Source organism: Pontibacillus salicampi (genome assembly GCF_042434395.1).
In the GTDB taxonomy this organism is placed as follows: Bacteria; Bacillota; Bacilli; order Bacillales; family BH030062; genus Pontibacillus; species Pontibacillus salicampi.
Genome location: NZ_JBHLTP010000011.1, coordinates 287,246 through 344,916, shown reverse-complemented (window position 1 = coordinate 344,916; position 57,671 = coordinate 287,246). Strand labels below are relative to the sequence as shown.

The 57,671-nt window shown below is 40.7% G+C and carries 52 protein-coding genes (1 of these 52 cut by a window edge); 37 read left to right on the top strand and 15 right to left on the bottom strand.

Going from position 1 to position 57,671, the window contains the following annotated elements; translation table 11 throughout:
* From ACFFGV_RS13840 to ACFFGV_RS13810, 7 genes are all read left to right on the top strand, one after another.
* Positions 1-437, top strand: partial view of an acyl-CoA dehydrogenase family protein gene (locus ACFFGV_RS13840; RefSeq protein WP_377348867.1) — the 3' end only. Its footprint begins 718 nt before the window's first position; the window shows 437 of its 1,155 coding nt (coding positions 719-1,155); its start codon lies off the left edge, out of view; it ends in the stop codon at positions 435-437.
* A gap of 47 nt (positions 438-484) precedes the next feature.
* Entirely contained in the window at positions 485-2,038 is a 1,554-nt protein-coding gene (locus ACFFGV_RS13835; protein WP_377348864.1) for an AMP-binding protein, read from the top strand.
* Between the two features lie 20 nt (positions 2,039-2,058).
* Positions 2,059-3,588 (top strand): o-succinylbenzoate--CoA ligase, encoded by a 1,530-nt coding sequence (menE, locus tag ACFFGV_RS13830; protein ID WP_377348862.1) that lies wholly within the window; start codon positions 2,059-2,061, stop codon positions 3,586-3,588.
* Positions 3,589-3,600: 12 nt separating this feature from the next.
* Positions 3,601-4,035: a MaoC/PaaZ C-terminal domain-containing protein gene (locus ACFFGV_RS13825; protein ID WP_377348860.1), complete on the top strand. Its 435-nt coding sequence runs from the start codon at positions 3,601-3,603 to the stop codon at positions 4,033-4,035.
* 15 nt (positions 4,036-4,050) lie between these two features.
* Positions 4,051-5,028 carry an NAD(P)H-dependent flavin oxidoreductase gene (locus ACFFGV_RS13820; RefSeq protein ID WP_377348857.1) on the top strand — a complete coding sequence of 326 codons (978 nt, stop codon included), beginning with the start codon at positions 4,051-4,053 and terminating at the stop codon, positions 5,026-5,028.
* 316 nt (positions 5,029-5,344) lie between these two features.
* Positions 5,345-5,920, top strand: coding sequence for a hypothetical protein (locus tag ACFFGV_RS13815; protein ID WP_377348855.1), 576 nt, complete (start codon positions 5,345-5,347; stop codon positions 5,918-5,920).
* Positions 5,921-5,948: 28 nt separating this feature from the next.
* Positions 5,949-6,197: a ribosomal protein L7/L12 gene (locus tag ACFFGV_RS13810; RefSeq protein WP_377348853.1), complete on the top strand. Its 249-nt coding sequence runs from the start codon at positions 5,949-5,951 to the stop codon at positions 6,195-6,197.
* Positions 6,198-6,347: 150 nt separating this feature from the next.
* Here the strand turns inward: ACFFGV_RS13810 and ACFFGV_RS13805 are convergent, their stop codons facing one another.
* On the bottom strand, positions 6,348-6,785 hold the full coding sequence (locus ACFFGV_RS13805) for a CHRD domain-containing protein (RefSeq protein ID WP_377348852.1): 438 nt from the start codon (positions 6,783-6,785) through the stop codon (positions 6,348-6,350).
* Between the two features lie 178 nt (positions 6,786-6,963).
* Between ACFFGV_RS13805 and ACFFGV_RS13800 the strand changes: the two genes are divergently transcribed.
* The 5 genes from ACFFGV_RS13800 (at position 6,964) to dhaM (ending at position 9,923) form a co-directional block, all read left to right on the top strand.
* On the top strand, positions 6,964-7,161 hold the full coding sequence (locus ACFFGV_RS13800) for a hypothetical protein (protein ID WP_377348850.1): 198 nt from the start codon (positions 6,964-6,966) through the stop codon (positions 7,159-7,161).
* Between the two features lie 99 nt (positions 7,162-7,260).
* The gene (locus ACFFGV_RS13795) at positions 7,261-7,725 is read left to right on the top strand and encodes a GNAT family N-acetyltransferase (protein WP_377349311.1); all 465 of its coding nucleotides are present in this window, start codon (positions 7,261-7,263) and stop codon (positions 7,723-7,725) included.
* A 182-nt stretch (positions 7,726-7,907) separates the two neighbouring features.
* On the top strand, positions 7,908-8,903 hold the full coding sequence (dhaK, locus tag ACFFGV_RS13790; protein WP_377348848.1) for a dihydroxyacetone kinase subunit DhaK: 996 nt from the start codon (positions 7,908-7,910) through the stop codon (positions 8,901-8,903).
* Positions 8,904-8,918: 15 nt separating this feature from the next.
* Positions 8,919-9,539 carry a dihydroxyacetone kinase subunit DhaL gene (gene dhaL, locus ACFFGV_RS13785; protein ID WP_377348845.1) on the top strand — a complete coding sequence of 207 codons (621 nt, stop codon included), beginning with the start codon at positions 8,919-8,921 and terminating at the stop codon, positions 9,537-9,539.
* 6 nt (positions 9,540-9,545) lie between these two features.
* Entirely contained in the window at positions 9,546-9,923 is a 378-nt protein-coding gene (dhaM, locus tag ACFFGV_RS13780; protein ID WP_377348842.1) for a dihydroxyacetone kinase phosphoryl donor subunit DhaM, read from the top strand.
* A 202-nt stretch (positions 9,924-10,125) separates the two neighbouring features.
* Here the strand turns inward: dhaM and ACFFGV_RS13775 are convergent, their stop codons facing one another.
* Positions 10,126-10,884, bottom strand: a complete 759-nt coding sequence (locus ACFFGV_RS13775; protein WP_377348840.1) for a TrmB family transcriptional regulator — start codon at positions 10,882-10,884, stop codon at positions 10,126-10,128.
* Between the two features lie 140 nt (positions 10,885-11,024).
* On the opposite strand from ACFFGV_RS13775, the gene ACFFGV_RS13770 reads away from it, so the two are divergent.
* Positions 11,025-12,194, top strand: a complete 1,170-nt coding sequence (locus tag ACFFGV_RS13770; RefSeq protein WP_377348838.1) for an MFS transporter — start codon at positions 11,025-11,027, stop codon at positions 12,192-12,194.
* Positions 12,195-12,246: 52 nt separating this feature from the next.
* On the opposite strand, the gene pelG is transcribed toward ACFFGV_RS13770, so the two are convergent.
* Genes pelG through ACFFGV_RS13745 form a run of 5 tightly spaced genes read right to left on the bottom strand, consistent with a single transcriptional unit; the run spans position 12,247 to position 19,101 of the window.
* Positions 12,247-13,719 carry an exopolysaccharide Pel transporter PelG gene (gene pelG, locus ACFFGV_RS13765; RefSeq protein WP_377348836.1) on the bottom strand — a complete coding sequence of 491 codons (1,473 nt, stop codon included), beginning with the start codon at positions 13,717-13,719 and terminating at the stop codon, positions 12,247-12,249.
* Positions 13,700-15,118 carry a GT4 family glycosyltransferase PelF gene (pelF, locus tag ACFFGV_RS13760; RefSeq protein WP_377348834.1) on the bottom strand — a complete coding sequence of 473 codons (1,419 nt, stop codon included), beginning with the start codon at positions 15,116-15,118 and terminating at the stop codon, positions 13,700-13,702. The genes pelG and pelF overlap by 20 nt, the downstream gene beginning before the upstream one ends.
* A complete protein-coding gene (locus tag ACFFGV_RS13755; RefSeq protein ID WP_377348831.1) occupies positions 15,115-16,956 on the bottom strand; it encodes a DUF2194 domain-containing protein in 1,842 nt (613 codons plus the stop codon). The genes pelF and ACFFGV_RS13755 overlap by 4 nt, the downstream gene beginning before the upstream one ends.
* Complete coding sequence (locus ACFFGV_RS13750; protein ID WP_377348829.1) at positions 16,956-17,876, bottom strand: hypothetical protein; 921 nt, start codon at positions 17,874-17,876, stop codon at positions 16,956-16,958. Before ACFFGV_RS13750 ends, ACFFGV_RS13755 begins: the two co-directional genes overlap by 1 nt.
* On the bottom strand, positions 17,866-19,101 hold the full coding sequence (locus ACFFGV_RS13745) for a GAF domain-containing protein (protein WP_377348827.1): 1,236 nt from the start codon (positions 19,099-19,101) through the stop codon (positions 17,866-17,868). The genes ACFFGV_RS13750 and ACFFGV_RS13745 overlap by 11 nt, the downstream gene beginning before the upstream one ends.
* A gap of 115 nt (positions 19,102-19,216) precedes the next feature.
* On the opposite strand from ACFFGV_RS13745, the gene ACFFGV_RS13740 reads away from it, so the two are divergent.
* Together ACFFGV_RS13740 and galE are read left to right on the top strand one after the other, a co-directional pair.
* Entirely contained in the window at positions 19,217-20,059 is an 843-nt protein-coding gene (locus ACFFGV_RS13740) for a glycoside hydrolase family 191 protein (RefSeq protein WP_377348825.1), read from the top strand.
* A gap of 156 nt (positions 20,060-20,215) precedes the next feature.
* The gene (gene galE / locus ACFFGV_RS13735; protein ID WP_377348823.1) at positions 20,216-21,241 is read left to right on the top strand and encodes a UDP-glucose 4-epimerase GalE; all 1,026 of its coding nucleotides are present in this window, start codon (positions 20,216-20,218) and stop codon (positions 21,239-21,241) included.
* A 207-nt stretch (positions 21,242-21,448) separates the two neighbouring features.
* Here galE and ACFFGV_RS13730 read toward each other — a convergent pair whose 3' ends face one another.
* Positions 21,449-21,631 (bottom strand): hypothetical protein, encoded by a 183-nt coding sequence (locus ACFFGV_RS13730; RefSeq protein WP_377348821.1) that lies wholly within the window; start codon positions 21,629-21,631, stop codon positions 21,449-21,451.
* Between the two features lie 259 nt (positions 21,632-21,890).
* Between ACFFGV_RS13730 and ACFFGV_RS13725 the strand changes: the two genes are divergently transcribed.
* Positions 21,891-22,313 carry a cell wall hydrolase gene (locus tag ACFFGV_RS13725; RefSeq protein WP_377348819.1) on the top strand — a complete coding sequence of 141 codons (423 nt, stop codon included), beginning with the start codon at positions 21,891-21,893 and terminating at the stop codon, positions 22,311-22,313.
* 344 nt (positions 22,314-22,657) lie between these two features.
* Positions 22,658-24,133, top strand: coding sequence for a flotillin family protein (locus ACFFGV_RS13720; protein WP_377348817.1), 1,476 nt, complete (start codon positions 22,658-22,660; stop codon positions 24,131-24,133).
* 221 nt (positions 24,134-24,354) lie between these two features.
* On the opposite strand, the gene ACFFGV_RS13715 is transcribed toward ACFFGV_RS13720, so the two are convergent.
* Positions 24,355-24,921, bottom strand: coding sequence for a glycerol-3-phosphate responsive antiterminator (locus tag ACFFGV_RS13715; RefSeq protein WP_377348815.1), 567 nt, complete (start codon positions 24,919-24,921; stop codon positions 24,355-24,357).
* A 321-nt stretch (positions 24,922-25,242) separates the two neighbouring features.
* Here ACFFGV_RS13715 and ACFFGV_RS13710 point away from each other — a divergent pair, with 321 nt between their 5' ends.
* From ACFFGV_RS13710 to ACFFGV_RS13695, 4 genes are all read left to right on the top strand, one after another.
* The gene (locus tag ACFFGV_RS13710; RefSeq protein WP_377348813.1) at positions 25,243-26,019 is read left to right on the top strand and encodes an SDR family oxidoreductase; all 777 of its coding nucleotides are present in this window, start codon (positions 25,243-25,245) and stop codon (positions 26,017-26,019) included.
* Between the two features lie 58 nt (positions 26,020-26,077).
* Positions 26,078-27,517, top strand: coding sequence for an FGGY-family carbohydrate kinase (locus tag ACFFGV_RS13705; RefSeq protein ID WP_377348811.1), 1,440 nt, complete (start codon positions 26,078-26,080; stop codon positions 27,515-27,517).
* A gap of 30 nt (positions 27,518-27,547) precedes the next feature.
* A complete protein-coding gene (locus ACFFGV_RS13700; RefSeq protein WP_377348809.1) occupies positions 27,548-28,990 on the top strand; it encodes an FAD-binding oxidoreductase in 1,443 nt (480 codons plus the stop codon).
* A 286-nt stretch (positions 28,991-29,276) separates the two neighbouring features.
* A complete protein-coding gene (locus tag ACFFGV_RS13695; RefSeq protein ID WP_377348807.1) occupies positions 29,277-30,863 on the top strand; it encodes a BCCT family transporter in 1,587 nt (528 codons plus the stop codon).
* A 147-nt stretch (positions 30,864-31,010) separates the two neighbouring features.
* Here the strand turns inward: ACFFGV_RS13695 and ACFFGV_RS13690 are convergent, their stop codons facing one another.
* The 5 genes from ACFFGV_RS13690 to galU all read right to left on the bottom strand — a co-directional run bounded on the left by ACFFGV_RS13690 (position 31,011) and on the right by galU (position 37,602).
* Positions 31,011-32,882, bottom strand: coding sequence for an LTA synthase family protein (locus ACFFGV_RS13690; protein ID WP_377348805.1), 1,872 nt, complete (start codon positions 32,880-32,882; stop codon positions 31,011-31,013).
* Between the two features lie 843 nt (positions 32,883-33,725).
* Positions 33,726-34,298: a hypothetical protein gene (locus ACFFGV_RS13685; RefSeq protein ID WP_377348803.1), complete on the bottom strand. Its 573-nt coding sequence runs from the start codon at positions 34,296-34,298 to the stop codon at positions 33,726-33,728.
* Between the two features lie 115 nt (positions 34,299-34,413).
* Positions 34,414-35,385: an NAD-dependent epimerase/dehydratase family protein gene (locus ACFFGV_RS13680; RefSeq protein ID WP_377348801.1), complete on the bottom strand. Its 972-nt coding sequence runs from the start codon at positions 35,383-35,385 to the stop codon at positions 34,414-34,416.
* A 4-nt stretch (positions 35,386-35,389) separates the two neighbouring features.
* A complete protein-coding gene (locus tag ACFFGV_RS13675; protein ID WP_377348799.1) occupies positions 35,390-36,709 on the bottom strand; it encodes a UDP-glucose dehydrogenase family protein in 1,320 nt (439 codons plus the stop codon).
* Complete coding sequence (gene galU / locus ACFFGV_RS13670; RefSeq protein WP_377348797.1) at positions 36,706-37,602, bottom strand: UTP--glucose-1-phosphate uridylyltransferase GalU; 897 nt, start codon at positions 37,600-37,602, stop codon at positions 36,706-36,708. The genes ACFFGV_RS13675 and galU overlap by 4 nt, the downstream gene beginning before the upstream one ends.
* A gap of 280 nt (positions 37,603-37,882) precedes the next feature.
* On the opposite strand from galU, the gene ACFFGV_RS13665 reads away from it, so the two are divergent.
* From ACFFGV_RS13665 to ACFFGV_RS13610, 12 genes are all read left to right on the top strand, one after another.
* Positions 37,883-38,980, top strand: coding sequence for a CotS family spore coat protein (locus ACFFGV_RS13665; RefSeq protein WP_377348795.1), 1,098 nt, complete (start codon positions 37,883-37,885; stop codon positions 38,978-38,980).
* Positions 38,977-40,551, top strand: a complete 1,575-nt coding sequence (locus ACFFGV_RS13660; RefSeq protein WP_377348793.1) for a glycosyltransferase family 4 protein — start codon at positions 38,977-38,979, stop codon at positions 40,549-40,551. Before ACFFGV_RS13665 ends, ACFFGV_RS13660 begins: the two co-directional genes overlap by 4 nt.
* 348 nt (positions 40,552-40,899) lie before the next feature.
* A complete protein-coding gene (locus ACFFGV_RS13655) occupies positions 40,900-41,688 on the top strand; it encodes a LysM peptidoglycan-binding and 3D domain-containing protein (protein ID WP_377348791.1) in 789 nt (262 codons plus the stop codon).
* A gap of 261 nt (positions 41,689-41,949) precedes the next feature.
* On the top strand, positions 41,950-43,152 hold the full coding sequence (locus tag ACFFGV_RS13650) for an alanyl-tRNA editing protein (protein WP_377348789.1): 1,203 nt from the start codon (positions 41,950-41,952) through the stop codon (positions 43,150-43,152).
* Positions 43,153-43,556: 404 nt separating this feature from the next.
* Entirely contained in the window at positions 43,557-44,036 is a 480-nt protein-coding gene (locus tag ACFFGV_RS13645; protein WP_377348787.1) for a hypothetical protein, read from the top strand.
* Positions 44,037-44,134: 98 nt separating this feature from the next.
* On the top strand, positions 44,135-44,899 hold the full coding sequence (locus ACFFGV_RS13640) for a C39 family peptidase (protein ID WP_377348785.1): 765 nt from the start codon (positions 44,135-44,137) through the stop codon (positions 44,897-44,899).
* 65 nt (positions 44,900-44,964) lie between these two features.
* A complete protein-coding gene (locus ACFFGV_RS13635; protein WP_377348783.1) occupies positions 44,965-45,636 on the top strand; it encodes a hypothetical protein in 672 nt (223 codons plus the stop codon).
* Positions 45,637-45,858: 222 nt separating this feature from the next.
* Complete coding sequence (locus ACFFGV_RS13630; protein ID WP_377348781.1) at positions 45,859-46,089, top strand: hypothetical protein; 231 nt, start codon at positions 45,859-45,861, stop codon at positions 46,087-46,089.
* A 122-nt stretch (positions 46,090-46,211) separates the two neighbouring features.
* The gene (locus ACFFGV_RS13625) at positions 46,212-47,078 is read left to right on the top strand and encodes an SDR family oxidoreductase (RefSeq protein ID WP_377348779.1); all 867 of its coding nucleotides are present in this window, start codon (positions 46,212-46,214) and stop codon (positions 47,076-47,078) included.
* 423 nt (positions 47,079-47,501) lie between these two features.
* Positions 47,502-49,100: a malate synthase A gene (gene aceB, locus ACFFGV_RS13620; RefSeq protein ID WP_377348777.1), complete on the top strand. Its 1,599-nt coding sequence runs from the start codon at positions 47,502-47,504 to the stop codon at positions 49,098-49,100.
* A gap of 30 nt (positions 49,101-49,130) precedes the next feature.
* Positions 49,131-50,408, top strand: coding sequence for an isocitrate lyase (gene aceA / locus ACFFGV_RS13615; RefSeq protein WP_377348775.1), 1,278 nt, complete (start codon positions 49,131-49,133; stop codon positions 50,406-50,408).
* 184 nt (positions 50,409-50,592) lie between these two features.
* Positions 50,593-50,829 carry a hypothetical protein gene (locus ACFFGV_RS13610; RefSeq protein ID WP_377348773.1) on the top strand — a complete coding sequence of 79 codons (237 nt, stop codon included), beginning with the start codon at positions 50,593-50,595 and terminating at the stop codon, positions 50,827-50,829.
* 309 nt (positions 50,830-51,138) lie between these two features.
* Here ACFFGV_RS13610 and ACFFGV_RS13605 read toward each other — a convergent pair whose 3' ends face one another.
* Positions 51,139-52,674 carry a multicopper oxidase family protein gene (locus ACFFGV_RS13605; protein ID WP_377348771.1) on the bottom strand — a complete coding sequence of 512 codons (1,536 nt, stop codon included), beginning with the start codon at positions 52,672-52,674 and terminating at the stop codon, positions 51,139-51,141.
* 145 nt (positions 52,675-52,819) lie between these two features.
* Here ACFFGV_RS13605 and ACFFGV_RS13600 point away from each other — a divergent pair, with 145 nt between their 5' ends.
* The 4 genes from ACFFGV_RS13600 to ACFFGV_RS13585 all read left to right on the top strand — a co-directional run bounded on the left by ACFFGV_RS13600 (position 52,820) and on the right by ACFFGV_RS13585 (position 57,605).
* On the top strand, positions 52,820-53,827 hold the full coding sequence (locus tag ACFFGV_RS13600) for a DUF7852 domain-containing protein (protein ID WP_377348769.1): 1,008 nt from the start codon (positions 52,820-52,822) through the stop codon (positions 53,825-53,827).
* Between the two features lie 118 nt (positions 53,828-53,945).
* On the top strand, positions 53,946-54,659 hold the full coding sequence (locus ACFFGV_RS13595; protein ID WP_377348767.1) for a CsxC family protein: 714 nt from the start codon (positions 53,946-53,948) through the stop codon (positions 54,657-54,659).
* A gap of 171 nt (positions 54,660-54,830) precedes the next feature.
* Positions 54,831-56,324 carry a methyl-accepting chemotaxis protein gene (locus tag ACFFGV_RS13590; RefSeq protein ID WP_377348765.1) on the top strand — a complete coding sequence of 498 codons (1,494 nt, stop codon included), beginning with the start codon at positions 54,831-54,833 and terminating at the stop codon, positions 56,322-56,324.
* Between the two features lie 27 nt (positions 56,325-56,351).
* A complete protein-coding gene (locus ACFFGV_RS13585) occupies positions 56,352-57,605 on the top strand; it encodes a M14 family metallopeptidase (protein WP_377348763.1) in 1,254 nt (417 codons plus the stop codon).
* The last annotated feature ends 66 nt before the right edge of the window (positions 57,606-57,671 follow it).

Genomic DNA, 57,671 nt, shown 5'->3' with positions numbered 1-57,671 from the left:
AAAACTTTCAGTGGGAACGTATTATGATGGCATTATCTGCTGTAGCACAGGCTGAGATGGCTTTCGAGTCTACAAAGAAATATACACAGGAGCGAATTCAATTTGAGAAGCCACTCACTGGCTTTCAGGTTGTTCGTCACAAGCTAGTCGACATGTCAGTGGATTTGGAAAAGGCAAGACACATGGCATATAAGGCGCTTTATTATATTCAGCAGGGAGAAGATGCTACAACAGAAGCAACAATGGCTAAGGCATATGCCGGTGAAATGGTGAATCGGGTAACAGATGAGGCAGTGCAGCTCCATGGTGGAGCAGGGTATATGATGGAATACGATGTTCAACGGTATTGGCGAGATGCCAGGATACAATCAATAGGAGGTGGAACGACCCAAATTATGAATGAGATTCTAGCGAAACGATTGCAGGTAGTAGAGTAGTCATTGGTGAATCATGCTTTTTTATTCCAATCGAAGGGGATGGATAGATGATTATTAATGAAGTAAACCGAGTTGCTGTAGGAGATATAGTGAGGAGAGCGGCCAACCGTTTTCCAGAAAAAGTTGCTTTTGTTGATCAGGAAACGGAAGTAACCTATCGACAATTTGATGAGATGTGTAATCAGTTCGCTAACTACTTGCTGCAAAATGGATATAAAAAGGGAGATCGAATCGTCACACTTGCCGGAAATTCCTACGAACACGCCGTTGCGATTTATGGTATAGCCAAAGCCGGACTGGTATGGGTGCCTATAAATCCAGGTATTTCTATGACAGAAAAGCTTTATATTTTGGAAGAAGTAGAAACAACAACTATTATAGGGGACCCTGCCTTCCTGTATAGTCATAAGGACGACTTCAATCATTATTCTATTCTCGTATTTGGAGATGGGAATCCACCACTTGGCGTTTCCTTTTTAAAGGTCGTTAATGAGGAGTCTGTGGAAGAGCCTGAAGTAGATGTGGAAGACAGAGATATTGCCCAGATTATGTTTACAAGTGGCACAACAGGTAACCCAAAAGGAGTGGCGATTAGTCACCTTAGTGTTTATATTGCCAGCCTTGCTAATATAATTGAAATTGACATAAAGCCCGAAACAAAGGGGACCATCCTAATGCCTATGTTCCATTGCGCCCAGCACACATTCTTAACCTCCTTCCTTCATATTGGCGCAACTTCCATTATTGTGAATGGATTTGAACCTGAATCCCTCATGAAGACCATTCAACGAGAAGATATTACTCTTATGTTTGCCCTTCCTATTATGTATAAAGCTATTCTTTTCCACCCAAAACGAATGAATTATGATATTCAGTGCTTAGATACGTGTGTGTATGCAATGGCACCTATGGATCGAGCGACATTAGAAAAAGGCGTCACAGAGCTCGGTGCTAAGTTTGCCCTTGGTACAGGTCAAACCGAAATGTACCCTGCCACTATGGTATTTAAACCGGAAGAACAGCTTCGTCGCTTTGGCTCCTATTGGGGAACAAGCAGCTTAATAAATGATACAGCTGTGATGGATGAAGAAGGAAATCTTCTTCCAGATGGTCAGGTGGGAGAAATAGTTCACCGGGGACCCAATGTGATGGAGGGGTACCTGCATAATGAAGAAGCAACAGAGCAATCGAGACTATTTAACTGGCATCACACTGGTGACTTAGGGTATTTCGAGAATGGGCAAATGGTGTTTGTTGATCGAAAGAAGGATGTGATTAAGACAGGGGGAGAAAATGTAGCCTCCATTAAAGTAGAGCAGACTATTATTAATCATCCAAAGGTTGGCAATACGGTGGTGGTGGGCTTGCCTCATGAACACTGGACTGAAGCTGTGACTGCTTTTGTAATCCCAAAGGAAGGGGAATCCTTAACAAGCAATGAGGTTATTTCCTACTGCAAGGAACATTTAGGAGGTTTTCAAGTGCCAAAGGATGTTGTGATGGTCTCAGAATTGCCGATGACCTCAACAGGAAAGATTCAAAAGCATGTAGTTCGTTCTAGTTATCATAATCACTATCAGTCCGAAACGTCTGTGGACTAAAAATGAAAGGGGGATACGATATGGATAATGGGATTGGTTCGTGGATTACTTACCATACAGAACATACAGCAGATAAAATTGCCCTGATTGATAAAGAAGAAGTATTTACCTATGAGAGCTTCAATACACGTATTAACCAATTGGCGAATGGATTATGGCAGCTCGGGGTTCGGAAAGGGGACCGCGTTAGTGTTTTATTGTTTAATCGACACGAATTATTAGAAGCTCTATTTGCTTGTGCAAAGATGGGGGCTATATTTGTCCCAATCAATTATCGTCTTAGTGTCGAGGAAGTAGAATATATAACAAAGGACGCTGGGGCTCGGGTCATGATTTATGAGGAGAGGACTACTCCTGTTATTAACGGATTAAAGGGTAGGGTAAAGGACATTACTCATTATGTGTATGTCGGGGAGGAACCGGATGTAGAAGATATTACGTATGAACACATGTTAGAGCAATCCTCCTCTATGGAACCAGGACTAGAGTGCGAAAACGATGCTATTCATATGATGATGTACACCTCCGGAACGACAGGAAAGCCAAAAGGAGCCATGCTCACACATGGTAATACACAATGGAACGCCATTAATATTCTCCAGGCGTTAAGCTTGGATAAAGAGGATACAACGTTGACTCCAGCCCCTCTATTTCATATTGGGGGAATGAACGTACTGACTACTCCTATGTTTTATTTAGGGGGTACGGTTATTCTTCAGGATGTCTTTCAGCCAAGTAAGACTTTAAGCCTTATTCAGGCCCATCAGGTAACGTGTATGTTCTTAGTGCCGGCCATGTGGATGGCCATTATGCATGCGCCTGATATAGAAGAGTATGACATCACTTCTTTACAGTTAAACATTTCTGGTGGAGCACCATGTCCACTAACGGTTATCGAATTCTTCCAGCAAAGACATGTCCCATTTTACGAAGGGTTCGGTTTAACAGAAACAGCGCCGTTTGTAGCTATATTGGACAAAGAAAATGCCTATCGGAAGAATGGTTCTGTTGGGAAAAACCCGATGCATACTGCAGTCCGAATCGTAGATGAGCTAGATAGGGAAGTAGGTATAAAAGAAGTGGGTGAATTGTGTGTGAAGGGACCTAACATTTTCGCCGGATATTGGAATATGCCAATAGAGACGAGACAGGTCATGAAAGAGGGCTGGTTTCATACAGGTGACTTAGCTATGAAGGATGAAGAAGGCTTTATGTATATAGTTGACCGTAAGAAAGACATGATTATTAGCGGCGGTGAAAATATTTATCCGATTGAAGTGGAGCAGGTCCTCTTCACTCATCCAAATGTGCAGGAGGCAGCTATCGTTGGTGTGCCTGATGAGAAATGGGGTGAGGTTCCAAAAGCATTCCTCGTATTAAAGCAAAAGGATCAAGCCGTAACGAGGGAAGCCTTACAAACGTTCTGCGCCCAAAAGCTAGCAAACTACAAAATACCAAAGCATATTGAATTTCTAAATGCGTTACCAAGAAATGCAACAGGAAAGATTTTAAAAACGCAGCTTCGTAAAGCTCAACCGGTCAAAAAATAAGGAGGAATGACTATGTTCACGAAATATTTCGAGCAGTATGAGGTGGGGGAGACGTGGGAATCTCATGGTCGAACCATTACAGAAACGGATTTAGTTAATTTCTCTGCCTTGAGTGGGGATTGGTTTCCTCTTCATACAGATATCGAATACGCCAAGAACACGGCCTTTCAACAGCGAGTGGCCCATGGCGCGCTCATTTTATCCATCAGCACGGGATTAATAGATTTAGAGCCTGGAAAAGTAGTGGCGTTTTATGGGATAGAGAAGCTTCGTTTTATACGACCTACCTTTATTCATGATACTATTTCCGTCGCTTTAGAAATAGTAGATTTGGAGGATAAGGGAGAAACAGGCGTAGTGACCGTTCGAGAGAAGATTGTCAACCAAGCAGGAAAAACGGCAGTTGATGGCGTATTAAAGCTATTAGTGAATAAGTATTCAGTTTAAGGAAGGAGCTTGACCATGCTTACGAAACTGCCAGAACCTATTGCAAGAGAGTTAACAGTACCAGTCATTAATGCACCAATGTTTCTAGTGTCAGGACCAGAACTCGTTATGGAGAGCTGTAAAGCAGGCATTATTGGTTCGTTTCCATCATTAAATGCTAGAACACCAGAAATTCTGGAGGAATGGATGGTGCAGATTATGGAAGCGTTAGCAGAAGCTAAGGAAGAAGATCCACAAAGGAAAGTTGCTCCATGGGCTGTTAACCTTATCGTACATCGCTCTAACAAACGGTACGAAACAGACTTGGAGCTAGTAAAGAAATATCAGCCTCCTATAGTTATCACTTCGCTTGGGAATCCATCAGCTGTCGTGGAAATTGTCCATGACTATGGAGGGCTTGTTTTCTCTGATGTTGCCAATGTCCCGCACGCAAAAAAAGCAGCCACTACTGGAGTGGATGGACTGATACTCGTCAGCTCGGGAGCCGGAGGTCACGCAGGAACCATTAATAACTTTGCGTTTGCCGGAGCGGTAAAAGAATTCTGGGATGGGATTACTATATTAGCTGGATGTATTTCAAGCGGAAACGATGTTCTTGCCACACAAGCGCTTGGTATGGATATGGGATATATCGGCACGAAATTTATTTCAGCTAAAGAAAGCATGGCATCAGATGAGTATAAGCACATGCTAGTACAATCGACATTAGAGGATTTAATTTACACGGACGCCTTCACAGGAGTCCATGCCAATTACTTAAAAGAAAGTATTAAAAGAGCAGGTATTGATATGGAGGGGCTCACGAGTAAAGGCAGTGTGGATTTATCGAAGCTTAATCAAACCGACTCCAAAGCATGGAAGGACATTTGGTCTGCAGGTCAAGGGGTTGACCAAATACAGAACGTGCAACCAATAGCAGAAATAGTAGAGGAGCTTACAAGAGAGTATGAAGAAGCAAAAGCTCGGGTTGCAGGAGCGATAAGTGTAAAATAAAATAATCATTATAGTTAGGGCTGTCGTTTATCGGCAGCCTTTTGTTTTTATAAGAAGTATGTCCTTCTTTAGATATAAGTTCATATATTGCAACATCGCTAACATACACCGTGATCCTAGTATATAGTTATCTAAGACTAGATAGAATGCAGCCACTAATTTTGATAATCTAAGAAGGTTACTTTCGTGCTATTTTTATATATATCATTGAAAATGGTAATTAATTCCTTTAAGGTGTCAGTTGTGGACAGGGAAATTTTTTCAGTTTTTTCCTCCGGATTCTCACACAATATTATTCATGAGGGAGCATGATTGTATGATGTATCAGACACGGAAAGTGATAGCTATGATAGTAGCTATGGTTATGTTAACGTTACCTGTAAGTAGCGCAGTAAGTCACGTGAATGCTGCGGAGCTGAACGATTCCTTGGAGAATCAAAATCAAACTACCTACACAAAAAATGAGGTGGAGCAACTTCTGCCGCTTTTAGAAGCTATTGAAGAAATTCCGGATGACATGTTAGCTAGAGGAGATGCAGAGGAAATCAATAACTACTTTGCAGAAAAGGGTATTGAAACAAATGTGGTTAAAAATGCTCGGAATGTGACTGCTCAGGATGCTATCATTGCCGGTTCAACATCCTCCAAAGGCTATGGCACTCAAGGGGTTTGGGGATGCTCATTAGCTATTGCTGAAATTATCGCTTTAAACGCGCTGCCTATTGCCAAAATAACAAAAATTAAAAAATACATAGATGCATTGGGTGGCATTAAAGAAACTGCAAAGCTATTAGTAGGAGCAACCACAGTCGGTGAAAAAACGGCAGCATTTAGTGCATTGGTTGCTGAGCTTTCCGGTTTTACAAAAGTTAGAAATAAATGCGGATTCTAAACTATACAGAAAGATAGGTGTCATTGATATGTTAGTAGAAGCAGCTTCTTTCATTATTATTATAACTCTAGTAATCTATATTTTTGTTCTTCACAACAGGATTGCTAAACTTCAACAGTCCACCAAAACAGATAGTATTGATATTAGTTCAGAAGTACATGCTATGATCAATGATGGAAAAAAGGAAACGGAAATTGTAAAATTAGTAAGAGAAAAAACTGGACTAGGATTAGTAGAAGCTAAGCAGTATGTAGATAAAGTGAAAGAAGCACGGTAGGTTTACAGAGAACCAATCCACTCTATGGGTTGGTTCTTTTTGTTATGTAATGATGTGATATTACTGCCCCACTTATTCATATAAAAAGGAGATGGTAGTAGGTACGCACTTACTACTCACCAACTCTATTAACGGCTCAAGAGGTACAGGTTACTCTCTTTTCCCCAAAGGGATAATCTGCCCACGTATTTCACCGCCGACGTTTTGTTCTGTATGCACATTGACGTAGGTTAGCTCTTTTCTCATAAGTTCTAGTAAATCTTCTACATTTTTAACGCCTACATCGTTTTTTTCGATATCCTCGTCCGTAATCATTCCTGTAACAACACCCTTTTTAGTAGAAATACCGTTTTGTTCTGCTAATGTTGCAACATCTGCTCCGAAAAGGAATGCAAGTACAGGCCCATTTTCATCGCGATTACCGGCATGAATGTGCGCTTGCACGAAGTTGTCAATGTTATTTACCTCAAGGAAGAACTTAATTTTAGTACAATGCCTGTTAGCTATAAATTTTGCTACGCCAAAGGCATTGGTATCTACTGGAGGAACTTCATTTCTCCCTTTTAAGCGAGCAATAAATTTTTCCATTTTATCACCTCCTCTATGATGTATTCTATTCCAACCACATTCGTTTTGTATGGGTGTTATGTGTAATCTAAGAGAAGGATTAATAATCTATAAGAAAAAGTCATTTTCTTATAGGAAGGGAATTGCTCGATATTATAGAAGTGGTACTATAATCAATTTAATAAGGGTGGAATACAGTATGCTGGAAACGAATTGTACTTTCTGTAAGAAGGAATTTACCATCGGTCCATCTGATTCACAGTACTATAGGATTAGAAGAAAGCCAGACAGCCGATATGTATGTAAGAAATGTAATCAGTCTATGCAGCAAGAAGCTCAGAATAGTACAGGCTTGAAGCCAGAGGATATAGATAAATATGATGCGTTTTTTCGGTGAGGAGAGAATCAGATGCAGAGAACAGCCTTTGGAACCTATGTATCTAAGCACGGGGAAGAGGTAATTGTAAGGGAACCGGTGGAGAATGATGCAGAGGGAATGATGAAAGCATCTATTAGAGTATTAGAGGATGCCCCTTATATGTTAAGTACAGTCGAAGATGCAGAGAAGGTAGAGGTAGAGGAGATGTGTAAGGTCATTCAAACCTTTCGAGAAAACCCACATTACCTTCAAGTAATTGCTGAAATCGGTGGCTATTTAGTAGGGGCTATTGAATTTCGTAACGGAGAAAAACAAAAAATAAGTCATCAGGGATCATTTGGAATGACTGTGATGCCAGAGTATCGTAATAGTGGAATAGGTCGAATCTTACTAGACGCCTTAATTCAATGGGCACAAGAAAATCCATATATAGAAAAAGTATGCTTGGAAGTTATGGAAGATAATCATGGGGCAATCCATTTATATGAAAGCTTTGGATTCGAGGAAGAGGGGAGAAAGCGAAAAGCGGTTAAATTGAATCGAGGATATCAGGATTTAATTCTAATGGCATTGTTTGTATAAGGTTGGAGTCGGAAACATCACAAGAAATCATGGTATTATTCTTGTGATGTTTTTTCTAATATTTGTAATAAAATATTTAGTAGTCTTATTCCATCAGATGGAAAATAGATAGAGTTTAGCGCTGTCAGTTCAGTGGAAAATACCAAATGTAATACATTATTAAAACGTTTAGGAGGAGTACAGTGAAAAAAGTAATCAATAAAACCAATGACGTTGTAACGGAAATGGTCGATGGTGTCGTAGCGGCGTATCCTCATGTAATCCGTCGACTACCTAATACTTCAGCAGTCGTTCGTACAGAAGCTCCTATCGCTAACAAAGTGGGCATTGTTAGTGGGGGAGGCAGTGGACACGAGCCTGCCCATGCGGGGTATGTAGGCAAAGGGATGTTGGATGCAGCTGTAGCTGGCGAGGTTTTCACTGCTCCTACTCCTGATCAAATATTAGAAGCTATGAAAGCGGTTGATTCTGGGTCTGGTGTTTTTCTTATTATTAAAAACTACACGGGAGACATTATGAACTTTGAAATGGCTGCAGAGCTGGCAGAGGCAGAAGGAATAAAAGCAGATTACATTGTCGTTAACGATGATGTTGCGGTAGAAGATAGTTCCTTTACTACTGGTAGAAGAGGCATTGCCGGGACCGTATTGGTGCATAAAATTATTGGTGCTCTTGCAGAAAATGGTGCAGCATTGGAAGAAATTAAGCGTGTGGCAGAAAAGACAGTAGCCAATGTGCGTTCAATGGGAGTAGCGTTATCTCCTAGCATTATGCCAGGTTCTGGTAAGGCGAGCTTCGAATTGGATGAGAACGAAATGGAAATTGGAATCGGCATACATGGAGAGCCTGGTATCGAAAGAAAGCAATTAGCCACTGCTGACGAACTTGCAGAAGAATTAACGCAGCATGTTTTGGGAGATCTGTCGCTGCAAGAAGGAGACAACATTGCTGTAATGGTTAATGGCCTTGGGGCAACTCCAGAGATGGAACTATATATTGTGAATAGAAAAGTACAGGATATTCTGCAGAAGCAAGGTATGGAAGTTGTTAGAACATTTGTAGGTGATTTCATGACCTCTCTCGAGATGGCAGGCTGCTCTGTCACAATATTAAAATTAGATGATGAATTAACGGAATTATTGCAATCCGAAGCTTCAACACCTGGATTTCATGTATAGAGGAGGAAGCAACATATGGTATTACACGTAGAACAAGTAACAGCATGGATGTATCAAACGAACGATAAAATTCAATCTAATAAAGACTACCTTTCCTCATTGGATCAAGCCATAGGAGATGGCGACCATGGAATTAATATGGCTAGGGGATTTGAGGCAGTGGTAAGTACTATCGCAGATACTTCCTATTCAACGGTATCTGAAGTATTGCAGGATGTAGCTAAAACGTTAATGTCTAATGTGGGAGGTGCCTCTGGTCCGTTATTTGGTACTGCTTTCTTAAAGCTTTCTATGGGAACAAAGGGTACGGAAGAGGTTGATTATTCCACATTTGTAGAGTCAATGGACCAAGCTGTTGCTGGCTTACAGCAAAGGGGGAAGGCGGAGCAAGGAGAAAAAACAATGGTGGATGTATGGTCATCTGTAGCCGCATATCTTCATCAACAGGACGACTTTCATCCAAAGACGCTGCGAAAGATTGCTTCTTCCTCTATGGAAGAGACTAAAGGTATGATTGCCACGAAAGGCCGAGCTTCCTATTTAAAAGAGCGCTCCAAAGGGCATTTGGATCCTGGCTCTGTTTCGTCCTATTATATATTCACCTCCCTAGCAGACAGTCTAGAAGGAAAGGAGTAGAGCCAAATGGAATTAGTTGGTATCGTGCTTGTCTCTCATAGTGAAAAAGTGGTAGAGGGGACAAAGGACATTCTGAAGCAAGTGGTTGGTGATGTTCCGATTGCAATAGCTGGTGGTACTGACGATGGTAGTATTGGCACGAGTATAGATAAGATTCAAGCTGCGATAGAAGGCATTCATTCCGAGAAAGGAACCCTCCTATTTTACGACATCGGCAGTGCAAGGATGAATGCAGAAATGGCATTGGAAATGATGGATTTACAGTCTATTGACATAGCTGAGGCACCACTTGTAGAAGGAGCCTATTTAGCAGCAGTCGAATCGAGCATGGATAAACCGTTGGAAGCCATCCAAGAATCATTGTATAAAGAATATAGCTCCTAAAAAAGTATCAGCATGTAATGGGGTACGAACAGTTTTAAGCTCCCCTTCCGATTGAGGATGGGGAGCTTTTTTATGAAAGGGTGCGCTTATAAAATTAGGAATTCGCTTATATTTTTCGATATTCGCTCATAAATTTATAAATTCGCTTATATTTTCAAAAATGCGCTCATAAATCAGAAAATCCGCCCATAAATCAGATAGATTAGTATCGTAGCTTCATTAGCACCTCGCGAATCGTATCATCTTCCAAAATAGTGCTACTATAGCGCTTCGTAATTTCAGTAAGGGCGACATCATGATAGAAGAACTCTGTAAAAAATTTAACTAGAGGCTTCGACCGCGTTTGAATTGCCTGCCAATCGTGCTGTTCCATGCCGGCAAAAAGTAATCTCTTATGATCAATAATGACAATTCTGCTTCGCTCCAAGGTTTCGTGCATCGAGTTTGGGACAAGCGTGGATACGTTTGATAGGTTCGTGTCCACTTTACCAATGGAGTGTACCTCAACTTCCACCCCCTCAGCTTCTTTATCCTCTAATAGTGCTAGGTGACTTGATAAATCGTCCGCCCAGCCAGAAATAACTATGGTCTGTTCAGCCTCCTGTATCATTTCCTGCTGCATAGATTGAATGGAATGATCCTCTTTTAATGTCCAAACGCGATCATCGCTTGGCGCTTCGATCTTTGGTATATGTTTTAATTCTTCCACATTTGCTTCGAAGTCAGCTTTTAGCTTATTAATGGTAGAGTCTATAGGCAGGGCTTTGTACACACGCTTTTTGTCTACCGTGGATTCGAGTACCAAACCTTTGTTGCTCATGCGCTGCAACACTTCATATACTTTCGCTCGTGGTACACCGGAGCGTTTCACAATCGCTGTTGCATCGAGGGCCTCTTCTATCGTAATGAGTGCTTCATATACTTTGCTTTCATATTGAGTAAACCCGAATGGTTGAAGCATAAATAATGGCTCCTTATATATTATTTTTCTCTATAGTAGCACACTTGATAGATTTTGTAGGATATAAAAAAGAAGACTTGTGCTTTCCTGTCATTAAAGTTACCATTATAGTGGTAACTTAAATAGAGAGGACGAACGGGATGGACAAGCGAATATATTTATTGACGATTGTAGCCTTTATTGTTGGTATGGTAGAGCTTATTATAGGAGGTATTTTAGATCTTGTTGCCATTGACCTTGACGTCACGGTAGGTCAAGCTGGTTTATTAATTTCTATCTTTTCGGTTGTCTTTGCTATAGCAGGACCTTTATTACTAGCAGCAACTTCAAATGTAGAAAGAAAAAAGCTGACGCAATGGTCACTAGTTGTTTTTTTTATTGGTAATGTAATTGCCATCATTGCGCCATCCTATAGTGTACTAATGGCAGCGCGTGTTATTGCAGCAGCAAGCGGAGCGTTACTCGTAGTACTGTGTGTAACCCTTGCTTCCAATATTGCCTCAGAAGCGTATCGAGGAAGAGCGATTGGACTAGTATTTATGGGAATAAGTGGATCGCTCGTGCTTGGAGTACCGTTTGGGTTAATGCTTGGCAATGCCTTTGGGTGGCGTGCACCCTTTATATTAATAGCTTTCCTTACGATCATTTGTATAGCTGGGGTGTACTTCTTTATGGAGGAATTTGCACCAAGACCTTCTATTCCGATTAGGGAGCAACTAAAAACATTAAAGCAATCTAAGCTGTTTTTCGCACAGCTTACGTCTTTACTATTTTTAGCTGGACACCTGACGTTATACGGTTATTTAACACCATTTTTAAAAACTACGCTTGGTTTAAATGGAACTTGGGTTAGTATTGTGTATTTAATATTTGGAGTGGCCGCCGTAATGGGAGGGGGCATAGGTGGAATGTTAGCAGACCGGTTTGGTACGAAGATAAGTATCATCGGTATCATTTCGGTCTTTGCACTAACTATGTTTGTCATCCCTTATACTACTTTTTCCTTGCCGGTGTTTTTAGTAGTAATGGTGATCTGGAGTATGTTGAGCTGGGCTGTTACTCCTGCTCAACAAAGCTATCTCATTGAATCAGCGCCCCATTCGTCAGACATTCAACAAAGCCTTAATAATTCTGCTCTTCATTTTGGAATTGCAATAGGTTCCTTCATTGGCAGTGTCGTTATTGAGCAATCAGCAGTGGAATATAATGCTACAATAGGAGCTATGTTTATTGTCCTAGCCCTTGGAGCAGCTGTGTTCTCCATGACAAGAGGAGAAACAGAAACCGTTGCAAAAGAGCATATTTCTTAAAAAGAAGAACGCCATAGCATTTGCTATAGCGTTCTTTTTTTTTCCTAAAGTATCATAATATCTTTTTCTTATCGAGCAAAGCTGCCAGCCTTGTAAAGGAGCGATTCGGAAGTTTCAAAGAAAGGTCATGAGGGCGGCAGAATGCATGGTAATCGACGTCTTGTAAAAATACTATAAGTCGAATGATAGAATACAGGAAAGCGATCGTAGAACCAATCGAGAAGCTTAACCCATACCCTTGAACTCCCATAGGAAGGAATAGAACAGAGAGAAATAGGTTACAGCAGAAAAATAGAATAGATGTGTACATAGCTCCTCTTCTATCCTCAAAGTAGAGAAGGAGAAGGGTAATGACTAATACCATTCCATTGGAAAATGCTCCAATCGTAGTAAGGCGAAAAATATTTAAGATAAGAGGCTCTAAAGATAAAGCAGTAAACAAATAGCCCGCGGTTAGGATGAGGAGAAGCGTTACAATGCCTTGGCTTCTTATTAAGCGTTCCATTTCCTGACGAAGTACTATACGCATACTTGATTTAGCTCGCTTAATCTGTTGTAGTGTTCCACCTTCGTTGATATATCCATAAAAAACTCGATACCGTTCATAAAATCTAGTTTCTACGGATACAACGAAGATAATCAACGTAGGAATGATGGTTAAATAGGACCAAAAAATAGCCGTGTCATACACTCTGTTGTATATAAACGTGTCGACGAGCGTAGCATTTCCTTCTCCAAACCATATAACCCAGTTGCAAACCCAGATTCCCATATTATATAAGAATCCTGTCCAAAAGAGGGAAGGATATTTGTCATAATAGGATAAAAATTGATATTGATTCTTGGTCTCTCGTATCGGGAATGTTACGAGCATAGCCATAAAGAGACCAAATAATGTAATCAGCATTCCCATTGTAAATCCTACTATAAGAAGAAAACTTGTGGAGTGGTCCATCCAGGCACCGCTCCAAGTGTTTTGCCCAAGGGTATAAACGAGTGCAATAGCTGTAATTCCTCCAGCAGCAAAGCTGTATGCGACAGCCTGATAGTTTTTGGCGGCACTGAGAAATAGAAATAAAACCCATATCAGATTAATCGTTATGAATAAGGTTAATAAGGCTAACTTGTAGAGAAAAGGGAGGGGGGAAAACCATGCAAATAAACCCCATGCCATTATAGCTATTGCTAGTGTTATTTTACTCATTCCAATACATGTAGAAAAAGCATAACTAAATTGTTTTTCGTAAAATAGGTCCGCTACATATCTAGTGACAATTAACTGCTGTAATCCAAGTAATACCTGGGAAAAAATAAAGCAGTAGGATACCGCAATATTAAATAATTCTCTTTCTTCTAAGCTGACTTGTGTTAAAGAGGAGGTCAGCCATTGGATACATGCGATGCTTGTAATTATAATAAGCCAGGGGCCGGATGTTACTAGTCCGGCAAATGCAAATGCTTTTAATCGTGAAGAGAAGTAATCCTCTTGAAAAAGCTTTTGCAGTCTAAATCCTATGCCCGCCATATTGCATTTCCCTCCTTTCATACAAGTTTCTATATTGGCTAATGAATTGCTGAACCTGATAATACGTTTGTACGCGTTTTTGTCCATTTTCCCCAAATTTAATCATTTCGTTTGGGTGATCGAAAAACCATTGGCATGCTTCTGCTATTTTTGATGGGTGAACAGGTGGAACAACAAAACCAGCAGGACCATACCTATCGTCACTAGCTCCATTTAATAATTCATGGCAAGACCCTACATCTGTCGTCACCCATGGGATTCCAGCAGCCATTCCTTCCAATACCGCAAGAGGCTGCCCTTCTGAAATACTAGTTAATAGACATAGGTCAAAGCGGGGCAGATACTCCATGATGTTCACTTTGCCTACGAAGAACACATATTCCTCTAAACGATATTGCTTTACTAACTGTTGACACTCATCAGCATATTCTTTTTCTTCATCTAAAGGCCCCATGATAATCATTTCAAAGGGTAGATGAGCTTCTGCCATAATTTTAGCTGCATTAATCATGGTTTTAATGTCTTTTATAGGAACAACTCGGACGATTGCACCTATCCTTAATAAAGGAGAGACTTCTTCTTTTTCAAGCTGAGAAAGTCTATCGTAATGAATACCGTTTGGAATTATGGACAGTTTCTCACTAGGTGCGCCTAATTCGTGTTGAAGGTGGCTATTTCGTTCAAACAAGGTAATAACGTCATCCGCCTGTTGATAAGCTTGCCTGGATAAATGGTGGTAGAATTGCACCCATCTATGTTTATAGTAATCTGGAATCCATTTTGCTTGTAATATTTCTTCTTCTCGCTCTCTGGAATAAATACCGTGCTCCGTTACAATATATGGAATATGCTGCTGATCTTTCATGGCAGCCCCGACTAGTCCAGCATATCCGGTTGATGCAGTATGGACTATATCCACCTTGGGAAATGGGTATTGGAGAAGCTCCATTACAGGTGCATACATCCCTCTCCACATCCAGAAATAATTAATGAAAGAGCCAGTTTGTTCTTCTTCCTCGTAGCTGCGTTGGACTATGTTCCAGAATAGCTTACTAGAGAAAAAACAATCAGAACTCCCGGATTTGTTGGCAAACAAATGGAGTGCGCGGGAGTCAGTAGTTCGAAACAGAAGCCAGTCAAGCAATACTTGTTCCTCTTCCTTGGTAAGAGAGGGCTTCTTTTTGGTCACATCCCTATGCATATTAAGAGGGAGGTTGGTGATTCCTGTTACATTATCAGGTACATCATACCGATATGCTTCAGCACCTAGCTGCCTAGGTGTAATCGCTATAATTTCAAATTCGTGCTCTGGCATTTGATTAATGATAGTATGGGTCCAGCTTGCAACGCCGCCACTTACATACGGGTAGCTGCCTTCCACAATGATGCCTATTTTCATGACGATCCATCCTTTATTGGTAATGCTGCGTTTCCTGACGTTAATGTAACGCGATAAAGCGATGCTCCCTTACCATATTGACTGACTTCTCCAAAAGAGAAAGTCCCTGTTTCCAATGCGCTATCCTCATTGACCCGAACAAACAGCGTAGAGGGCTGCAACAATTCCTCTCCAGAAATATGGAGGGTATTATCGTCTCTCGTTACTGTTATCTTCGATTTTTGATAGGCATCCATCTTTTGATATGCGTGATATTGAGTCAATCCTTCTAAGTGAGGGTAATGGGATGCTATATGTTGAAGCATATCTTCATAGCCATCTCTCATGCTTTCCCAGTCTTCTCCTTTGGAACGATAAGGGTCTAGTACATCATCTGGGTGAATGAAGTGAGAAACGACTCCAAAGTTTGCTGCTGCATCCGAGATGACAAATTGTTCTTCTGTTGTTAGGTCATATCCACTTGAGATGCGAGGAAAATGATAGATATGCTCAAATGTCTCATCGTAAGTAAATTCCTGGATAAAGCTCCCATTCTCTTTTGAACCACTGTAAAGAGCAGCCACAACTTGTAGGTGTGGAAGTGTGTCCGATAGTGCCTCTACGCCTGTGCGATTTAAAACATTGGAAGGGGGAACGTAGCTTTCCATTTCCCTGTTTGGAAAATAATAGGCAAAGGTATCCTTTACTACGTTTATACTGTCGACCATTTCGCTTTTACTTTGCCAGGGACGGTATCCAAAGGACGGGTCAATTGTCTCCTCAGCAGTAACTAATGATTGGTGATTGTAACCGTGTAAGCCTATCTCCCCGTTTTCTTTTACAAGCTCTCTTCCAAAATAAAGCATTGGATATCGTATTCTATCCTTTAAAGCTTCACTATCTAGCACTGTATCCTTTCTATAAGTTCCAATCATAAAGCCGGTATAGTTTACGTCATATTCACGTCCTAAATGCTTCATATCCTCCCACCATATATCGGTATAGAACTGTTTGACGGAAGTATTGTACTGCTCCTCAATAATGCTATTTGTCTCACTTGGTACCGGAGCAGGGAAATCATCAATATGCATGGCTTTAATTCCAGCCTGCCCACTTACAAATGTAGGTGGCAGTAACCCTAAAGAATGAAGCAATAGGCCTCTAGAGCTTTTTTCCGTAAGTGAGGTGGTGTTCCAATACACGACTTTTCCCTTACCCGGTTGATTTGTCCACATGATTGGTTTATTCATTGTAGAAATATAAAGATTCGCTTCTTCATTTAACGTCACATCAGCGATGCTATGAGTAAATAACGTAGAATTTGATTCAAGGTTTACATAGCCAGGAAAGAGTTCTTTTTCAAATGTAAGACCTTGAATACGGTCCTTATAGTCCCCTACCTGTTTAATCCCAAGAAGATCATTCCATCTTTCATCGATAAAACGCGCTCCTATAAATAGTCTTCCTCCATTGTTTACAAAGGATTGGATGTCTTCAAACGGCCAATTGTCTGTATGTTCTCCAGCTAATACAAGCACATGATATGGAGAGGGGTTAATGGATGAAATCTCTTGCTTATTAATAATAGAATAGTCTACTTTTCCATATTGTAAGGCGTGCTCTAAATTGCTGAGCGTATTCTGTGACAAATCACTTTCATTTTTATGTATAAACACTTGTACCTTTTTACCAGGTGTTTTTTCCTTGGATGATTGGGAAGTTGGAAATGCTTTCTCTTTCTCTTGAATAGGGGTGAAAACCTGTTGAAAATAGTCCATTCTCCATAGCTGGAGCAGGACTATTATGCTTAAAAGCACTAGAAATAACCCACTGATTCGAAGGAGGATTGGTTTGTTCATTAAATATCACCTCCAAGGTGCTGGATTAGGAAGCGTTGCTCTGACGGGATTTTATCCTGATGTACGTTTTGCTTTAAAAGCTGTAGTATTTCCTTTAATGTCATCCAATCTCTTTCATTGTAGTGCAGGTGAATTAATTTGATATATCCTTCTGAATCAGTTGGAAACATGCTGATGAGTTGATAGTAGGTTCCCATTGCTTGCTCATCTAATTGAAGTAACTCATACAAGCTTCCTAGATACAGAAATAGCCATTTCTCTGATGATAGAAATTGTACTTCTGTTTCCAATACGTGAAGGTATTCGCCCCCTAAGGATTGTATAGAACCTTGCTCGAGTACACCACTTCGAAGGTATTGTTCATATGCATCTGCCAAGGATTTAAGGCTGATGGGATCATTTGGTATATAATGCTCCTTGGCAATGTGAAGCTCTTTCTCATAACGATCCAATATTATATTCATGGTTGCTGCTGCATAGTGGACCGTCTCTGTATCGTCATGATTAAGCCCCATCTGTAAATACTTGCCCTGATTCGGGATAACGGTACGTAATAAGCTTGCAAATAACTCGCTGCGTCTTTGCTGCTCTGTTGCTGTTATTGCTTCCGTTAGGGGAAGTAAGTCCTTTGTTTTATGAGCTTCATAACGAAGAGATTCTAAATTCAATACCGAAAAAGAGACGTAGTCTTCGTAGTCCTCTAACCAGTTTTCAGAGCTGAATCGTTTGGCAAGCAGCCATGCCATACCTCCCAATATTTCTCCTATTATTGGGAGGAAACAGCTAACGACAGCTATCCAAATAATGGATCCCTGCTGATGCTTCTGCTTGGTCCACCAATAAGCTGCTATTAAGATAAGACATGAATGAAGAAGATAAATAGATAGTAGAAACGGAGGTGACAGTAAGTTAGCTAACATACATCCCATCCTTTTCTTGCAAGAGAGCCTTAATTCGTTCTCGCACAATTACAGCATTCTCTTGATTGGTACCTGGAAGTAAAAAGTAAAAGGTACTTGTCGAGTGGTTGTAGGCTATTATATCTAATTCTCTTAAACGGGTACGAAGAATTATTTCCGTTTCTACTAGTGATACATCTACAGAGGTATAAAAGGGTATTTCTAATATACTATATGGTATATCAAATTCTTCCTTACGCTTTTCCTGCTGTGTTACAAGGGATGAAAAGGCCTCGTGTTTATACATTCTAGTACCAGGGTACATGGAGTTTCTTTCTTGCTGCTGCATTTGGCTATTGGCTCTATTAATTCGTGTCGCTGTCCATTCAAGGATAAGAGACATAATTTGAAGCTCATGGCTTGTTAATTTAGCAAAGTCAATCTGATGAATGACGATTGCCTCTGTCACTTCATCTTGAGAGACAATTGGTCCTACTAATACAGGAGCCTCTGCTTCATCCTCTACAGTTCGGAGAATAATCGTTTTTTGAGTAAGCATTCTCTGGTAAATATGCGAATCTCCCTCTGTAAAAATGGTCTGTGGCAAATGCTCTGCTTCGCCTTTCCTTAATCTTAAGCGTAATGATTTTTTAGAGGAGTCTACATGATACAGCCCGAGCGTTTCTGCACGAAATAATTCGGATAGTACGTTAATCGCCTCATTTCTTACTAGCTCTGGAGATGGCTGGTCCAGACGAAGGCCTATTTGGAATATGCGATTTAGGGAATGCTCAGAATCTAGTACCTTCTCTTGCATTCTTTTATGAGAGTGTTCGAGCATGGTAATAGTTTCTGTGAGCTCTTGGTTTTCATCGTCTGTTTCTTGGAATCGATAGTGTAAGCTTTCATACCTTTCTCGAAAGGAAGTACTATAAAGACCGCATACAATAGCTGTAAGCAAATGGATAAAGAACCAGGCTTGCTCCGATGTATTGTAAAATAACAGCAGTACATCATCACCAGCAATGTACAGCGAACCTATTCGATATAAACTTACTAGAAGAAAGCTTAGCACACCTATGTACAATCCATATCTTAGTGAGAATAACAAAATAAAAAAGAAAAAGGGACGGATATCCCATTCTGACAATTTAATATTAAGTAATGGATCGATGGCAGCCATGACGATGATTAAGAGAAATAATTCTACTATTTTTCGCATAGTACTGCTTTGGGTATAAAACATGAAAGCACCTACTTATAAGGGATTATGAAACAATATGTAAAAACATGGTATAATAATCTTGATGTGTGAATGTTTCCTGGTATGACGCTATTCTAAATATAATGGAGGATTACAGATGAAATGGATTTATATAAAGTCGGGTTTTCTGTGCGTGCTACTCATTTCTTTCCTGCCCATCCCCAGCTCAGTTAGTTTGGCTGACTCCAATCCACTTTCCACTGTAGCAAATTACAAGATATATTATGATTCTCCAACTACTCAAATACTACTAGAAATGAAGGAATATGATTTGGTTATTATAGAGCCAACACTCTATTCAGGAGAACAAATAGATTCAATACAACAAAGCGGTACTAAAGTATATGGGTATATAAATACAATGGAAGCAGATGTTTGGAATACAGAAATAACCAAGAAGCTTCAACCAGATGATTATTTCTATCGCGCAAACAAACGGGTATATTATGAAAAGTGGGATTCTTACTTAATGGATCTAACATCCTCCCATTATAGGTCTATCCTACTCCAGCATATAAAAAGCCACATTGTGCAGAAAGGACTAGATGGAGTCTTCCTTGATACGGTCGGAAATATAGATACCGAGCATTCCTCTACACCTGATATTTGGAAGGATCAGGTTGACGGCATGCTATCTCTTTTAAAGCAAATAAAGGAGCAGCATCCTAATCTATCTTTAATCCAGAACTTTGGGTTAGAAACCTTCCAAAAGCATACCCATTTTTATATGGATGCGATTATGTGGGAGGATTTTCACTATTCTGTCGTCTCCAAGGACCAATGGTCAAACAATCAAATAGCTTCTTTACAATCCCTACAACAAAACAATCATTATGTAGTACTAACTGTATCCTTTAGTGAAAAGAAGAAGAGCAGCAACTATGCAGCGAGACACAAATTTATCCATTTCCACACTAGTAATGGCTTTAATAAGTGGTAGGATTTAGAAATATTTTCTCAAACAAGGAAGTATGTTTGAAGGTAAAAAGGGAGGAATTTTAGTAAAATAGCCATTTTTTCTTTTGTAAAGCAGCTTAAACTTTGATAGATTTTCCATATTAATACATAAGCAAGCTTTATGTTAGGGGAGTGTAATATGGCTGTTTTATTAACTGGAGGAGCGGGGTACATAGGTAGCCACGCATGTGTCGAGCTCCTTGAACAAGGCTATGAAGTAGTAGTGGTAGATAATTTTATGAATAGTAGTATGGTAGCCCTAGATCGAGTGAAATATCTTACCGGGAAAGAGATGACGTTGTGTTACATCGATCTATTGGATGAAGAAGGATTGGAGCGTGTTTTTCAGAATCACTATATTGAAGCAGTTATCCATTTCGCTGGATTAAAGGCAGTAGGGGAATCTGTTGCGTACCCGCTGAGGTATTATCATAATAACGTTACAGGAACGCTCACCTTAATTCGGGTGATGGATAGGTATGATGTAAAAACGATGATATTTAGCTCCTCTGCAACAGTGTATGGAGAACCCGAGACGACGCCAATAACAGAGGATTTTCCATTAAGTGCTACAAATCCGTATGGTAGGACTAAATTAATGATTGAAGAAATTTTATATGATCTATCTCAATCTGATTCGAGCTGGAGTATTACAATATTACGCTACTTTAATCCAATAGGAGCCCATCCGAGCGGATTGATTGGTGAGAGTCCTGATGGAGTTCCTAATAATCTTCTTCCTTATGTGACGCAAGTAGCTGTAGGAAGGCGTCCAGCCGTTCAAGTATTCGGGAATAACTATAATACAGTTGACGGAACGGGAGTACGGGACTATATTCATGTTGTAGATTTAGCGATAGGTCATATACGAGCAGTGGAAAAAGCAAATTCAGCACCAGGAATAAGAGCATATAACTTAGGAACAGGCGAGGGATATAGTGTTCTTCAAGTTATTGAGGCCATGACAGAAACGACAGAGATACCTATACCTTTTGAAATTGTAGGACCTCGTTCAGGGGACATCGCTGAGTGTTATGCTAATCCACAAAGAGCTAAAGAGGAATTGCAATGGGAAGCAACTCGTACTTTATATGACATGTGCAGAGATGCATGGAGGTGGCAATCAGAGAACCCTTATGGCTATAAAGTGAGAGTATATGCCTAACAAAAACAAAGGCTAACATTAATACGCTTGGAGAGAATTTACTGTTCCTCTCCAAGCTTTTTTCATGCAATAGATTTGCCCAATCAGAGGCTAAATTCTCCTCTAACAGCTATTGCCCCCACATAGACCAATAATGAGATTAGAAACGCACCAAACAGTATAGCTCCTATCAGACCTGTTTGACCAAGTACTTGAATATAATGATTGTCATGCCATAGCAAGGATTGCCATCGCTGCGGTGATCCAGCCCATTCGTTTTACATCATTTTGGATGCCAGCTAAGTCGTTTTCCGATGAAATAAACAAGGTAGAACCATAAGAAGGCTCTCCATTGAGAGACAATGAAGAGACAATGGCAATAACTGCTACCTCATTTATTAGAGCAATCATTCCACCAAATTCGCAAAATAACAAATAAAAATCTCAAACCATTCCAACCGAAAAAACGTTTGGAATGGACTTCTATTTTGTACAAATAAATGGATAAGGATCGTACATAAAACAACCTCCGTTACCCTTTTTTACAACGGCTGAATTCGTATTTGAAAAAAATATTTTTAGCTTGGCAAGTTATTCTCAATTTTCGTCTATGTGCATAGTGTATAAGATAATGTGACAGCTAATAGAAAAATTCTCCTGGAGGGATTGCATGGGTGTTATACGAGCAACGAAAGCGGACAGGAAAGTGCTAGCCAGGCTGATGAGGGCAGAGGCTGAGGGAGAAGGCGAATTGGGCATGCTGATGGTCGGCAACACAGGAGTCAATCGTGTAAAGGTGCGTTGTCTTGATTTTAAGGATATAAATACCGTGAATGAAATGGTGTACCAAAGTCCCGGCGGATTTGAAGCCACACAGAAAGGATATTTCTATCAACGAGCGCGGGAGAAGGATATCCGTCTTGCCAACAAAGTAGTCAAAGGGGAACGGTTTCATCCTGCACAATTCTCCCTTTGGTTCTTTGCACCGGATGGGAACTGTCCTCAGCAATGGTTTGGGCAGCCCTTTGAAGGTAAATACAAAACCCATTGCTTCTATAAGCCGACCTATGCTGATTGTAAAGAGGTCTTTTAATACAAACTGTTTTTTCAATATCCCTTTTACTAAGGGATATTTTTTTCTGCGTCAGCCATTGATTTGGATAATTTTGTATTGCGGTAGAAAATGAATTTGGAATAGGATGGTCCGTTTCTTTTTGGGACTGAAAAGAGAAGCATTCCTAACAAATTAACTCTTTTACTGCCATTACTAACTAATAACTCCAAGTCAAACCTTCTGTTATACTCCATCTACATAAACTTCCAAAGACTGTGAACACAACTCAAGTAAAAAAAACAATATAGTAAAAATATTCTGAAACGTTCAGGTCACTTTATTCGGTATGTAAGAGGGAAGGAAATAAATTTTAGGAGGATTTCATGTTTAACGGTGCTATTGCGCTCATTTTATTTAGTATTATCGGTGGAATTATTATCGTTGGAGGAATTGCAGTATTTATTATTTTCCGTGTCCGCTACAAAACCGCAAGTTCCAATGAAGCATTAATTGTAACAGGACCTAAGTTAGGGGATCCAGAAAAGGAAAGAAATGTGTTTGAGGATGAGAATGGAAGGTCTATGAAAATTATTCGTGGTGGCGGCTATCGGCTGAGAATGTTCCAAACGGCTACGCCAATTGACTTAACTTCATTCCAGCTTCAAGTGAATTCTGAGAAAGCTTATACGAAGGAAGGTATTCCTGTTCGAGTAGCCAGTACGGCAGTCATTAGTATTGGGAGCGAATTACATATCATGGCTAATTTCGCTGAGAAGTTCTTAGGCAAAGAACAGGAAGAACGGGAGTCTGAGCTGAAGGATGTATTAAATGGGCACTTACGCTCTATTATAGCATCCTTACCAATTGAGAAGATATATAACGATTTTAAAGAGGTTAACACGCAAGTGAAAAATATTGCCGAAGCTGATTTAAAAGGTATGGGTTTTGAAATTACTTCCTTTGCCTTAAACGATGTGGAAGATGTTGATGAAGAGAATGGGTACATTGATGCTTTAGGTCGGCCACACATTGCTGAAGTGCAGAAGAAAGCAGATATGGCTGAATCAGATGCGGAAAAGGATACTCGCATTTATCAGGCGAAAAATGATCAGGAAGCTCAAAACGAAGAGAATCGACGTCAAACAGCAGTAGCAGAATCCACGAAAGAAAAGGATATTAAAGAAGCGGAGTTCCAAAAAGAAACGAATCGTGCCAAAGCTAACGCAGAGCAAGCAGGTGAAATTGAGCGTCAGAAATTGAATCAGCAAATTAAGGAAGAAGAGTTGAAGGTTGAATATATTGAAAAGCAGCGGGCAGTAGAATTAGAAGAGGAAGAAAATAAGCGTCGTCGTTCAATTGCCGATGCGGAGGCATATGAAACGACGAAGCGTGCCCAGGCGGAAGCAGATCAAGAGCGCATTAAAGGGGAGTCAGAAGCAGAGGTTATTCGTCAGCGAGGTATTGCAGAAGCGGAATCCAAAGAGCGGATGGCAAAAGCAATGGAGAACTATGGCGAAGCAGCGATTATGGAAATGCTCATAAATGTACTGCCTGAATATGCGGAGAAGGTCTCTGCTCCTATTTCTCAAATTAAGGACATGAAGGTCATTGATATGGGTGGCTCTGATTCAAGAGGGGGATCTGCCAAGGTAGCAAATAGTGTGACTTCTACCATGCTAGGTATTCAAGAGTCATTGAAAGAAACAACAGGAATGGATTTAAAAGCACTAGTAGAAAGCTATGTGTCCAGAGGCAGTGTAAATAACTTTGATTTAGCACAGGGTAACCAATCCTATCAAGAAACCTCTGCTGCTATGGAAGAGAAAAAGTCACAGGGGGAAACTGAACCAGAACAATAGAAAGAGATAAAAAAAACGGCGCTGGGCCAAAATTATATTACCCAGCTCTAAAGCCAAATGATATGTAACAAATAGAATGGATACAGAAAAATCCGAACTATTTCAAAGTATAGTTCGGATTTTTTATAGGCTAAAGCACTTATGTACCAGCACCTTTGTTGTCATTGGGCTTAAACATTTTTATTATTCCTGTACACATTTATAAAGCAACAGTAGGACGCTTATAGGTTCCATACGTCCTGATTGGTGGAGGAAATACCGACTGCACCTGCTCCGAGAGCTGTTACAACGTCCTCTTTTTCACAGACAAGACCACTTGCGATAATGGGGAGGTTAATTTTATCCTTTACCCAGCCGATTGCTTTAGACATTCCGCCTGGCAGCACTTCAATACAATTTGGATTAGAGTTTGCAATTTGCTTATCCATGCTGTGAAAGGAGAAGGAATCGATTAAGAAAAAACGATGGATGGTATAGAAGCCATAGTTTTTGGCGGCACGAACCATTGGGGCTTTGGTGCTTATAATGCCATCTGTTGAGGTGTTCTTCTTTAGAAATTGCAATACAACTTCTTGATTAGACGAGCCTTCTAAAAGGTCAATATGAACAAAGGCAATTTTACGGTGGTCCTTTACGTGCTGAACTAGCTCATCAATATTCATTATGTTTCCAAACAGAATGAATATGATATGACAGTCTGTTTTAACCGCTTTATCTAGTCCGGCTTTGTCCTTTACGGCAGCAATGATTGGATTTTCTTCGAGTGCGTTTTTTATTTCTTCTTTCATGATTTTCCCCTCATTCCCTGTTAGGTTGATGATAATTATATTATATCTGAGAGAATAATGAAAGTTTACTAGAATAAGGGAGCTGCTTAGAACTCCTTCATAGTGCACGTTCCGTCGGTAGGAAAGAAGTTGTTTCCAGAGGACATGTTGTCTTAATTTCTTCATTTGATTTGACAGAATAGTGAAGGAATTCTATACTAATAGATACTTAAGTTACTAGAGCCGAGAGAAAAGTAACTTCCCCTGGCGGAAGTGTGCTTTTCTCTCTTTTTTTTATGTTTTTTTAGATTGCAATGTTGGCACGTGTAGGAGGAGTATAGGATGAATATTACCGAGTTTACGATGGATTTCTTTTCTTTACAGGGGAAAAACGCAATTGTTACTGGAGGAAATACCGGGCTAGGTCAATCCTTTGCGCTCGCTTTGGCAAAGGCAGGAGCAAATCTGTTCATTCCAAGTCTAACTGACGATGATGGTCAAACTAGGGAATGGATTGAAGCAGAAGGCGTGGAAATGGAGTTTATGGAAGTGGATATTACAGAAAAAGGAGCTCCTAAACGAATTATGGACCGCTGTGTACAACGATTTGGTTCTGTAGACATCGTTGTTAATAGTGCTGGACTGAATAAAATTGCCTCTGTGGAAGAATTCGGTCGTGATAAATGGGACCCAATGGTGGATGTTAATTTAACGGCTGCCTTTGAGGTAAGTCATGAAGCTGCTAAGAAAATGATCCCTCAAGGCTATGGGAAAATTATTAACATTTGTTCGATGTTTTCATTCCATGGTGGTCAAGGCTCTCCAGCTTATGCTGCGACAAAGCATGGTTTAGCTGGTCTGACGAAAGCGTATTGTGACGAGCTAGCTCAGTACAACATTCAAGTGAATGGTATAGCACCTGGGTATTATGCCACAGCATTAACAGAAGAAACGAGGAATGACCCGGAAACAAACGAGAAGGTGCTCCAGCATATTCCAGCTAATCGCTGGGGGGAAACGATGGATTTAATGGGTACCACCATCTTCCTTGCTAGTAAAGCATCGAATTATGTGAATGGCCATATTCTGGCAGTTGATGGCGGTTACTTAGTAAGATAATTCTTTAACAAAGAGAGCAAAGAGAACTAGCATACTTTTAAAAGGAAATGTGATAGCAATGACCAAGAAATACATTATCGGTGTCGATGGCGGATCACAGAGCTCGAAAGTAGTAATTTTTGACTTAGATGGGAACGTCATCAGTGAAGGAAAAGTGAATTTAAGGCCAATGCACACTCCTGAGCCAGGCATCGTCGAGCATCCAGACGATGATTTGTGGGATTCCATATCACAAGCAAGTCAACAAGCGATGGAGGCTTTTGCAGGTAATAAAGAGGATATTATTGGAATTGGTTTATGTACAATCCGATTTTGCAGATGTTTATTGAAATCAGATGGGACGCTTGCAGCTCCAGCCTTAAGCTGGATGGATGCCAGAGTATCTAAACCTTATGAACATCGTAACGATGAGGTCAGTTATGTAACAACGACCTCTGGATATATAACACATCGCTTGACAGGGGAGTTCAAAGATACTGCTGCCAATTACCAGGGGATGTGGCCAATAGATACGGATACGTGGGAGTGGAGTGAAAGCCAAAAGGTATTTGATTATTATAATATCCCTCGAAGCATGCTGTTTGACCTTCAATATCCAGGCACGATTCTTGGAAATGTGACGATGGAAGCTGCCAAAGCAACCGGTTTTCCAGCTGGCATCCCTGTAGTTGCGACTGCAAATGATAAAGCAGTAGAAGCTCTTGGGTCTGGCACATTATCGTCCTCTAAGACGCTAATTTCACTTGGTACGTATATCGCTCCCATGGTGCATGGACAAGATAACCCATCTCATACAGAACATTTCTGGACGAATTTCTCGGCGATTCCGAATGAATATCTTTATGAAGGAAATGGAATTAGGAGAGGGATGTGGACGGTTAGCTGGTTTAAGAATCTTTTCGGAGAAGAGTTTGTCCAGCACGCCAAAAATTATGGAATGACAGCCGAAGAGCTCCTTAATCAAGAAGCGGAACTGGTTCCAGCCGGCAGCGATGGCTTGATGACAGTGCTTGATTGGCTGGCACCATCCGAAGAACCATATAAAAAGGGAATGATGATTGGTTTTGATGGCCGTCATTCCAGAGCACATATGTACCGATCCATTCTAGAGGCGATAGCATTAACGATGAAAACAAATGTCGACAGGATGAAAGAAGAGCTTGGCATTACAATAGAAAATCTTGTGCTGACTGGGGGAGGTTCCAATGGAAACCTTATGATGCAAATCTTTGCAGATGTATTTGGACTCCAAACCTCCAGAAATGTCGTAAACGGTTCAGCTAGTCTTGGCTCAGCGATAAGCGTCGCAGTGGCACTTGGTGTGTATAATTCATATGAAGCAGCTATTCTTGCAATGGTACAAGTGGAAGAGACGTTTCATCCTGATGAGGAAAAGCACGCTTTTTATCATCGCATGAATGAAGAGGTGTATCAGCATATTACTGCCTATACGGATGGTATCTTAAAAAAATCATACGCTTTATTTCATGAATCATAATCTATCATTCTAATAAAGGAGTTTTTCAAAATGGCATTAAGCAGAGAGCAAATTGTTCAAGATGTAACAGAAATCTTATCCAACGAACAGGTTATTACAGACGAAGAGGTTCTAAAGCGAAACAGTGTAGACCGTTTTCGTAAATTCGAAGATATCCATGGAATTTACACACAGCCGCTTCCTGCAGCAGTTGTAAAAGCAAGGAGTGTAGATGACATTTCTAACATTCTTGCTTATATGAATGAACATAATATAAATGCTGTTCCAAGAACTGGTGGCTCTGCTACAGAAGGCGGATTAGAAACAGCCGTTGAGAATTCTCTTGTACTGGACGGCTCAGAAATGAACGATATTGTAAACATCGATCCGTACAACATGCTGGCAACCGTTCAATGCGGTGTCCCATTAGAAATACTAGAAGATAAACTTAGAGAACAGGGACTAACTACTGGTCACTCTCCACAATCTAAACCATTGGCTCAAATGGGAGGATTAGTTGCCACGAGAAGTATCGGACAGCTCTCCACCCTATACGGTGGTATCGAAGATATGGTTGTTGGCTTAGAGGCAGTCTTTCCTAATGGAGAAGTAACTAAAATTAAAAATATCCCACGGCGTGCTGCAGGACCTGATATCCGTCACGTAATTATTGGAAATGAAGGAGCACTTTGCTATATCACAGAGGTAACGGTAAAGGTGTTTACTTATACACCAGAAAACAATCAGTACTATGGATATATTCTGGATGATATGAAGACAGGCTTTGAAATTTTAAGAGAAGTAATGGTGAAGGGCTACCGTCCATCTGTAGCAAGGCTATATGACCCTGAGGATGCTCAAGATCATTTCTCCCACTTTTCAGAAGGTAAATGTGTTCTAATCTTTATGGCAGAAGGACCACAGCCTATTGCCGAAGCAACAGGGCAGGCTATTAGCAATATTGTAGCGTCTTATGGGGAAACAAAGCAGGTAGATAGCAGTCTGATTCAGAATTGGTTTGAGAACCTTAACTGGGACCCTTCCAAAGTATTAGAAGAACGGGAAGAGATAAAAGAAACGAATAATATCGGCTTTACGACGGAGGTCTCTGGATCCTGGAGTGTTATTCATGATATTTATCAAAACTGCATCGAGCGAATTCGTGCAGAAATTCCGCACATCACGATGTTGGGTGGTCACTCTTCTCACAGCTACATGAATGGAACGAATATGTATTTTGTGTATTATTACGATTTAGTAGACATTAAGCCAGAGGAAGAGATTACAAAATATCATTACCCTATCAACAAAATCATTGTTGAGGAAACGATTAACGCAGGCGGTTCTATGGTACACCACCACGGAGTAGGAAAGCATAGAACACCTTGGATTAAAGAAGAGTATGGCTCATCCTATTATATTCTGGAGACGTTAAAGAAAGCCTTTGATCCAAATGGAATCATGAACGCAGGTACTATTTTCCCTAAAGAATAATAGATGGTAAGGAAAACCGGATAGAAGGATGTCACTCTATCCGGTCCCTTGCTTATCCATAGGTTAAAAGACAACCATGCTTTCCCTTCTTAACTAGAGTATAGATTATTGTAACCGTTTTCAAATTGGTGAGGTCTGAGAATGGAATGATTTAGTAGTTCAGGATAAATTAGCTGTTTATTCTTGCATGGATTAAATGCTAAGAACACGCAACAGAGGAGAGGTGGATAGCACAGATACGACTTTGCATAAGTTGTTCAGAATATTAAAACAGGAGGAAATCATATTGAGTAAATTGAAATCAATTAGACCGTTAGTATTTTTCCCAGCATTTATATTACTTGCTGTTACTATTATATTAAACTTTGTTAATTATGAGTGGTTCCTTGGCGTAACCACTGCTGCCAAAGACTTTATGGTTGTTAAATTAGGTTGGATGTTTAGCCTGGCTGGGCTGATTTGTGTAATCCTGGTAGCGGCAACCTATTTCTCACCACTTGGAAATGTAAGAATAGGTGGGCCAGATGCCAAGCCACTATTAAAAAAGAAATCCTGGTTTGCTATTACTCTAACGACTACTATTGCCGCAGGGATATTGTTCTGGGGTACAGCTGAACCAATATGGCATTTAGCTAACCCGCCTAAATCTCTAGGTATTGAACCAATGTCACCAGAGGCAGCCATATTTGCTATGGAAACCTTGTATTTACACTGGACCTTTATTCCATATGCCTTTTATTCTCTCCCTACCATTGTATTCGCTTTCGCCTACTATAATATGAAACGGCCGTTTAGTATCGGCTCCCAAATTTCACCTGCCTTTAAGCGATATAATCAGGATAAGGCGGATGTTATTGTAGATGCAGTGATTTTGTTTGCTGTATCCGCTGCAATCTCTTCCTCTTTTGGAACATCGGTAATGAATATGGGAGGTGGAATAAACTCCTTATTTGGAATAGATAACGGTAAGGCTTTATGGGTTGGGATTACGATCTTTGGAACGATTGCTTTTATTATTTCCTCTAGTACTGGACTGATGAAGGGCATTCGAGTACTAGCAGATATTAATATTTATTTGTATTATATTATTATCGCAGTACTCATCTTATTAGGACCAACCGTGTATATGTTTAGTACAGGAACCGAAAGCTTTGGAGGCTTTCTAACAGGATTCTTTGAGAAGGCTCTATTTACCGGCTCTGCCGCAGACGATAGCTGGGCTTCAGATTGGACAACCTTCTATTGGTCTAATTGGATGGCATGGGCTCCTGTAACCGCTGTTTTCTTAGCGAGAATTGCTTATGGATATCGTGTTAAAGAGGTTATCATGATGAACTTTGTCATCCCTGGCTTTTTTAGTGTCTTATGGATGACAGTGCTTGGCGGATCAGCGATTAACTTTCAAATGACTGGTAAGGTAGACATTCTCTCCATAATGAACGAGCAGGGGTCGGGCGCTGCTGGTTATGCAGTGTTAAGTAATCTTCCGTTCTCTGGTATATTAATCGCTCTATACTTAGTAGCAGTCTTTATATCGTTTATAACTGCTACAGACTCCACAACGAATGCTATGGCAAGTATAAGTACGCAGGGTATTACAGAAGGACAGCAGGAAGCGCCTGTGTTTATCAAAGTAGTGTGGGGGCTAGTTGTTGGAACGGTGGCATTAATATTCATCTCTACATTAGGCATCGATGGGATTAAGATGCTATCGTATCTTGGAGGGTTTCCAGCCTTGTTCCTGGGTATTCTCAGTATTATCTCATTAATCTTCATCATGCGGAACCCTAGTCAATTCAATAAATTTCCACAAGGAGCTGTCCAATCAAAGCCGACGCAGGATGCCCAATCCAATCAAACGATTGACAGCTAATGAAAGGGACCGAGCAATCGGTCCTTTTTGCTTGTACTTTGAATAGGGGAGGGCTGTTAGGTAATTGTGGTTCTTCAGGTTCGAACCTGCCAAAAAGCTAAGAGTATAAATAAAGCCGAATGGACATCATGTCCATTCGGCTTTGTATTATTCTTCATCCTTAAAGCGAAGCAGGTCTCCGTACACAACCTTATCCGATAGGTTTAGCTCTGTTTGAGCATCCTCTTTTAAATCATCGCAATGTGTACCTTCTACCTCTTCGCCAGAATCGTGGTCATAGCATATTCCGGATTCTCCATCATAGAGATAGTCTTCCGTAATCATACTACCATCACGAAGAATGGCATCACTTTCTCTGTCTGGTGCCAGCAGATCGGTACCAAATTGAATATCATTCTCTGTTTTTACACCAAGTAAATTTAATATAGTTGGCTTTAAGTCAATTTGACTTCCGATTGTTTCCATCTTCTTGCCTTCCAGACCAGGGGAGTGGATAATCAATGGTACGCGTTGTAATTGTGTGTGTTCATACGGGCGAATTTCCGTACCCATAATTTCCTTCATGGCACGATTATGATTTTCGGAGATGCCGTAGTGATCTCCGTAAAATACAAATACAGTGTCTTTATATTCGTCTGCATCTTTCATGCTTTCAAAGAATTTCTTCAATGACTCGTCCATGTAACGAGCTGTTTGGAAGTAACGGTCTACCGTACCGTCTCCTGTATTGGTCTGATCAATCATCTTGTCTTCTTCTTTGTTTAATGTGAATGGATAATGGTGTGTTAACGTAATGAATCTTGTGTAATATGGTTCTTCTAGTCCTTGTACCATTGGGATGGACTGTTCGAAGAAAGGAATATCCTTTAATCCATAGTTTACCGAAATATCATCTGTTACGTTGTAATCCTTCTTCGAGAAGAAGCGATCGTACCCAAGCGTTTCATACATAACGTCACGGTTCCAGAAGCTATCATGGTTACCGTGGAAGACTGCTGATGTGTAGCCTTCTTCCTTCAAAATATTAGGTGTTGCATTTAATTCGTTACCAGCATTAGTTGTAAATACTGCACCTCTTGGTAGTCCATATAGGGAGTTGTCAATGATGAACTCAGAATCAGACGTTTTCCCTTGACCGGTGTTGTGGTAGAAGTTGTTAAAGTATAATGAGTTTTTGTCGTTTATAAGATCGTTTAGGAATGGTGTAACTTCTTTTCCATTCACTTTTTTATTAATTACAAAGTTTTGCAGTGATTCCATAGAAACAAGAACAACGTTTTTCCCTTCAGCTTCTCCGAAGTACTCACCGGGCTCAGCCTTTTTTGAGTTTAAATAGTTGCGAACCTCAGACAGCTCACTACTTTCAGCGAAAACACGGTGTTTCTGTGTATTAGCTGTCATGACACTGTCATACAGGTGGAAGTTATAAACGCCCATTAATTTAACAAACATAGCACGGTCAAATGTTCTAGTCAGTAGCTGTGGACGTTCGCTTTCTGCCATACCAAGGTTTACACCAAGTGCCATGATGGCGGAAGCAAATACAAGCCCAATCGTTCGTTTTTTAAGAGAAAGATTTAATTCTGTACGTTTTACAACAGCCCATGTTATGAGAATAGCAATGTCGAGCCAAAACAATAGGTCAGTTGTGAGCATTAACTCACCAGCACTGCCACCTAACTGCCCGAAGTTTTTATATTGCATCAATACCGGAATGGTAATGAAGTCGTTGAAAAAACGATAGTACACCACGTTGGCATATAGGACAAACGACATGATGAAGTAAAGCGTTAGGAATGCTTTCATTCTCTTTTTCTTGGAAAATAGGAAACTAAGTCCCAGGAAGAACAAGATAGATCCTAGCGGCGCGATGGCAAGAATTATCTCCTGGAAGTTATTCTCAATGTTTAATGAAAACGAAAATTTAAAAGCGAAATAGGACTTTACCCATAAAAATAGCGTTGCTATTAAAAAGAAGAAAAGACCATTTTTAGACAACTGTTGAAGTCTATTATTCATTTTTATACTCCTTTATCCATTATTGATGTATCAAGCATATTCAATATTGGTTTAATAATTCTTTTACATTTCATACAACTTAAATTAACATACCCTTCTGAACACCCTATAAAACTAGCGTTCTAAAAATGCTCATCACTAAGATTGTAAATGATTTGAGTTGTAATGTTAAGGGTTTGTAAATTTTAGATAAACGTAATTATATAGCAAATACGGAAATCAATCAATGATTATATGGAAGGATGTTGTGGATATTTTTGGTCCTATGGTTTTAGAATGCGCTTTATTAGCTGCTAATATGGGACTAAATGGCAATGTATCTTTTTTGTGAAATTTAGGCGTTCTATCCTGTGTATTACATAAAGAGAATGATAAAAAAGATGGAGGGACCAACATTTACTTGTACACATCGTTCCATCATATTTATGTAAGTAATATACAACCTATTGTTAGCTGGTGAAGGATATTACTCCAGTGAGTAGAAATAGAAGTACAAGTAGCAGTAACCCTAAATGGATGAAGAGAGGTACCTTTATTTAGAAAAATTTATCTTCCAAGTGGACCTTTCTGTTTCCATCAACACTTATATAAGGAGGAACAAAATAGAACACTAGAATGAGGGGAAAGAAAAATTGATAATAGGAAAAATGGCAGGAGAAGCATGATAAGCGTGATGTACCTTTGGATGTTGAAAGGGAACGCTTGAATTGGAGCTGTGGAATGGGGGCTTCATTACCATTGACCAATTGAAGAGGAGGTAAGACTACACTTACTATGCCGCCGTTCATACTGCACATAAAAGAACCCCAGCAATATTGCTGGGGTTCGGCTATTATATTGACGTTACACGCGCATTAATTCCAACTCTTCCTCTTCATCCCAGTAAGTGCAGCCTTCAAAGAAGGCATCTTCCATACAAGATTGAAGTATTTCTGGTAATTGTGCTTCTAATAATTCAGCGTCCATAATCTCAATACGCATGCCACCAACAAGCCCGCGGAATATTACTCTTTTGTCCTTGTTCACGTATAGTCGCCCGATTTCCTGTTGAAGACCAAGAGAATCGTGCTGGGAGTAAAACATGATTAACCCTGTAATAAACTCATTGCGAGAGGTGTCTAATGCTATTTTCTTCCAATTAGTTGTTTCCTTTAGTGCATCAATGCCTGTTTCTGTTATTAATTCAGGGTCTCGAAGTATAGACACATCATCAAATTTTTGGATACCGAATCGACTGTTGTACGCTGCAACACTTACATGTTTTTCCTCGAGATTCAGATAAACATCCTCCTGCTCCATAAACACTTCATTCACGTACTCTCTCATCATGTCAAATACTTCTTGGGTGTTTTGCTCTACGCTGTTTTCTAATTCGAATACAGCTTTCTTTTCGTCCAATAACTCACGAATATTCACGATTGATACACCCTCCCTAAATAGTTGGTACATATGCTGTATAGCCAGATTTAGAGAGCATGAAACCATTATTTACTAATATTTTGAATTTTTAGAACTTTGGTATTAGTATTGTTTAGATAGATGAATAATATTGCTTATACCAGTCGACAAAATGTGCTAATCCTTGCTCAATAGAGACTTTTGGTGTGAAATTAGTAACGGTTGATAAGGAGTCAATATCTGCGAAGGTCGTTTCCACATCTCCTGGCTGCATAGGAAGATATTTCTTAATAGCTGTCTTCTGTAATTCTTTCTCTAGAACGGTGACAAAATATTCTAATGTGACTGGATTGGTGTTCCCTATATTATGGATGGTATAAGGTACAGACTGTGAAGACGGTTTAGGGAGAAGGCGATATACAGCTTCAACGACATCATCGATATAGGTAAAATCTCGTTTCAAATTACCATTGTTATAAAGAAATATTGGCTTTTGCTGTTCAATTGCATTAGTAAAGGAAAAATAGGCCATATCTGGACGGCCCCACGGACCATAGACGGTAAAAAAGCGAAGGCCGGTAGTAGGTAGTTGATAAAGGTGACTGTACGTGTATGCTAGCAGCTCATTTGCTTTTTTCGTTGCTGCGTAGAGACTGACAGGAGTTTCGGTGCGGTCAGAGACAGAAAAGGGGATTTCTTTATTAGCACCGTACACCGAACTTGAGGAGGCGTATAGCAGGTGGGGGATAGACTGTTTGCGGCAGCACTCGAGAATATTGGTGAAACCAATTAGATTTGATTGTATATACGTATGTGGATTTTCAATACTGTAGCGTACTCCTGCTTGTGCGGCTAAATGAACTACAGTAGAGAAGGAGTAGGTGTGGAATAAGTGGTGCAGTAATTCTAGATTTTCTAATGATCCTCTAACAAAGGTGAAGGAAGGGTCTTTTTTTAGATGGTGGAGGCGATCCTCTTTCAAATTGGTATCATAGTAGTCGTTCACATTATCTAAACCAACTACATGCCAGCCCTCCTCTAGCAGTTTTCTCGAAACATGGAAGCCGATAAATCCTGCGCACCCTGTTACAAATATAGAATTCATGAGGTTATCCTCCTTTCTGAGTGTCATTTAATCCAACGCCATCATAATAAAATCCTAGCTTCTTCATGACAGAAGGTGAGAGCGCATTTCTTCCATCCATTACGATTGGCTGCTTCATGTTCATTTTGGCCTTCTCCCAGTCCATGTGTTTAAATTCCTCCCATTCGGTTACGAGTAGCGCGGCATCAGCGTTTTTTAAGGCATCATAGGAAGAGGAAGCGTAGTACAATTGGGGGTGGAGATTTTTCACATTTTCCATTGCCTGTGGATCATAAACGGAAATAGATGCGTTCCTTTGTGTAAGCAGGTGGATGATTTTTAAGGAAGCTGCCTCTCTAATGTCATCAGTATCTGGTTTAAAGGATAGACCTAGTAAGGCAATCTTTTTTCCACCCAGGTTGTGAAGAACTGCTTGCAATTTATTTACAAACCATTCTGTTTGAGTCTCATTAATTCTCATCGTAGCTTCGAGCAGGTGCATCGTTAACCCCTGCTGTCGAGCAATGGCTTCTAGTGCTTTGACATCCTTAGGGAAACAAGAGCCTCCATACCCAATACCTGCATTAAGAAAAAGAGAACCAATACGTTTGTCTAAGCCAATACCTTCGGCGACATGTTGTACGTTAGTATTTGTACGTTCACAAAGTCTAGCTAGTTCATTTACATAAGATATCTTCATCGCTAAAAATGCATTGGAGGCGTATTTAATCATCTCTGCATTCTCAATGGTGGTGTAGATAACCGGACAATGCAGGTCATGATACACAGCTTTCATTATGTGCCGGGCACGATCGGAGCTAGTACCAATTACGATTCGGTCAGGATGAAGCGCATCATAAAGTGCTTTTCCTTCCCGTAAAAATTCTGGATTGGAAACAGTGTCCACCATAAGGTCAACACCACGCTCCGATAATTTTTGGCGAATAAGCTGATTAATCTTCTCTCCACTGCCAACGGGTACGGTACTTTTGGTAACCACGACTAAATCTCTTTCGGTATAGCTGCCTATTTGCTCAGCAACAGCATCGACTGCAGTGAGGTCTGCTGATCCGTCAGCTAAAGAGGGAGTACCGACTGCGATGAAGACGGCATCACTTTCGTTGATACAGTCCTCTAATTGATGGTGGATCGAGAGCTGACCGCTTGTTAGGAACCATCTTAGCTTCTCCTCAACTCCATCCTCATAAAATGGCAGCTTTCCTTTGTTAAGCTGATTTACTTTAGCTTTATTTATTTCTACAATATGCACGGTATGCCCACTGGAAGCCAATGCAACACTCGTTGTAATGCCAACATACCCTCCTCCGACTACAGTAATTTTCATTTATTGTCCCCCTTTTTCTTGTCAGCCTTGACTAAGGACTTAATATAGGCAAGAACTTCCTCTTGAAACTCCTCTCTTTCTAACGCAAAGTCTAGAGTTGCTCTAATAAAACCAGCTTTATTGCCGATATCATATCGTAATCCGTGAAATAGATAAGCGAAAACAGCTTGCTGGCTATTGAGCTGCTTCAGAGCATCCGTTAATTGAATTTCGCCGCTTTGATCCGGAAGTGTCTGTTCTAAGATAGGAAAAATTTCAGAACGTAAAACGTAACGTCCCATGATGGCATAACGGGACGGGGCCTTATTAGGGGAAGGTTTTTCAACTAGCGTGTGAATATTCAAAAGGTCTTCCTCGATGAATGCGCCCTTCGGCTCTACAATACCGTATTTAGATACTTCCTCCTCTGCTACTTCCTGTACCCCGACCACAGTGGAATGGTAGCGTTCAAATACGTCTAACAATTGCTTAAGACACGGTGTGGGGGAATGAATGATGTCATCCCCTAGCAGCACAGCAAAAGGCTCATCGCCAATAAAGCTTCTTGCACAATAAATCGCATCCCCAAGTCCTTTGGGCTCCTTCTGCCGTACATAATGGATATTGGCAAGGTTGGAGATGTGCTGAACCTCTTCCAGCATATCTAGTTTCCCTTTCTTTTGAAGTGTCTCCTCCAATTCATAGGATTTATCAAAGTGATCTTCCATAATGCGTTTGTTTCTCCCACTTACAATAATGATATCTTCAATTCCAGAAGCAATCGCCTCTTCTACGATATATTGGATTGCTGGTTTATCGACGATGGGCAGCATTTCTTTCGGAAAGGCTTTAGTCGCTGGAAGGAATCGTGTTCCAAGCCCAGCTGCGGGAATGATTGCTTTTCTTACTCTCATATAGCTCTCCCCTCCTTTATTGGATGTGTTTTTATAGTTATATGAAATAAAAAAAATAGTGATTGAGGCATTAGGGTATATTTCTCAAATTTTTTAATAAATGTGCGGTGGGAAAAATCCCATTCTGCCTCATAACTAGTACGAAAATATGTATTTGACATATCGTAATAAAAAGTATCTATTTACCAATAGAGGAGGGCAATCAACCAGCTGAATGGAAATCGGCAAACGTGTTGCTCTTTGAAAATACTTTTTTTCATATTGTCAAGGAGGGAATCGTATGGAAAATCACATTGTTCCATGGGAGGTAGATGAACTCGTCGACGATTTTTTTGTACCAGATTATATCGTCGCAATCGGAAAGGAAGTACTAACTCAGTATGATTTTACTGTTTCTAGTATGGACATCGTAACTACGAAGCCGGATAAGGGTGGGGCTATATGGAAGATTGAAACAAATCGTGGCCCACTTAGCTTTAAGCTTCTCCATAGACGGCCGACCCGAAGTTTGTTCAGCCTCGGAGCCCAGGAATATCTTGTCGATGAAAAAGCGGCAAGGGTACCTCCAATTGTGAAGACGAAGGATGGGAAGAATTTCGTCGAAGCTGGTGATAAATTATGGTTTGTGGCGGAGTGGATTGAGCCGCTCGAGCCAGTAACAAAAGATCTAGAAGGCGCAAAGCAGCTTTGCTACGCTTTAGGAGAGTTTCATCGTCTTACGAAAGGCTATCAACCACCCAATCAGGCGGAGATTGCATCTCGTATTCATAAATGGCCTAGAAACTATGAGAAGGTTGTCTTGAAATTAGATTGGTTCCGTAATATAGCAAGGCAATATCCAGAAATGCCAGCTAGCCAGTCCGTACTGGAAGTGGTCGATCAATTCCAGCAGCAGGCTAAGGAAAGCTATGAACGTCTCACCACCAGCCAATATGCACAGCTTGCATCAGAGGGGAACGCGTATTGGGGATTAGTACACCAGGATTACGGGTGGTCCAATGCCCAGATGGGTGAGAACGGAATGTGGATAATTGACTTGGATGGAGTTGCTTTTGATATTACGATAAGAGACCTCCGTAAATTAATTACCGGTACGATGGCCGATTTGTTTGCGTGGGACGCTACGTGGGTTCGGGACATGATCCAAGCGTATCATGCAGCAAATCCAATTTCTGAAGAATTGTATGAAGTGTTGATGATTGATTTATCTGTACCAAATGAATTTTATAAGAATGTTAAAGAAATGGTGTATGACCCTGAATTATTTTTAGACGAACAGGCAAGCGAACTTATCCGAACCATTGTTGCTCTGGATGAAACGAAGTGGCCTGTTCTAGAAGAAATCAAAGATGATTGGAAAGGAATGAATCCATCTTGAACATCTTAATGATATGCACAGAGAAACTTCCTGTTCCGCCTGTGTTAGGGGGAGCAATCCAGACTTATATAGCTGGAGCTCTTCCGTATTTAAGTAAGCAACACACCATAACCGTACTCGGCGTCAATGACCCTTCCTTACCAGATGAAGAAATGATAGATGGCGTTCGTTATGTGCGAGTTCCCGGAAAAGTGTTTGAAGTTTATAGAGAAGCTGTTATGTCCTTTGTAGCAACAGAAACATTTGATCTTATTCATATCTTTAACAGACCACGTCTTGTCCTACCCATTCGAACGGTAGCCCCCCAAAGTAAAATTACGCTAAGCATGCACAACGATATGTTCCAGCCTGCTAAAATAGATCCTGATATGGCAACAGCTGCATTGAATGAAGTTTCTCGAATTGTAACAGTAAGTGATTACGTTGGGAATGTCATCCGCGAGCTGTATCCTCAAGCTGATCAAAAAATCAGTACCATTTATTCTGGTGTTGATATTAACCGATTCCTTCCCGGGGATCATAGCAAGATGAAATCTGTCCGTAATCAGCTGCGACGTGAGAATGATCTAGAAGGTAAAACGGTCTTATTATTTGCGGGACGCCTGTCGAGGAATAAAGGTGTGGATAAACTGGTGCAGGCACTTCCTGAGCTAGCTAAAAAGCATAAAGACCTCGCACTTGTTATCGTAGGAAGTAAATGGTTCAGTCAAGAAGGGGTAACAGATTATGTAGCATATGTACGCGCTTTAGCCAATCGCTTGCCAGTTCCAGTAGTGACAACGGGGTTTATCTCTCCAGCTGATATTCAGCAATGGTATGCAGCTGCTGATGTGTTTGTCTGTACCTCCATATGGCAGGAGCCTCTTGCACGGGTACATTACGAAGCAATGGCGGCTGGATTACCAATTGTAACTACAGCTAGAGGAGGTAACCCTGAAGTTATCGTAGAAGGGGAAAATGGATTGATTGTAGAAGACCCAACAGACCCTAACCAATTCGTTAATAAGGTAGACCAGGTGCTAAGTAATCGCTCTAGTATGAAGAAAATGGGTCAATATGGTAGAGCGATGGCGGAAAGCAAATTTACGTGGGACCGGGTTGGTGCACAAATTTTAGAAATGTGGACCAGGGCTGTTACAGAAGAAGTTGACTTAGAAACAAATGTGGAACTAGAAGCTATTGTAGAATACACTGAGCCAGTAACGACAACAGCTACTCCTTCAGCACTACGTATGGAACCGGTTAAAGCAAAAACAAATCAGGAACCAATACAGGAACCAATGAAAGAAGAGAAAGTTAAAAACCAACCTACAAAACCAGAGCAATCAGCTCCGGTACAAGATGATAAACAACAGCATCAAGAGGAAACAGTAAACACAGTGGTGTCTAACTCCGTTAAGCTTCATTACAATGTGGCAATTGATATTTGGGGCGACCCATTATCCAGACAGCCAGATGAGGACGACTGGGGTAGGGAAGATGATGTTTGGGGAGATGAAGCCGTAAACGAACTGAAGGAAGATTGCTGTGATAATTGGGAAAAACAACCTGTTAATCCTTTCGATAAATAGGAGGAAAGCCTTGCAATTATACTTGCAAGGCTTTTTCAATACATAACTCAATAGCAAAAAACTAAAAAATATTCCTTATTTACATTTACTATCCTGCAATGATAGCAAGTCTGAGCCTTGCTATTATGGGACTATGACACTAATGTAACAACGTTGTAACTCGTGAAATGTAATTGTTGTCGTTCTGTTATTGGCTTGTGATATATATGTGTTAAAGTAGGTTTTGCGTTGAAACGGAAGGCAAAAAGCTTTCCGGCACATTCATATAAAAAATGGTCGTGACAGAGAGCTTTACGAAAATATTAAAAATCTATTGAAATACAATTCATCTAAGGAGGTCCACTCATCATGAAAAAAACAGTTCTTTCATTAGCAGCAGTGGCAACAATTACAGGAGCAACTACAGTATCAGCGAGTGCTCAGGACGTTACAGTAAATAAGGGTGATACTCTATGGAGCATCGGCCAAGAAAATGGTATTTCTGTAAGTCAGCTTAAAGAAATCAACAACTTAGATTCTAACATCATTTATCCTAGTCAACGTTTATCCGTTGATGGACAAGCTGAAACCTCAAATCAACAAGCCCAATCCAGCCAGTCCTATACGGTTAAATCTGGAGATACTTTATGGAGTATTGGACAGGAAAATGGAGTAAGTGTAGCATCTCTCAAATCTTGGAATAATCTAAGCTCTAGCTTGATTTTCCCTGGCCAAGAACTAGCACTTAACGGTTCTACTTCTACGGAAGGTGAAACAGTACAGAAGCAACAAAGTCAGAGCAATCAAGCAGAAGCTACAAATAATAACAACAATGCAGAACAAAAACAATCAAGCCAAGAACCAGAAGGTAAGACGTACAACATGGAAGCAACAGCATATACGGCTAATTGCGATGGTTGCTCCGGTGTAACAGCGACAGGAATCGATCTAAACGCTAACCCTAACAAGAAGGTAATTGCTGTGGATCCTGATACTATCCCTCTAGGCTCTGAAGTATATGTAGAAGGCTATGGTAAAGCAGTTGCAGGCGACATCGGCGGCGACATCCAGGGCAACCGTATTGATGTATTCATGAAGAACCATTCTGAAGCAATAAACTTCGGTCGCCAAACAGTAGAAGTAACAGTACTAGACTAATAGATTAGTAACAAATAGATAGACAAAAGAAGACGACAATATAATAGAAGAAAAAGGGTGGTTTCCATAAAGGGAAATCATCCTTTTTTTGTATTCGATACAAGACGAAAAAGGGTGCATTGATATGGATAAATAAGCAGGTGCTTCCACTAATAAAAATATGGAACACGAAAAGTTGTAAACTTACGTCCCTGCCTGTATAAAATAACACTGTATCATGCTACGCTAATAGCAAGTGTAATAAAGATGGAGGACTGTAGAATGACGAGAAAATTGTTTTATGAGGATGCATATGTAACGGAATTTACTAGTGAAATAATAAGATCTAGTGTGGATGAGGAGAACAGGGCTTTTGTGATATTAAAGGAAACTGCATTTTATCCTACTGGCGGTGGACAGCCACACGATACTGGAATGATTGGGGATAGAGAAGTACACGATGTCGAGGAAGTGAACGGAGAAGTACGTCATTACATAACAGAGCCATGGACTGACGATACGTTGAGCGTTATAGGGAAAGTGAACTGGGAGCGTCGATTGGATCATATGCAGCAGCATAGCGGCCAGCATATTCTTTCAGCTGTTATGCAGGATCATTTTGGTTTAGAGACGGTTAGTTTTCACCTTGGTACAGATACCGTTAGTATTGATTTAGCAACGGAAAGTCTTACGATGGAAGTATTGAAGGAAGCGGAAGCAAAAGTAAATAAAATTATTCAACGTCATGATCCTATTGAAACAAAATGGGTGACTGTAGATGTGGCAAATGAATACCCGCTACGAAAAAAGCTAGCAGTTGAGGATGATGTGCGACTGGTTATCATCCCTGAAGTGGATTATAACGGCTGTGGAGGAACGCATCCACGTAATACAGCAGAAGTAATGTCACTTAAGCTGTTGGGATGGACCCGCCAAAAAAGACAGGTTCGATTAGAATTCGTATGCGGGTACAGAGTGTTAGAGAAGCTAGGGGAAAAGCATCATGTCCTGAACGAATTAAAACAAGTACTCAGAAGGCCTGCAGAAGAATTGGTAAATGAAGTGGACAACCTCTTAGCTTTAAATAAGCAGAAGGATAAACAAATTAAGGTATTAGAAAATGAACTTATTTCCTTTGAGGCTAAAGAGCTCGTCGGTCGAGCAAAAGAACAAAATGGCTGGGTTCAAAGTACATACGAGGGTAGATCTATTAAATCTTTACAAGCACTTGGGAAAGCGATAGTTCAAGAGACAGCTGATGTACTTGTCATATTAGTTAGTGACCAGGGAGAGCAGCTTCAGTTCGTGCTGGCCAGAGGGGAAGAAAAGGATGTTAACCTGAAAGAGGTTGCTATGGAGGTAATGACTCTTATAGATGGAAAAGGTGGCGGTAAACCAGAATTTGTCCAGGGCGGTGGGCAGAAATTAATGGAGGCTGCCCCATTTACAGACCGGATTCGGGAAATTGTACAGTCACATATATGATGATAGAGCCAACCCTCCTGTAATAGGTGGGTTGGCTTTTTGTATAATGCAGCCTGTCGGGGATAAACCTGGCGCTATCGCATTTCGGGGTTGTCCAGCTGCAGCGCCAATCCCCTCGGGGTCTTAAGCCAATCCTCTCTGTGGCAGGAAACGCCACGCCGAGGCTTGACTTAAGCCTGTCGGGGATAAGCCTGGCGCTTTCGCATTTCGGTGTTGTCCAGCTGCAGCGCCAATCCCCTCGGGGTCTTAAGCCAATCCTCTCTGTGGCAGGAAACGCCACGCCGAGGCATGACTTAAGCCTGTCGGGGATAAGCCTGGCGCTTTCACATTTCGGATAATTTCCTTCTTTTGCTCTAGTATATTTTCTAGAGTCTCTCTATATAGTTTTAGTAGGGGGGATTTGGATGAAATTTGCTAGAGTGGTTAGTGGTGCGCCGATTGAGGCTTTGTTGAGGGAGTCCGAAGTGCTGCCTTTTTTACAGCAATTATGCTCTCGCATGTTCGGATTACCTAATATGAATAAAAACGAGCTTCTTGCTTTCTATAGAGATATTACTAGAGTGGAGTCATTTGTTCATTCTATGTCTGATAGAGATAAAGAATTGCTTATCATTAAAGTGAAGGCCATGATTGAAACGAAAGAGTTGATGAGTCAAGTTCATTTTCAGCCTGTCCAAAGTGTGATTTTCTCGATTTTAATTCTGTTGCTTGGGAGGCAATCAGGGGCGATGGGATGGGTTATGTACCTTATTCTTTTTGTTTTTGGTATTGTAATTCCCTTTGCATCATTCTTTAGCTTGTATCAGCATCAGCAAGAGGTGCAAAAACGCGAAGCGCTATTCACATTACTTCATGTGCTGGAATCAAATCAGAACACCCAATAGGGCTGCCCTTATTTCCATTTAAATGACAATAAACGACACTATTCCTAGATGGAATATGGTACGTTTTTCTCAAATAGGAATGGAAAGGTTGAAAACGCATGAAGCAATTGTTTTTTCTGCTTGTAATCAGTTTGTGGGGGATTATTATATGGAGCATCTGGGGTGCTGGAGCTACTAAAGGGGAAGAAAGGACGGATATGCTTTATGCTAATGGCCATCCCATGAAATACACGCCTAATCGAGTTTCTTTAAGTGCATACCCTTCTACTGTATTAATACACGCACCACATGTGGAGCAATTGCCCGAATTACCGAGAGGATGCGAGGTTACTTCTTTATCCATGCTGCTGCAACATGCTGGTCAAGAAGTAGACAAGATGGAACTTGCTGAGAAAGTGCCAAAGGTTCCTTATGTAAAGGAAGGAGTACATGGAAATCCGAATGACGGCTTTGTCGGTAACATGTATGATTACAAAGAAGCGGGTTTATCTGTATATGCAGGTCCTATTACTAAGCTTGCAGAGCAATACATGCCGGGACAAGTAGTCAATTTGTCAGGAATGGATTTGGAAGGTATGAAGAAAACGCTCCTTACAGGTTCTCCTATACTAGTTATTCTAGCAAGTACATATGACACTGTTCCAGAAGACACGTGGCAAACATGGACTACAAGTAGTGGGGATATCCGAGTATCAAGAAAAATTCATTCCGTCCTTGTCACAGGGTATGATGAACACTTTGTGTATGTAAATGATCCCCTCTATCCATTGAAGCATCGTCCTATTGAGCGTAATGGGTTTGTAACTGCATGGCAGGAGTTCGGCAATCAAGCTGTTGCGTTAATTGGACTCGATCAAGGGTGAATGCTTTTTCCAGGAAGCAATCTTTTCTACTTTTTTGCTAATATATTGAAGAGGGGGGATATGCGTTGCAAAAAAGAATGTTTCTTGTATTACTAACAATATTAATGGTGCTTACAAGCTGTGCCTCTGGGACGGCACATGTTCATGTGAAAAAAGATGGGTCAATGGATTTAGAGTTAGACTTGACATTACCCGAGGAAACACAGCTCCCGTTACAAGGAGAAATAGAGCAACGTATGGAGAAGCAATTGAAACAGCAGGGCTTTACTTTTGAGAAGATAAATCAGACGGAGGGCTTGCGGTATCGTGCAGAAAAAAATCTTAATACTGAGGAAGCTTCAACTTCCCATGCTACAAATGAGTTGTTCACCCTGACTACAGAAGAACACTTCTGGCAAACAATCTATACTGTAGATGCAGAAATCAACATGCTGGAAACATACGGTGGTATATTAGAAACGGTTAACAGTACGTTACCTTTTGACATCATTCAAAGGGTAGATGACCAGTTGGACTTGCAATTTAAAGTAACCCTTCCAGGAGATATTGTAAGGAATTCAAACGCAACAGAGAGAGAAGGCAATACGTTAATATGGGATATTGCACTTGCTGATTCTAACCGTATATCCTTCTCCGTAGCTGCTCCTAAACTTACCAGGATTATGGTTACTGTAGGTCTTGGATTACTACTCGTTATGGGTATTGGCATTTTTATCTGGAGAAGAAGGAAAAGATAATTTTAACAATGGTGAAGGATTTATGTATTCTATGACGTCCTCGTTACTATTCTCCTAGCAATGGATTCTTCCCACCTATGGGGGGAGAACATGACAACAGGATAGATGAGGATGTAAATCTCTTGAAAGAAATAGCGTTCCTCGTATGATCTGAATGTTAATCTGCTTCGTTAGCTACATAGGAAGAAATCCTGTAACATCAGCTGAAAGGAGAGTAAACAAATGGACCTTCACGAGTGGGAAAGAGTAGTGAGGTTATATAATGCCAGCCTCTCTATGGAGCATGGTTCCTATCATAGCTATTCTATATGGAGAGAGGAATTGCTGGAACTAATTGAATTAGCGGAAGTACCTTCTGCTACTATGGAACCAATGCAGCCTCCCATTCATATGAGAAAACGAATATTGTCTAAAGTCTATGAAACATTAGATGAAACAGCCCGTTTAGAGTAATGCACTCTGAACGGGCTTTTATTTTACATAGGGTCACCCTAATGTTGCTACTTCCCTAATACATTCATATCGGTAATAATAAAAGTAAGAGACATATTCATTAAACAGAAAGGAGGATTATGATGAGCGGATCGATTTTGTTAGTTGGTGCTACAGGGAATGTAGGGATGCCACTAGCCACCATGCTTGCCAAGGAAGGATATCGGGTCAAGGCGACGGTCCGTGCTTCAACCAATGTGGAACTATTGCAGGAATTGGGGATAGAAACGATTCAGGCGGATTTACATGATTTCTTTGGAATGATGAATGCAATGGATGGGGTGAGAAAGGTGTTTTTCACAGTCCCGCTCGTGCCTAATGTGGTAAGACTTTCGAAGAATATTGTCCAAGCAGCTTCTGAAGCGGGCGTAGAGCATCTTGTGAAGGTTTCCGGTGGAGGAGCCAATTTGGAGAGAACCAAACTGCAGCGCTGGCACAGAGAAATTGAACGGGAAATGGAGCAAGCGGGTCCTAAGTACACATTCTTAAGACCAAATTCCTTTATGCAGAATTTTGTTAACTTCAATGCTGGCACTATTAGAGACCATGCTTCCTTTTACTTGCCGATAGGGGATGGGAAGATATCCTTTATAGACGCTCGTGACATTGCTCTTACTGCCTACCACATTCTAACAGAAGAAGGTCATGAGGGGATGGCATATGAACTGTCAGGTCCTGAAGCATTGTCAGGCAAAGATGTAGCCTCTATCCTAACACGTACCATAAGGAAGGAAATTAAGTATATTGATGTCCCAGAACAAGAGGCAAGACGAGCCATGCTGGAAGCCAATATGCCTGATTCTATAGCTGATGCTATGATGGAAATGTACCATAATAACAAGCTTGGCTATACAGCTCACGTAAATAATACAGTATATAATATAACAGGGGAGCAACCGCACACGTTTCAATCCTTTGTAGAGGATTCTAAATCAAGCTTTCTATCATGACTACGCTTTTCTTTTTCTTATAACAGATAGAGGCACCGTTAAATCGGTGTCTTTTTTTTATGAGATGAGTTATCTACCTGGTTTAATGAAAAGGTAGTATGGAGTCAGGCAAAATAAAAAATATTCAAAAAACTTTTGTCGAAAGGGTTGCAAAAAAATAAGGGTGCGTATAAACTGTACTATAACAAAACAAATAAAATACTTTCTGTATTATAAAAGGAGGAAGCGTAATGAAACAAACCGTTCAACGTACAGGTCATGCTTGCCCAGAGTGTGGAGAGAAAATGGAGAAAACAAGTCAAAAATTCATGATGGAATGTGAACGTTGTCTTGCTAAGAAAGAAGAATAGATTATTTTTGTAGTAACTGTTATATAATAGAATTTAATTAATGTATTTGTATCATAACAAGGGGGTCTTGTGGATGCATACGGAGAAGCGGGTTATTCAAATCCACGGTGCGATGCAGGAGGGTTTTGAAGAAATTTTAACGGAAGATGCACTTCAATTTGTTGAACAACTTCATATCCGCTTTAATGAGAGAAGAAAAGAATTACTAAACAGGCGCAATCAGATGGAAGAGCAATTGAGACAAGGAATGAAACCAGACTTCTTACCAGAAACAAAGCAAATTCGAGAAGGAAGCTGGACCATTGCCCCATTACCTGATGATTTACAGGATAGGCGGGTAGAGATAACAGGTCCTGTGGAGCGGAAAATGGTAATCAATGCACTAAATTCGGGTGCAAAGGTATTTATGGCAGATTTTGAAGATTCCAATTCTCCTACATGGCATAATACAGTTCAAGGTCAACTGAATTTACGAGATGCAATCAGAGGCACAATTTATTATGAAAATGAACAAGGAAAAGTATATGAATTAAAAGAGAATACTGCTGTGTTAAAGGTTCGTCCAAGAGGGTGGCATCTTGATGAAAAGCATATAACCGTTAATGGAGAGCGCGTTTCGGGTGGCTTGGTGGATTTTGGATTATTTTTCTTTCATAATGCTACAGAATTAATGGCTAAAGGAACGGGTCCCTATTTTTATCTTCCCAAGCTGGAAAGCCATTTAGAAGCAAGGCTTTGGAACGAGGTGTTTGTTTTTGCTCAGGAAAAGCTTGGTATCCCAGAGGGAACAATAAAGGCAACTGTATTAATCGAAACCATACTAGCAGCATTTGAAATGGATGAAATACTATTTGAATTGAAGGATCATTCCGCTGGGTTAAACTGCGGTCGCTGGGATTATATCTTCAGTTACTTGAAGAAGTTCCGTCATGATCAGGATGTTATCTTACCAGACCGTGCTCAAGTAACGATGGAGTCTCCATTTATGCAAGCCTATAGTTTGTTGGCCATTCAAACTTGTCATAAACGGAATGCTCCCGCAATAGGTGGAATGGCGGCTCAAATACCGATAAAGAACAATCAGGAGGCCAATGCAAAAGCCTTCTCGAAGGTTGAGGCTGATAAAGAGAGAGAAGTGAAGAATGGTCATGACGGGACTTGGATCGCCCACCCGGGTATGGTTCAGACCGCCTTAGACGTATTCAATCAGCATATGCCTGCAGCTAACCAGATTCATAGGAAGCGAGAGGACATTACTGTTACCGCACAAGACCTACTAGAGATACCGATGGGAGATATTACTGAACAAGGCTTACGTACAAATATCTCTGTCGGAGTGCAATATATTGCATCCTGGCTATGTGGTCGAGGAGCAGCACCTATTAATCATTTGATGGAAGATGCTGCAACAGCGGAGATATCTAGAGCTCAAGTGTGGCAGTGGATTCGCCATCCGAAAGGACAGCTTTCAGATGGGCGTTATATCACCTTAGAAATGGTAGAGCAGGTGAAGGAGGAAGAGCTGCTCCGAATTAAACAAAAGCTCGGAGCAGAAGCCTATGATGCTAACCGAATTGAGGCTGCATCACAGCTATTTATGTATTTCATTCAAGAGGATGAATTTGCTGATTTTCTAACCATATCTGCTTATGAGCAGCTAATGGAAATATAAATCATTACTATTTTTAGGAGGAATCGGTGTATGGAGAAGAGAGTAGAACAATTGAGAACTCAATGGGCAGATCAATCAAGGTGGCAAGGTGTGACAAGGCCATATGAAGCAGAAGAAGTAATTCGCCTTCGGGGATCGATGGATATCGAGCATACATTGGCGAAAAGAGGGGCAGAGAAGCTGTGGAAGCTTTTGCATACGGAGGACTATGTACATGCGTTGGGAGCTCTGACTGGCAATCAGGCTATGCAACAAGTGAAAGCAGGATTGAAAGCGATTTATTTAAGTGGCTGGCAGGTAGCTGCCGATGCGAATCTCTCTGGACACATGTATCCTGACCAAAGCCTATACCCTGCAAATAGCGTGCCTCAGGTAGTGAAGCGGATTAACCAAACACTGCAGCGTGCGGATCAGGTTGAATTTATGGAGGGAAATACGGATACAGATTGGTTTGCTCCTATTGTAGCAGATGCTGAAGCCGGATTTGGCGGGCAGTTGAATGTTTTCGAATTAATGAAAGGGATGATTGAAGCTGGTGCATCAGGAGTTCATTTCGAGGATCAGCTATCCTCTGAGAAAAAATGTGGGCATTTAGGAGGTAAAGTACTCCTACCGACACAGGTTGCGGTGAAGAATTTAATTTCTGCAAGGTTTGCAGCCGATGTGATGGGGGTTCCAACTGTCCTTGTTGCCAGAACGGATGCCAACGCTGCTGAGTTGATTACAAGTGATGTCGATCCACAGGATGCTGCGTTTATGACAGGGGAGCGGACAGCTGAAGGCTTTTATAAAACAAGAGCAGGTCTTGACCAAGCTATTGCCCGAGGTTTAGCCTATGCGCCTTATGCAGATTTGATTTGGTGTGAGACCTCTGAGCCTAACTTAGATGAAGCCCGTCAGTTTGCTGAGGCAATTCATGCTCAGTACCCAGGAAAAATGCTAGCATACAATTGTTCCCCTTCTTTCAACTGGAAAAAGAAGCTGGATGAAAAAACAATCGCTACCTTCCAACAGGAAATCGCCAAAATGGGCTACAAATTTCAATTTGTAACGCTTGCTGGCTTCCATGCATTGAATCACAGTATGTTTGAGCTCGCTCGTCAGTATAAGGATTATGGAATGGCTGCTTATTCTGCTCTGCAACAGGATGAATTCTCAAGTGAACAACATGGGTACACGGCTACTAGACATCAACGGGAAGTTGGTACAGGATACTTTGATGAGGTTGCCCAGGTTATTTCAGGCGGTACATCCTCAACAACAGCACTAAAAGGATCAACAGAAACAGAACAGTTCACCCATTCGTAAGCAGCTGCAGGAGGGATTCCAAATATAAGAATCCCTTCTTTACTGTACGATAGTCCTAAAGAAGCTCATCCTGCAAGCGTGTTTTCGTAGAAGCATAATAAGCGAGAAGGGCTAGTTTCACATGGGTAATGGGTGGGAATCAATACATACAAAAGCATTCTCTATATTACAAGGAGATGATCGTATGGTAAAACAAGCCATTCGGAAAGAAAGTGTAGAATGTCTAGTTTGTTCTCATCAATTTGACGTGGAAGCACCTCTTGATAAAGAGTATGAGGTGTCATCAGATTCTGTACATGCCGAAGCAGTTGCAACTGGGACTATGACTTCTACTGGAAGCGATGGTAAGCTCGTCAATATAATGGTGTATGCAGCATGTCCGTCCTGTGGGGTGACGAACCAAATTAAAGAAGTATTATAAATAAAGTCAGCATAAATAGAGCCAATCGGAATTATTGTACAAATAGTTCCGATTGGCTTTTTTAATTCCTTATCGTAAAAGCTTTCTCAGCAACTTACCAGCCCATTTCCCAGTGGAATTGCGTTTCTTGTGCGAGGCGGAGTGGTTTCCTTGTTGAAAGTAAGAAATATAACGTTTTGCTCGTTTCGCTTTAGTTAGTTTGGAACGAATGCCCATTTATCATCACCTCATCAACCTATCTTTATTGTCCTATTCCTTTTTTCAATGGGGATTGAAACCTTTTTTCTATATTAAGGGCTTATTACAGCTTTATTGTATGACAATGTAGGGGCGCATCATTTCATAGTCTTCATGTTCTAAAATGTGACAGTGCCATACATATCGCCCCGTATAAGGCCCAGTCCAGAAAATCACTCTAGTAATTTCATCAGGATTTGCTCGCACTGTATCCTTAAAGCCCTGCTCATTTAAGTCAGGTGAGCGCTTAGATCCGCTTACTTGAATGATGCCTGTTTCTTTAAAGTAATCCGTATTATAGGGCTGACGGTCTAACACTTGAAAGCGTACAAGGTGCAGGTGAATGGGGTGCATATCCCCGGTTGTGTTAATGAAGGACCATATTTCAAATGTCCCTAACTCAGGTAATTCAGATATGGGCTCTGACCAAGTTTTGTTATCGAGGAGGTGTAGTTCTCGGTCAAAACGATCCTTTACCATGTCTAGCGTCAGTAGTCGCTCCCTGCTTGCAAAGGACTCTTGATATACAGGTATCCGAGTGAGGCAAGGTGGTATATAACTGCAATCTTTCCTATGAAGTGGTTGATTCACTATCCATTTCATCACACGTCCCGTTGTAGCTTCACAAGGAGGATCTCCATTAGGGAAAGGGGCAGGAGCGGTGTTAATTAACTCCAGCGAATGCCCTGCTAGCGACGTGAAATCAATTACAACATCTACCCGTTCCGCTGGTGCTATTACTAGTTCCTTTGTAATGACTGGTTTTTCGAGAAGTCCTTGGTCTGTGCCAATTTGAACAAATGGGATGGCGCCGGATAAGGATAAACAGTAAGTTCTGCCATTAGAGCCATTAAGGATACGGAATCGGTAACGCTTCGGTTCTACTTCCATATAAGGCCATACTTTTCCATTCACTAGGTTTGTATCCCCGAAGAATTCTGCAACAACGGACGGATTGACCCCTTCAACAGGTTTCTCAGGTTGAGCCGGATAGTATAAGGAGCCATCCTCGTTAAAGGAACGATCTTGAACAAGTAAGGGGATATCGTATGGTTCTTTTGGAAGTGGAAGGGACTGCTCCAATTGGTCATGAATTTCATAGAATCCAGCAAGGCCCGCATAGATGTTTAAACGGGTAATGCCAATTGCATGATCATGGTACCAAAGATTCGTAGCAGGCTGAGTATTAGGATACTGGTACACTTTCGTTTCGAAAGCAGGACCTACTGTTTGAAAGTCATTCGTAAACCACGCGTCTGGATAGCCATCACTACTGTCATAGGTAACGGCACCATGAAGGTGTACCACGGTACGGACTTGAGGTACATCACTGAAGGCACCATGCACGGTCGTATCTACTGGTAATAGGTGTGTAGTAGGTAGTTCATTTTTCCAGCACACTAGGATAGGGATGTTGCTATGTGCTTTTATGGTAGGGCCTGGATACAGGCCGTTATAGCCCCAAATGGTGGTTGGTGGTAAATCTCGGTGAAGCTGCTGCCTGCATTCCCGCATGGTAATTTCGTAATAAAGTTTATCGTCACACATGCTCGTTGGTTGTAAAACTGGAAGGATAGGAAGGGAGTCTACGTATTTCTCTAACTTCATCACATCACCTCTACATTCAGCCTTTATATAATCAGCATAATATGCGAGGGAGAAAATCATGCTTTTTTTCAGTAGAAGAAGCACGTCATTCAAGATAATACATAAAAAATAGTAATGCGAAGCGAACGGTGAAAGGGGGGGACACATGAGTAATCCATGGATTAATACGGAGGCCATGCATATCTCCATCGATGCAAATGAACATCAAAAGGAAGACGTACAAGAACGGAGAACAAAGAAAAGTACGATTACCTTAAATAAAATGTATAGCTGTTACAGCTATTCCTTTGAAGAGGAGCTATTAGCAAAAAAGGAAGCGGAAGAGAGAGCAAATCAAGAAGTAATGAAGGATACTAAAGAATCCATTCAGCCACTAATAAATATGGAAACTACACCGGCACCTCAAGAAGAGGAGTATAAGGAAGAGGAGCGGGGAGTGGAGGACTCTGAAAAGGATGCTAAACCAACATCTCCAAAACAAACGGCTACGTTTTTCTATCAACCTCCAACATCCCCCATACCTTCTTGTATCCCAATGAATCAAAAGATAACTTGCTATAGCACTACACCATTCACTTTATATATCACTCTTCGAGATTTCTGGAATCCCCCCATAGCTGGTTTTCAAGAAAAGGATGTGTATATCTTTGGAATAAATAATAAGGAGAAGCTGTTTAGAAGTCATACAGGATATGTATCACCTCCTGATTGTGAACCTATGGAAACAACCTTTTCAGATTACATCGAGATAAAGGCACCACCAGCATATCCTCCTCCTCTTAATCGAAATGGGGTAGCACATGTCACCTTACTCCCTTCTTCGAAAGAGCAGCATGTAAACAAAATGGTAGAGCTAGGAGTGTACAACGTAGAAATGGTAATGGAATGGTACTCCCTGTTCCCAACCGGTATTGGAGAAGTGAAGGATGTCCGCCACGAAATAGAGTGGATAAATAGTTACTTTCTTCCTACCTTATATGCTGAACAGAGTCGTTCTTATGCAGCTGTATCAAAAGGAACGTTAATCATTAAAGGTTCGGTAAAGCACTCGTTAGACCTCACAGGAGCAGATGAAAATACCTCCTTTCTGTCACACAAAATAATTATAGGCATTCTAATGAAATTTCACCAAGACCAGGGACTGGTATCTTGACAATCCAGTAAATGGGATTTTGCCGTCTTGGTTTGGCCTATACGGGTGCAGACCTCTTGCATACAGTATGGTAGGGTCACAAGAAAACCCTGCAAAACTCGATGTGGAGGTGTTCCCAATGGGACACAATGAACATGGCCATCATGATGGATCCAAACGATGCAAAGTGGATGCAAAAACTCAAGTACCATTTTCTGACACACAAGTCACTCCTTCTGCTATCACAGCTGGAGTATTAAAAGTCCCAGTATTACTCGCAGAAACAGAACTGCAAATCGTGGTGGAAGCAGATATCAAATTAGATCCTCCAGCAGTAGAAATTAAACGTGTCTTAAAAGATATTGTGTTAACACAATGTAAGCTTGTGCCTGTAGCCTTTGGTGAGGAAATGGAAGACGGTACTCGTGAGGTTACTCGTGCAAAGCTTTTTGTTGAAGGATATATTCGCAAGAACATTGAATATGCTGCACGAGGATGTAATGGTGTCATTTATGACAAAATAGCTAAAGTACCATTCTCCGGTTTCGCTGATCTTAACGATAGTGATGGGGATTTTGATACTCTACCTGTCTTTGGTACTTCCTTTGAATCCAAATCACAATTCTTAAATGATAAAAAACAGGATCGGCCTCGATTTGACAAGTATTACTTCCAAAACAGCGTATTTTATAATGAACAGCCATTCTGTGAATTAGTAAGTGCTAACTTCTTCGAAATCGATTACTCAGAAGGTTACAACCCAATCGACTATGAGTATGAGAAGATTCGTGAAAAAATTGTTGTGGATTTAACACTAAAGGTACTGCAAACACGACAAGTTAGTATCGGTTAACTGTTGTTTTCATAACGTATTACTTTCTTACTATCGGTGCCCTTATCTGATGTTCGTTTGTCAGCTGAGGGCTTTCCTAATTTAGTTACAGGATATGAATGGAATTTAATCCTTTTTTCCTAAATTCTTCCCTACTAGCAGTCGATATAAAGTAAGAAGGGAGTGGAGAGTGTGGACTTAAACCTTAGAACAAAGAATGAGAGACAAGTTAACAGAGTTATATATTATATATTCATAGCTGCAACCGTGTTAATGATTGTAAATAATCTTACGCAATATTTTATTTATGGTGTTCGTGAGGTAACGATAATGAACATTGTGTACCAGCTGCAATTTGCTGTGTTTCTAGTGCCAGTGCTGTATTATAAGTTCTCTTCTGAAAAGGAGCATTTTAAGCTTTATGCACTTGCAGCCATGTTGGCATTTGCATTTATTCTGCACAGCGATTCCTGGGTGAATGTTCCATTTGTGTGGATTTTACCTGTAGGAGTAGCTAGCCTTTACGCGGATTACAAATTGGTTCAAAAAGTATTGCTAGTAACAATTCCATTGTTGCTTCTTTCCCAGTTTACCCATGTATGGTTTGCAGATCATCTAGTAATTGAGACGAGTTTACATAGGTCTGTGTTAACATCCATTTATTACGGACTGCAATTTGTGTTTATAGGCTACATATTATACAACGGCTCCAAACGATCGAATTCCATGCTAAATCAAAGCGAGGATCTAGCGAACAAGAACGAATCGGTGCTGATGGCTGTGAAGGAAGCTTCTCACACTCTTCAAGGGAACGTCATAGAGCTGAATGAGAATATGCAGCAGTCTGCTTCAGCTGTGCAACAAATTAGTTCCTCTACTCAGACCATCTCTGACAAAAGTGATGACTACATACAACGGATTAATGGGGCAGAAGATACAGTGGGGAACATGATTAACCGGCTAAATCAAACATCTCAGGAGGCAGAAGAGATGAAGACCTACACTAGCGAAGTAGTGGAGGAGGCTGCTGTAAATAAGGAGAAGCTGGAATACACGCTTGATGCTATTAGTACGATACATTCCACTTCTCATTCGTCTATAGATGTTGTTGAGAAATTAGATCAAGAAATTGATGAAATTATGGGATTTCTCGAATCGATTCACAAGATATCAGAACAAACTAATTTATTAGCGTTGAATGCTGCCATTGAGGCAGCACGTGCAGGGGAACAGGGGAAAGGATTTGCTGTAGTAGCTGATGAAGTGCGAAAGCTTGCCGATGAATCAGGGAGACTATCCACACTCATTGGAGGTTCTATCAGTGAAATTATGGAGCAAAAGAGACAAGTTTCTGCATCTTTACAAGGGGTTTCTGAACAAGTGTCGTTTAGTATGGAACATGTACGTTCCTCTACAGAATCCTTTGACCATTTAATGACAAAGCAAAAAGAAATGAAAGATAAGCTATCCTTCTTCACCAATGGAGTAACAGCATTAGCAGGAGAAGGGAATGGTGTGAAGCAGGAGATGAATGAGCTGCGGATAGCGTATGAGGAAAATGATCGTTTTATCTCAGAAATAGCTTCTGCCATACAGCAAATTACAGCTTCCTTCCAAGAAGTCAGTGGTTATGCAGAACAAATGGAGCAGGAATCGAAGCAGTTAAACAACATAGCTAATACATAACAAACAACAAGAAAGGGATGGAGCAGGTTGTTAACCTATCTAAAGAGAGGCGTCTGGATTTTACTTATTGCACTGGTATTCTGGTTAGGCATTCTCCCCCACTTACTATTAAGTACTTCATCGTTAGCAGAGGTACCTGAAAAAGGGGTATTGCAGCACTTTGTAGAGGATTATCAAACGTCTAAGGAACGGTTTGAGCTGTATCCTTCTATCCTTAAAGAGTATTGGGATAGTGTTCAGCTCGAAAGTAAACCGATTGGGCAGCAGGATTTGGCGGTGGAATTTATAGAAGCCAAGGCCAATAAGAAAAAGGAAAACTTACTTATTTTAACGAGTGGCATTCATGGGATTGAAGGATTTACAGGCTCTGCCATGCTGGATTATGTTACGAATTCCTTTGCACCGCAGTTAAATGCGGATAACACGGGTCTCGTTATGGTTCATGCCGTTAATCCATGGGGGATGAAGCATGAAAGACGGTTTAATGAACATAATGTGGATCTGAATCGGAATTTTATATATGACTGGGACACTTTTGATACTAGTATAAATAAAGAATATCCAAAGGTAGAAGGGCTATTAGAAAGCAATCAACCTGTTGGAAACCTTGGCGTATATGAGGCATCCTTTTTAGGGTCGCTTGTAAACAATGCTGCTCGGGAAGGAATAGGAACGATTGAGGATGCCTTATTAACCGGGCAGTACACTAACGAAGAAGGGGTTTATTTCGGGGGAAAAGCAGATGAGCCTTCTACAGCCGTTCTTAAACAGCTTTATAAAAAGTGGCTAGGAAGCGGCTATGAACAAATCATTCACATTGATTTACATACAGGCTATGGACCAAGATACGAAATGAGCATATTCTCTTCTCCTCAAGAAACAATGACAGAATTAGAAGCAGAGGAAGCTTTTCAATATTCTAATGTTTTAACACCTGCCTCTGAAGGGTTTTATGTGACTAAGGGTGATAATACTGATTATATTAACGTGCTGAAAGAAGAAGCGTATCCAAATGTTGACTTATATTCCACAACATTTGAATTTGGTACGTTAGGAGACGGAACAATGGCCTCCATCCAATCCTTAAAACGAACGGTAACGGAAAATAGAATGTTTCATAATGGAGTAACGAATGTAACAGCTAAAGAAACGATAGAAAATCAATATAAATCTATGTTCTATCCTCACGAAGAAAAATGGAGAACAACCGCTATCCAGGATTTTCAAAAAGCACTTACAGGGGTTCTTCACTTTAAGGATATAATTGATTCTGAGGAATGACGCATTATTACGGGCAATATACTAGGAAGCTATGATACACTTGCTGTAAGATGTGACTAGAAAGGA

Coding starts and splice junctions, on each gene's coding strand:
- dhaL (WP_377348845.1), top strand. CDS start 8,919: ATGGTATTACACGTAGAACAAGTAACAGCATGGATGTATCAAACGAAC.
- aceA (WP_377348775.1), top strand. CDS start 49,131: ATGGAGAAGAGAGTAGAACAATTGAGAACTCAATGGGCAGATCAATCA.
- ACFFGV_RS13725 (WP_377348819.1), top strand. CDS start 21,891: ATGGGTGTTATACGAGCAACGAAAGCGGACAGGAAAGTGCTAGCCAGG.
- ACFFGV_RS13730 (WP_377348821.1), bottom strand. CDS start 21,631: ATGATTGCTCTAATAAATGAGGTAGCAGTTATTGCCATTGTCTCTTCA.
- ACFFGV_RS13680 (WP_377348801.1), bottom strand. CDS start 35,385: ATGAATTCTATATTTGTAACAGGGTGCGCAGGATTTATCGGCTTCCAT.
- ACFFGV_RS13705 (WP_377348811.1), top strand. CDS start 26,078: ATGACCAAGAAATACATTATCGGTGTCGATGGCGGATCACAGAGCTCG.
- ACFFGV_RS13715 (WP_377348815.1), bottom strand. CDS start 24,921: ATGAAAGAAGAAATAAAAAACGCACTCGAAGAAAATCCAATCATTGCT.
- ACFFGV_RS13775 (WP_377348840.1), bottom strand. CDS start 10,884: ATGCTTCAACCATTCGGGTTTACTCAATATGAAAGCAAAGTATATGAA.
- ACFFGV_RS13745 (WP_377348827.1), bottom strand. CDS start 19,101: ATGTTTTATACCCAAAGCAGTACTATGCGAAAAATAGTAGAATTATTT.
- ACFFGV_RS13825 (WP_377348860.1), top strand. CDS start 3,601: ATGTTCACGAAATATTTCGAGCAGTATGAGGTGGGGGAGACGTGGGAA.
- ACFFGV_RS13640 (WP_377348785.1), top strand. CDS start 44,135: ATGAAGCAATTGTTTTTTCTGCTTGTAATCAGTTTGTGGGGGATTATT.
- ACFFGV_RS13800 (WP_377348850.1), top strand. CDS start 6,964: ATGCTGGAAACGAATTGTACTTTCTGTAAGAAGGAATTTACCATCGGT.
- ACFFGV_RS13690 (WP_377348805.1), bottom strand. CDS start 32,882: ATGAATAATAGACTTCAACAGTTGTCTAAAAATGGTCTTTTCTTCTTT.
- ACFFGV_RS13655 (WP_377348791.1), top strand. CDS start 40,900: ATGAAAAAAACAGTTCTTTCATTAGCAGCAGTGGCAACAATTACAGGA.
- ACFFGV_RS13710 (WP_377348813.1), top strand. CDS start 25,243: ATGAATATTACCGAGTTTACGATGGATTTCTTTTCTTTACAGGGGAAA.
- ACFFGV_RS13720 (WP_377348817.1), top strand. CDS start 22,658: ATGTTTAACGGTGCTATTGCGCTCATTTTATTTAGTATTATCGGTGGA.
- ACFFGV_RS13805 (WP_377348852.1), bottom strand. CDS start 6,785: ATGGAAAAATTTATTGCTCGCTTAAAAGGGAGAAATGAAGTTCCTCCA.
- galU (WP_377348797.1), bottom strand. CDS start 37,602: ATGAGAGTAAGAAAAGCAATCATTCCCGCAGCTGGGCTTGGAACACGA.
- ACFFGV_RS13675 (WP_377348799.1), bottom strand. CDS start 36,709: ATGAAAATTACTGTAGTCGGAGGAGGGTATGTTGGCATTACAACGAGT.
- ACFFGV_RS13810 (WP_377348853.1), top strand. CDS start 5,949: ATGTTAGTAGAAGCAGCTTCTTTCATTATTATTATAACTCTAGTAATC.
- ACFFGV_RS13740 (WP_377348825.1), top strand. CDS start 19,217: ATGAAATGGATTTATATAAAGTCGGGTTTTCTGTGCGTGCTACTCATT.
- pelG (WP_377348836.1), bottom strand. CDS start 13,719: ATGGCGGGCATAGGATTTAGACTGCAAAAGCTTTTTCAAGAGGATTAC.
- ACFFGV_RS13815 (WP_377348855.1), top strand. CDS start 5,345: ATGATGTATCAGACACGGAAAGTGATAGCTATGATAGTAGCTATGGTT.
- ACFFGV_RS13665 (WP_377348795.1), top strand. CDS start 37,883: ATGGAAAATCACATTGTTCCATGGGAGGTAGATGAACTCGTCGACGAT.
- ACFFGV_RS13750 (WP_377348829.1), bottom strand. CDS start 17,876: ATGTTAGCTAACTTACTGTCACCTCCGTTTCTACTATCTATTTATCTT.
- pelF (WP_377348834.1), bottom strand. CDS start 15,118: ATGAAAATAGGCATCATTGTGGAAGGCAGCTACCCGTATGTAAGTGGC.
- ACFFGV_RS13755 (WP_377348831.1), bottom strand. CDS start 16,956: ATGAACAAACCAATCCTCCTTCGAATCAGTGGGTTATTTCTAGTGCTT.
- dhaM (WP_377348842.1), top strand. CDS start 9,546: ATGGAATTAGTTGGTATCGTGCTTGTCTCTCATAGTGAAAAAGTGGTA.
- ACFFGV_RS13645 (WP_377348787.1), top strand. CDS start 43,557: ATGAAATTTGCTAGAGTGGTTAGTGGTGCGCCGATTGAGGCTTTGTTG.
- menE (WP_377348862.1), top strand. CDS start 2,059: ATGGATAATGGGATTGGTTCGTGGATTACTTACCATACAGAACATACA.
- ACFFGV_RS13605 (WP_377348771.1), bottom strand. CDS start 52,674: ATGAAGTTAGAGAAATACGTAGACTCCCTTCCTATCCTTCCAGTTTTA.
- ACFFGV_RS13625 (WP_377348779.1), top strand. CDS start 46,212: ATGAGCGGATCGATTTTGTTAGTTGGTGCTACAGGGAATGTAGGGATG.
- aceB (WP_377348777.1), top strand. CDS start 47,502: ATGCATACGGAGAAGCGGGTTATTCAAATCCACGGTGCGATGCAGGAG.
- ACFFGV_RS13700 (WP_377348809.1), top strand. CDS start 27,548: ATGGCATTAAGCAGAGAGCAAATTGTTCAAGATGTAACAGAAATCTTA.
- galE (WP_377348823.1), top strand. CDS start 20,216: ATGGCTGTTTTATTAACTGGAGGAGCGGGGTACATAGGTAGCCACGCA.
- ACFFGV_RS13650 (WP_377348789.1), top strand. CDS start 41,950: ATGACGAGAAAATTGTTTTATGAGGATGCATATGTAACGGAATTTACT.
- ACFFGV_RS13595 (WP_377348767.1), top strand. CDS start 53,946: ATGGGACACAATGAACATGGCCATCATGATGGATCCAAACGATGCAAA.
- ACFFGV_RS13630 (WP_377348781.1), top strand. CDS start 45,859: ATGGACCTTCACGAGTGGGAAAGAGTAGTGAGGTTATATAATGCCAGC.
- ACFFGV_RS13610 (WP_377348773.1), top strand. CDS start 50,593: ATGGTAAAACAAGCCATTCGGAAAGAAAGTGTAGAATGTCTAGTTTGT.
- ACFFGV_RS13600 (WP_377348769.1), top strand. CDS start 52,820: ATGAGTAATCCATGGATTAATACGGAGGCCATGCATATCTCCATCGAT.
- ACFFGV_RS13770 (WP_377348838.1), top strand. CDS start 11,025: ATGGACAAGCGAATATATTTATTGACGATTGTAGCCTTTATTGTTGGT.
- ACFFGV_RS13820 (WP_377348857.1), top strand. CDS start 4,051: ATGCTTACGAAACTGCCAGAACCTATTGCAAGAGAGTTAACAGTACCA.
- ACFFGV_RS13795 (WP_377349311.1), top strand. CDS start 7,261: ATGATGAAAGCATCTATTAGAGTATTAGAGGATGCCCCTTATATGTTA.
- ACFFGV_RS13835 (WP_377348864.1), top strand. CDS start 485: ATGATTATTAATGAAGTAAACCGAGTTGCTGTAGGAGATATAGTGAGG.